This window comes from Sagittula sp. (assembly GCF_052825245.1).
In genome coordinates, this window is sequence record NZ_JBRBWD010000034.1 from 1 (window position 1) to 57,671 (window position 57,671).

47 protein-coding genes (1 of these 47 running past the window's edge) are annotated in these 57,671 nt (G+C 67.6%); 30 read left to right on the forward strand and 17 right to left on the reverse strand.

The window, feature by feature from the left end; translation table 11 throughout:
• Window positions 1–155 precede the first annotated feature (155 nt).
• The 6 genes from ACU0DV_RS14975 (at window position 156) to ACU0DV_RS15000 (ending at window position 7,385) form a co-directional block, all read left to right on the forward strand.
• Entirely contained in the window at window positions 156–842 is a 687-nt protein-coding gene (locus ACU0DV_RS14975; protein ID WP_446242526.1) for an adenylate kinase, read from the forward strand.
• 125 nt (window positions 843–967) lie between these two features.
• Window positions 968–1,252, forward strand: coding sequence for a DUF4212 domain-containing protein (locus ACU0DV_RS14980; protein WP_100930020.1), 285 nt, complete (start codon window positions 968–970; stop codon window positions 1,250–1,252).
• Window positions 1,253–1,257: 5 nt separating this feature from the next.
• Window positions 1,258–3,039, forward strand: a complete 1,782-nt coding sequence (locus ACU0DV_RS14985) for a sodium:solute symporter family protein (protein WP_100930019.1) — start codon at window positions 1,258–1,260, stop codon at window positions 3,037–3,039.
• Between the two features lie 205 nt (window positions 3,040–3,244).
• Complete coding sequence (locus tag ACU0DV_RS14990) at window positions 3,245–5,068, forward strand: DUF294 nucleotidyltransferase-like domain-containing protein (protein WP_446242527.1); 1,824 nt, start codon at window positions 3,245–3,247, stop codon at window positions 5,066–5,068.
• Window positions 5,069–5,482: 414 nt separating this feature from the next.
• Entirely contained in the window at window positions 5,483–5,977 is a 495-nt protein-coding gene (locus tag ACU0DV_RS14995) for a hypothetical protein (protein WP_370311151.1), read from the forward strand.
• A 1-nt stretch (window position 5,978) separates the two neighbouring features.
• Window positions 5,979–7,385: an exonuclease domain-containing protein gene (locus ACU0DV_RS15000; protein WP_446242528.1), complete on the forward strand. Its 1,407-nt coding sequence runs from the start codon at window positions 5,979–5,981 to the stop codon at window positions 7,383–7,385.
• Window positions 7,386–7,624: 239 nt separating this feature from the next.
• Here the strand turns inward: ACU0DV_RS15000 and ACU0DV_RS15005 are convergent, their stop codons facing one another.
• The 17 genes from ACU0DV_RS15005 to iolG form a co-directional block, all read right to left on the reverse strand.
• On the reverse strand, window positions 7,625–9,691 hold the full coding sequence (locus ACU0DV_RS15005; RefSeq protein ID WP_446242529.1) for a 3-hydroxyacyl-CoA dehydrogenase NAD-binding domain-containing protein: 2,067 nt from the start codon (window positions 9,689–9,691) through the stop codon (window positions 7,625–7,627).
• A gap of 34 nt (window positions 9,692–9,725) precedes the next feature.
• A complete protein-coding gene (locus tag ACU0DV_RS15010) occupies window positions 9,726–10,637 on the reverse strand; it encodes a helix-turn-helix transcriptional regulator (RefSeq protein ID WP_446242530.1) in 912 nt (303 codons plus the stop codon).
• A 90-nt stretch (window positions 10,638–10,727) separates the two neighbouring features.
• Window positions 10,728–11,141: an acyl-CoA thioesterase gene (locus ACU0DV_RS15015; protein WP_446242531.1), complete on the reverse strand. Its 414-nt coding sequence runs from the start codon at window positions 11,139–11,141 to the stop codon at window positions 10,728–10,730.
• A 118-nt stretch (window positions 11,142–11,259) separates the two neighbouring features.
• A complete protein-coding gene (gene boxA / locus ACU0DV_RS15020; RefSeq protein ID WP_446242532.1) occupies window positions 11,260–12,444 on the reverse strand; it encodes a benzoyl-CoA 2,3-epoxidase subunit BoxA in 1,185 nt (394 codons plus the stop codon).
• A 73-nt stretch (window positions 12,445–12,517) separates the two neighbouring features.
• The gene (locus tag ACU0DV_RS15025; protein ID WP_157815031.1) at window positions 12,518–12,691 is read right to left on the reverse strand and encodes a hypothetical protein; all 174 of its coding nucleotides are present in this window, start codon (window positions 12,689–12,691) and stop codon (window positions 12,518–12,520) included.
• Between the two features lie 32 nt (window positions 12,692–12,723).
• Complete coding sequence (locus ACU0DV_RS15030) at window positions 12,724–13,104, reverse strand: nuclear transport factor 2 family protein (protein WP_100930011.1); 381 nt, start codon at window positions 13,102–13,104, stop codon at window positions 12,724–12,726.
• Between the two features lie 70 nt (window positions 13,105–13,174).
• Window positions 13,175–14,626: a benzoyl-CoA 2,3-epoxidase subunit BoxB gene (gene boxB, locus ACU0DV_RS15035; protein WP_283980576.1), complete on the reverse strand. Its 1,452-nt coding sequence runs from the start codon at window positions 14,624–14,626 to the stop codon at window positions 13,175–13,177.
• Window positions 14,627–14,714: 88 nt separating this feature from the next.
• Window positions 14,715–16,376, reverse strand: coding sequence for a 2,3-epoxybenzoyl-CoA dihydrolase (boxC, locus tag ACU0DV_RS15040; RefSeq protein ID WP_446242533.1), 1,662 nt, complete (start codon window positions 16,374–16,376; stop codon window positions 14,715–14,717).
• Window positions 16,377–16,488: 112 nt separating this feature from the next.
• The gene (locus ACU0DV_RS15045; protein WP_446242534.1) at window positions 16,489–16,872 is read right to left on the reverse strand and encodes a DUF309 domain-containing protein; all 384 of its coding nucleotides are present in this window, start codon (window positions 16,870–16,872) and stop codon (window positions 16,489–16,491) included.
• Window positions 16,869–17,675, reverse strand: coding sequence for an alpha/beta fold hydrolase (locus tag ACU0DV_RS15050; protein WP_370311142.1), 807 nt, complete (start codon window positions 17,673–17,675; stop codon window positions 16,869–16,871). The genes ACU0DV_RS15045 and ACU0DV_RS15050 overlap by 4 nt, the downstream gene beginning before the upstream one ends.
• Window positions 17,672–19,243, reverse strand: coding sequence for a benzoate-CoA ligase family protein (locus tag ACU0DV_RS15055; protein WP_446242535.1), 1,572 nt, complete (start codon window positions 19,241–19,243; stop codon window positions 17,672–17,674). Before ACU0DV_RS15055 ends, ACU0DV_RS15050 begins: the two co-directional genes overlap by 4 nt.
• 535 nt (window positions 19,244–19,778) lie before the next feature.
• Window positions 19,779–21,566, reverse strand: coding sequence for a feruloyl-CoA synthase (locus ACU0DV_RS15060; RefSeq protein ID WP_446242536.1), 1,788 nt, complete (start codon window positions 21,564–21,566; stop codon window positions 19,779–19,781).
• Window positions 21,567–21,586: 20 nt separating this feature from the next.
• Window positions 21,587–22,348 (reverse strand): SDR family NAD(P)-dependent oxidoreductase, encoded by a 762-nt coding sequence (locus ACU0DV_RS15065; RefSeq protein WP_100930004.1) that lies wholly within the window; start codon window positions 22,346–22,348, stop codon window positions 21,587–21,589.
• A 247-nt stretch (window positions 22,349–22,595) separates the two neighbouring features.
• Window positions 22,596–23,912, reverse strand: a complete 1,317-nt coding sequence (locus ACU0DV_RS15070) for a TRAP transporter large permease (RefSeq protein ID WP_100930003.1) — start codon at window positions 23,910–23,912, stop codon at window positions 22,596–22,598.
• Window positions 23,909–24,502 carry a TRAP transporter small permease gene (locus tag ACU0DV_RS15075; protein ID WP_283980581.1) on the reverse strand — a complete coding sequence of 198 codons (594 nt, stop codon included), beginning with the start codon at window positions 24,500–24,502 and terminating at the stop codon, window positions 23,909–23,911. Before ACU0DV_RS15075 ends, ACU0DV_RS15070 begins: the two co-directional genes overlap by 4 nt.
• Window positions 24,503–24,578: 76 nt before the next feature.
• On the reverse strand, window positions 24,579–25,634 hold the full coding sequence (locus ACU0DV_RS15080; RefSeq protein WP_100931020.1) for a TRAP transporter substrate-binding protein: 1,056 nt from the start codon (window positions 25,632–25,634) through the stop codon (window positions 24,579–24,581).
• A 599-nt stretch (window positions 25,635–26,233) separates the two neighbouring features.
• Entirely contained in the window at window positions 26,234–27,226 is a 993-nt protein-coding gene (iolG, locus tag ACU0DV_RS15085) for an inositol 2-dehydrogenase (RefSeq protein ID WP_446242537.1), read from the reverse strand.
• A 527-nt stretch (window positions 27,227–27,753) separates the two neighbouring features.
• Between iolG and ACU0DV_RS15090 the strand changes: the two genes are divergently transcribed.
• The 24 genes from ACU0DV_RS15090 to ACU0DV_RS15205 all read left to right on the forward strand — a co-directional run.
• Window positions 27,754–28,314: a DUF4178 domain-containing protein gene (locus ACU0DV_RS15090; protein WP_446242538.1), complete on the forward strand. Its 561-nt coding sequence runs from the start codon at window positions 27,754–27,756 to the stop codon at window positions 28,312–28,314.
• The gene (locus ACU0DV_RS15095) at window positions 28,311–29,591 is read left to right on the forward strand and encodes a DUF4178 domain-containing protein (RefSeq protein ID WP_446242539.1); all 1,281 of its coding nucleotides are present in this window, start codon (window positions 28,311–28,313) and stop codon (window positions 29,589–29,591) included. Before ACU0DV_RS15090 ends, ACU0DV_RS15095 begins: the two co-directional genes overlap by 4 nt.
• A gap of 1 nt (window position 29,592) precedes the next feature.
• Entirely contained in the window at window positions 29,593–29,754 is a 162-nt protein-coding gene (locus tag ACU0DV_RS15100) for a hypothetical protein (protein ID WP_198521744.1), read from the forward strand.
• Between the two features lie 30 nt (window positions 29,755–29,784).
• Complete coding sequence (locus tag ACU0DV_RS15105) at window positions 29,785–30,009, forward strand: DUF350 domain-containing protein (protein ID WP_100929999.1); 225 nt, start codon at window positions 29,785–29,787, stop codon at window positions 30,007–30,009.
• Window positions 30,006–31,559 carry a polyamine aminopropyltransferase gene (locus tag ACU0DV_RS15110; RefSeq protein ID WP_446242540.1) on the forward strand — a complete coding sequence of 518 codons (1,554 nt, stop codon included), beginning with the start codon at window positions 30,006–30,008 and terminating at the stop codon, window positions 31,557–31,559. The genes ACU0DV_RS15105 and ACU0DV_RS15110 overlap by 4 nt, the downstream gene beginning before the upstream one ends.
• Before the next feature lie 91 nt (window positions 31,560–31,650).
• Entirely contained in the window at window positions 31,651–33,141 is a 1,491-nt protein-coding gene (locus ACU0DV_RS15115) for a DUF4153 domain-containing protein (RefSeq protein WP_446242541.1), read from the forward strand.
• A complete protein-coding gene (locus ACU0DV_RS15120; RefSeq protein ID WP_446242542.1) occupies window positions 33,138–33,824 on the forward strand; it encodes a response regulator transcription factor in 687 nt (228 codons plus the stop codon). Before ACU0DV_RS15115 ends, ACU0DV_RS15120 begins: the two co-directional genes overlap by 4 nt.
• Window positions 33,821–34,780 (forward strand): sensor histidine kinase, encoded by a 960-nt coding sequence (locus ACU0DV_RS15125; protein WP_446242543.1) that lies wholly within the window; start codon window positions 33,821–33,823, stop codon window positions 34,778–34,780. The genes ACU0DV_RS15120 and ACU0DV_RS15125 overlap by 4 nt, the downstream gene beginning before the upstream one ends.
• 198 nt (window positions 34,781–34,978) lie before the next feature.
• Complete coding sequence (locus ACU0DV_RS15130) at window positions 34,979–36,238, forward strand: imelysin family protein (protein ID WP_446242544.1); 1,260 nt, start codon at window positions 34,979–34,981, stop codon at window positions 36,236–36,238.
• Window positions 36,239–36,398: 160 nt separating this feature from the next.
• The gene (locus tag ACU0DV_RS15135; RefSeq protein ID WP_446242558.1) at window positions 36,399–37,901 is read left to right on the forward strand and encodes a di-heme oxidoreductase family protein; all 1,503 of its coding nucleotides are present in this window, start codon (window positions 36,399–36,401) and stop codon (window positions 37,899–37,901) included.
• Window positions 37,901–38,914 carry an imelysin family protein gene (locus ACU0DV_RS15140; protein WP_446242545.1) on the forward strand — a complete coding sequence of 338 codons (1,014 nt, stop codon included), beginning with the start codon at window positions 37,901–37,903 and terminating at the stop codon, window positions 38,912–38,914. Before ACU0DV_RS15135 ends, ACU0DV_RS15140 begins: the two co-directional genes overlap by 1 nt.
• A gap of 3 nt (window positions 38,915–38,917) precedes the next feature.
• Window positions 38,918–40,009, forward strand: coding sequence for a DUF1513 domain-containing protein (locus ACU0DV_RS15145; RefSeq protein ID WP_446242546.1), 1,092 nt, complete (start codon window positions 38,918–38,920; stop codon window positions 40,007–40,009).
• An 89-nt stretch (window positions 40,010–40,098) separates the two neighbouring features.
• Window positions 40,099–40,683: an ANTAR domain-containing response regulator gene (locus ACU0DV_RS15150; RefSeq protein ID WP_100929990.1), complete on the forward strand. Its 585-nt coding sequence runs from the start codon at window positions 40,099–40,101 to the stop codon at window positions 40,681–40,683.
• Window positions 40,680–41,852: an ABC transporter substrate-binding protein gene (locus ACU0DV_RS15155; protein WP_283980592.1), complete on the forward strand. Its 1,173-nt coding sequence runs from the start codon at window positions 40,680–40,682 to the stop codon at window positions 41,850–41,852. Before ACU0DV_RS15150 ends, ACU0DV_RS15155 begins: the two co-directional genes overlap by 4 nt.
• A gap of 288 nt (window positions 41,853–42,140) precedes the next feature.
• Complete coding sequence (locus tag ACU0DV_RS15160) at window positions 42,141–43,505, forward strand: CmpA/NrtA family ABC transporter substrate-binding protein (RefSeq protein ID WP_446242547.1); 1,365 nt, start codon at window positions 42,141–42,143, stop codon at window positions 43,503–43,505.
• A 199-nt stretch (window positions 43,506–43,704) separates the two neighbouring features.
• The gene (locus ACU0DV_RS15165; protein WP_100929987.1) at window positions 43,705–44,787 is read left to right on the forward strand and encodes an ABC transporter permease; all 1,083 of its coding nucleotides are present in this window, start codon (window positions 43,705–43,707) and stop codon (window positions 44,785–44,787) included.
• A gap of 5 nt (window positions 44,788–44,792) precedes the next feature.
• On the forward strand, window positions 44,793–46,490 hold the full coding sequence (locus ACU0DV_RS15170) for an ABC transporter ATP-binding protein (RefSeq protein ID WP_100931019.1): 1,698 nt from the start codon (window positions 44,793–44,795) through the stop codon (window positions 46,488–46,490).
• Between the two features lie 102 nt (window positions 46,491–46,592).
• Window positions 46,593–47,531 (forward strand): GAF domain-containing protein, encoded by a 939-nt coding sequence (locus ACU0DV_RS15175; protein WP_446242548.1) that lies wholly within the window; start codon window positions 46,593–46,595, stop codon window positions 47,529–47,531.
• Between the two features lie 14 nt (window positions 47,532–47,545).
• Window positions 47,546–49,981 carry a nitrite reductase large subunit NirB gene (gene nirB, locus ACU0DV_RS15180; RefSeq protein ID WP_446242549.1) on the forward strand — a complete coding sequence of 812 codons (2,436 nt, stop codon included), beginning with the start codon at window positions 47,546–47,548 and terminating at the stop codon, window positions 49,979–49,981.
• 101 nt (window positions 49,982–50,082) lie between these two features.
• Entirely contained in the window at window positions 50,083–50,415 is a 333-nt protein-coding gene (gene nirD, locus ACU0DV_RS15185; RefSeq protein WP_100931018.1) for a nitrite reductase small subunit NirD, read from the forward strand.
• Window positions 50,412–53,069: a molybdopterin-dependent oxidoreductase gene (locus tag ACU0DV_RS15190; RefSeq protein WP_446242550.1), complete on the forward strand. Its 2,658-nt coding sequence runs from the start codon at window positions 50,412–50,414 to the stop codon at window positions 53,067–53,069. Before nirD ends, ACU0DV_RS15190 begins: the two co-directional genes overlap by 4 nt.
• A complete protein-coding gene (locus ACU0DV_RS15195) occupies window positions 53,066–54,025 on the forward strand; it encodes a glycosyl transferase family protein (RefSeq protein WP_446242551.1) in 960 nt (319 codons plus the stop codon). The genes ACU0DV_RS15190 and ACU0DV_RS15195 overlap by 4 nt, the downstream gene beginning before the upstream one ends.
• A 155-nt stretch (window positions 54,026–54,180) precedes the next feature.
• Window positions 54,181–55,455: a chemotaxis protein CheB gene (locus tag ACU0DV_RS15200; RefSeq protein ID WP_446242552.1), complete on the forward strand. Its 1,275-nt coding sequence runs from the start codon at window positions 54,181–54,183 to the stop codon at window positions 55,453–55,455.
• A 35-nt stretch (window positions 55,456–55,490) separates the two neighbouring features.
• A protein-coding gene (locus ACU0DV_RS15205; RefSeq protein ID WP_446242559.1) for a PAS domain-containing protein crosses the window boundary here: on the forward strand, window positions 55,491–57,671 show its 5' portion. The gene runs 108 nt beyond the window's last position; the window shows 2,181 of its 2,289 coding nt (coding positions 1–2,181); it begins with the start codon at window positions 55,491–55,493; its stop codon lies beyond the right edge, outside the window.

Below are 57,671 nucleotides of genomic sequence, written 5' to 3' on the forward strand. Positions count from 1 at the left end.
GCCTGCCCAAGACCCGCTCCGGCAAGATCATGCGCCGCATCCTGCGCAAGATCGCGGAAAACGACTACGGCGCACTCGGCGACACATCCACACTCGCAGAACCAGCCGTCGTCGACGACCTCATCGAAAACAGAATGAACAGGGGGGCCTGACCGATGGACGGCGCACAGACCCCGAACACCTCCCCCGTTCTGATCCTGCTCGGCCCCCCGGGGGCCGGCAAGGGCACGCAGGCCCGGATGCTCGAAGAGCAGTTCGGCTTCGTCCAGCTCAGCACCGGCGACCTCCTGCGCGCAGCAGTCGCCGCGGGCACCGAGGCCGGCCAGCACGCCAGGTCGGTGATGGAAGCGGGCGAGCTTGTCTCGGACGAGATCGTCATCGCCATCCTGCGCGACCGCATGGCCCAGCCCGACTGCGCGAAGGGCGTCATCCTCGACGGCTTCCCGCGCACCGCCGTGCAGGCGGAGGCGCTCGACCGGCTGCTGGAGGAGACCGGCCAGAAGATCGACGCCGCCGTCAGCCTCGAGGTCGACGACGCCGCGATGGTGACCCGCATCTCCGGCCGCTACACCTGCGGCGGCTGCGGCGAGGGCTACCACGACAGCTTCAAGCAGCCGAAGGCCACAGGCACCTGCGACAAGTGCGGCGGGACGGAGTTCAAACGCCGCGCCGACGACAACGCCGAGACGGTGGCCAGCCGTCTGGACGCCTACCACGCCCAGACCGCGCCGCTCATTGCCTACTACAAGGCCCAGGGTGCGCTGATCGGCATCGATGCCATGGGCGAAATCGACGACATCGCGCGCAAGATGACCGCGATCGTGAAGACGGCCACGGCCTGACAGCCACGGCCAGCCCTGCGGCCCGGGCGGCCGCGGGGACGCGCAGACCCGCGCATAAAGAGAGGAGCGTCCAAGGGGCCGTCAGGCCCCGCGGGCGAGGACAACTGGGAAGGAGGACCCGCAACATGGCGGACCATACCACAAATTCGGCCGCGCAGGCTGAGGCTGGCAAGAGCTACTGGCAAGCCAACCTGCGCCTCATCATCATCTGCCTCGTCATCTGGGCGCTGTGCAGCTTCGGTTTCGGCATCCTGCTGCGCCCGCTGCTGTCCGGCATCGCCGTGGGCGGCACCGACCTGGGCTTCTGGTTTGCCCAGCAGGGGTCGATCCTGGTCTTCCTGGCGCTGATCTTCTTCTACGCCTGGCGGATGAACAAGCTCGATAAAGAATTCGGCGTGGACGAGGAATAAGAGCCATGGATCAGTTTACCATCAACCTGCTGTTCGTGGGCGCGTCCTTCGCGCTCTACATCGGCATCGCGATCTGGGCCCGTGCGGGCTCCACATCGGAATTCTACGCCGCAGGCCGAGGCGTTCACCCGGTCACCAACGGCATGGCCACCGCGGCGGACTGGATGTCCGCGGCGTCGTTCCTGTCGATGGCGGGCCTTATCGCCTTCACCGGCTACGACAACTCCGCCTTCCTGATGGGCTGGACCGGCGGCTACGTGCTGCTTGCCCTGCTGCTCGCGCCCTACCTGCGCAAGTTCGGCAAGTTCACCGTGTCCGAGTTCATCGGCGACCGCTTCTACTCGCCGACCGCGCGCCTTGTCGCGGTGCTCTGCCTGATCATCGCCTCCATCACCTACGTGATCGGCCAGATGACCGGCGTCGGCGTGGCCTTCGGCCGCTTCCTCGAAGTCGACACCACCACCGGCCTCTTGATCGGCGCGGTGATCGTGTTCGCCTACGCGGTGTTCGGCGGCATGAAGGGCGTGACCTACACGCAGGTCGCGCAGTACGTCGTGCTGATCCTCGCCTACACCATCCCGGCGATCTTCATCTCGCTGCAGTTGACCGGCAACCCGATCCCGGCGCTCGGCCTCTTCGGCTCGACCGCGGACGGCACGCCGCTGCTGACGACGCTGGACCAGATCGTCACCGACCTGGGCTTCAACCAGTACACGGCGCACAACGGCGACACGCTCAACATGGTGCTCTTCACCCTGTCGCTGATGATCGGCACCGCCGGTCTGCCGCACGTCATCATGCGGTTCTTCACCGTGCCGAAGGTCTCTGACGCACGCTGGTCGGCGGGCTGGGCCCTGGTCTTCATCGCGCTGCTGTACCTGACGGCCCCGGCCGTGGGCGCAATGGCCCGCCTGAACATCACCCAGCAGTTCTGGCCCGAAGGCACCGCGGCGCAGGCCGTGAGCATCGAGCAGATCGAGAACGACCCCGAGTACGACTGGATGGCCACCTGGCAGCAGACCGGCATGCTCGGCTGGGAAGACAAGAACGGCGACGGCCGCATCCAGTACTACAACGACAAGTCGCCCGACATGCAGGAACGGGCCACCGCAGAAGGCTGGACCGGCAACGAGCTGACCAACTTCAACAACGACATCCTGGTTCTTGCGAACCCGGAAATCGCCAACCTGCCCGGCTGGGTCATCGGCCTCATCGCCGCCGGCGGTCTCGCCGCCGCGCTCTCGACCGCGGCCGGTCTCCTGCTCGCCATCTCCTCGGCCGTCAGCCACGACCTCATGAAGGGCCAGCTGACCCCGAACATCTCGGAGAAGGGCGAACTGATGGCGGCCCGCGTCGCCATGGCCGTGTCCATCGCCGTCGCCACCTGGCTCGGTCTCAACCCCCCGGGCTTCGCGGCACAGACGGTGGCGCTTGCCTTCGGCCTCGCCGCGGCGTCGATCTTCCCGGTCCTGATGATGGGCATCTTCTCGAAGGTGAACAACAAGGGCGCGGTGGCCGGCATGCTGGCGGGCCTGATCGTGACCCTCGTCTACATCTTCCTGCACAAGGGCTGGTTCTTCATCCCCGACACCAACAGCTACACCGACGCGGCGCCGCTGTTCATCGGGATCAAGTCCACCTCCTTCGGTGCGGTGGGTGCGCTCATCAACTTCGCGGTGGCCTTCACCGTGTCGTCGATGACCAAGCCGATCCCGCGCGAGATCGAGGAACTGGTTGAATCGGTCCGCATCCCGCGCGGTGCAGGTACCGCGGTCGACGGCCACTGAGGCCAGCGACCAGACCGACAGGCAACGGCCGGATCCGCCCCCGCGGGTCCGGCCTTTTTCGACCGCCCTGCCCCGCCTTGCTGACCACGCAGCGCGCAGGCCGGGCCGCGGCGGCCCCGAAAAGACCCGACCGGGCGCGACGTCCCTTCCCTTTCCGCAAGGCCCCGCGCTATGCCGGGCACACGTTCTTGGCAAAGGACCCGTGATGCCGATCGACAAAGACGCCCTGCGCAGGTTCCTGACCTCGGTCCACCCCTACGACGCGCTTGCGCCCGAGGTGCTCGAGGAGCTGCTGCCCGCCTTCCGTCCGCAGAGCATCGCCGCGGACCAGCCGGTCTACGAACTCGACGCCCCGCTCGAGGGGCTCTACCTGATCCATTCCGGCGGCGTCGCCGTGCGCGACCGCAACGACGTGCAGATCTCCGCGCTGGGGCCGCGCAACTCCTTCGGCGAACGCGGCCTGACCCGCGACGGCCGCGCCGTGACCTCCGCCCGCACGACCGAGGACTCGCTCCTGCTGGTCCTGCCCCGCCCCGACTTCCTGCGCCTCGTCGAAACCCAGCCCGCCGTGGCAAAGTTCTTCGACCGGGGCCGCGCCGCCAAGCCCCGGCGCGCCGACCTCGCCACCAGCCGGGTCGAGACGCTGATGGCCACCCGCACCCTCACCTGCCCGCCCGAAACGACCGTCCGCGAGGCGGCCCGCATGATGGACGAGCGCCACGTCTCCTCGATCTGCATCACCGAGGACGGCATGCTGCGCGGCATCGCCACCGTCCGCGACCTCTCGGGCAAGGTGGTGGGCGGCGGCCTGCCGCTCGACACGCCCGTGACCCGGGTGATGACCGCAGCACCCGTGACGCTGCCGCCCTCTGCCATCGGCTCCGACGTGCTGCACATGATGATGGAGCGGCGCATCGGCCACGTGCCGATCACCGAGGGGCCGCGCCTCGTCGGCATGGTCACCCAGACCGACCTGACCCGCTTCCAGGCGATGACCTCAGCCGAGCTGGTGTCCGAGATCGCGCAGGCCGGTGACGTGCAGGCCATGGCCCGCGTCACCGCCCGCATCCCGCAACTGCTGGTGCAGCTCGTCGCGGGCGGCAACCGGCACGAGGTCACGACCCGGCTGATCACCGACATCGCCGACACCGCCACCCGGCGGCTCCTGACGCTGGCAGAGGCTAGGCTGGGCCGCCCCCCGGTTCCCTACCTCTGGGCCGCCTGCGGCAGCCAGGGCCGGCAGGAGCAGACCGGCGTCTCGGATCAGGACAACGTGCTGATCCTCTCGGACGACTTCACCGAGGACATGCGCCCCTATTTCACCGCGCTGGCACAGGAGGTCACCACCGGCCTCGACGCCTGCGGCTACGTCTTCTGCCCGGGCGAGATGATGGCCTCCGCCCCGCGCTGGTGCCAGCCGCTCGCCACCTGGCGCGGCTATTTCCGCAACTGGATCAACAGGCCAAACCCCGAGGCGCAGATGCTCGCCTCCGTCATGTTCGACCTGCGCGCCATCGGCGGCGACCCCGCCCTGCTCGACGCGCTGCAGCACGACACCCTGCGCGAAGCCTCGAAGAACTCGATCTTCGTGGCCCACATGGTGTCGAACTCCCTCAAACACACGCCGCCGCTGGGCCTCCTGCGCGGCTTCGCCACGATCCGCTCGGGCGAATACAAGAACCGCATCGACCTGAAGCATTCCGGCGTGGTGCCGGTGGTGGACCTCGGGCGCGTCTACGCCCTTCAGGGACGGCTGGCCATGGCCAACACCCGCGCCCGGCTGGAGGCGGCGGTCGCCGCGGGCGTGCTCAGCCAGAGCGGCGGGCAGGACCTGATCGACGCCTACGACCTGATCGCCGAGACGCGGCTGGAACATCAGGCCCGGCAGGCCAAGGCCGGCGAAGCCCCGGACAACTACCTCGCGCCCTCCAGCCTCTCCGACTTTGAGCGAAGTCATTTGCGCAACGCCTTCGTCGTGGTGAAGTCGCTGCAATCGGCCCTGGGACACGGTAAGGGTATGCTGGGGTGAGCGGCGGTGCGGCGCAGCCGATGAAAGGTCCTGTGGACCTTTCAAGCCGCGAACGGGCGAAGCCCCGGGCAGGCGGCGGTGCGGCGCAGCCGATGAAAGGCCCCGTGGACCTTTCAAGCCGCGAACGGGCGAAGCCCCGGGCAGGCGGCGGTGCGGCGCAGCCGATGAAAGGTTCTGTGGACCTTTCAAGCCGCGAACGGGCGGAGCCCCGGGCGGAGCCCCGGGCGGACGGCGGTGCGGCGCAGAAGGTGAAGGTTCCGGTGGCCGCGCAGGCCGCGGACAGGCAGGGACACGCGACGGCATGGGCGCGTCGGTCGCCCCCCGCGCGGCGCCCCAAGGCGGCCCCGCGGGGTTGAAGGACAAGGGGCAAGGCCCGGACCCGTCCGGCGCACACCCCGTGAAGGAGGAGAGACGATGTTCCTGGAATTACTGGCCGTGATCTTCGCGGGTTTCGCCGGGGCCGGTGCCATGCTGCTGCTGACGCGGGTCACGCGGCTGCCGAAATGGCTGATACCCGTTGGCGCGGGCGCGGCGATGCTGGCGGCGACGATCTCCTCCGAATACAGCTGGTACGGGCGTATGGCAGGCAACCTCCCCGAGGGACTGACCGTGGCGCAATCCGTCACCTCCAGCGCGCCGTGGCGGCCATGGACCTACGTGGTGCCGATGACCGACCGCTTCGTCGCGGTCGAGACCGGGCGCCTGAGGCCCAACATGGAAACCCCGCAGACCTTCCTGACAAAGCTCTACTTCTTCGGCCGCTGGAAACCCGTCACCATCGTCGACATCATGATCGACTGCGACGCCGGACGCCGCGCCGACCCGGCCCTCGGCGACGACTCGCCCCCGGTCTGGCGCGACGTCGGCGCCGACGACCCGATCGTGAAGACCGTCTGCGAGGCGGCGTGACATGTTCTCCGGCCTCAGCCTCCGACTGCGGATCTTCCTGTTCTTCTGCCTGATCGCGCTCGGCGGCACGGCGCTGGCGGGCGCGGCGCTGTGGTTCGGCTACACACGGGCGCAGAGCACGGATGACGCCAACGGCTTCACCCTCGCCGCGATCCTCATCGCCTTCGGGTTCACCGCGCTCTGCGCCGGGATCTGGCTGCTGTTCGACGAGAACGTGGCAAAGCCCATCGAACGCCTCTCCGCCGAACTCCGCGCCCGGGCGCATGCCGGGATCGCCACCCGCGTCGATGCCGACGCCGCGCGCTATCTGGGCGACCTCGGCCCCGCCGCCTCGGCGCTCAGCTCCCAGCTCTCCGCCAGCACGCTGGCCAGCGCCGACCGCATCGCAGCCGAAACCGCGCGGCTCGAATCCGAGAAGGCCCGCCTGACCGCGCTGCTGACCGAGATCCCCGTCGCCACGATCCTCGTCGGCAGCGCCGACCAGATCGTGCTCTACGACGGGCAGGCCGCCGAGGTGCTGGCCTCGCAGGGCATCCCCCGGCTGAACGCGCCCGTCACCGACTACTTCGACGGCGGGGCGCTCAAGGGACTGCGCAGGCAGATGAACAAGACCGGGCGCGAGGTCACGGCCACCCTGCCCGGCCACGACGGCGCGCAAAGCTACGACGCCAGGCTGCGCCCGATGGACGGCGGCGGCTACATCATCCTCGTGGATGCCTCGCACCTCGACCTCCCGCCCGAGGCCGCCCGCCCCCTGACCTACGACTTCGCCCTGCTCGACCAGGCGTCCGGCGCGCTCGACGCCATGCCGCTCGGACGGCTGACCTACACGGTGTTCGACACCGAAACGACGGGCCTCCTGCCCCACAAGGACGAGATCGTGCAGATCGGCGCGGTGCGCATGGTCAACGGACGCATCGTGCCGGGCGAGCGCATGGACCAGCTCGTCAACCCGGGCCGCCCGATCCCGCCCGCCTCCTCGAAGGTGCACGGCGTGACCGATGCAATGGTCGCCACGGCCCCGGGCATCGCCGAGGCCGGGCGCCGCTTCCACACCTTCGCCCGGGACAGCGTGATCGTGGCACACAACGCGCCGTTCGACATGGCCTTCCTGCACCGCCACAAGGCACGCATGGGCGTGGAATGGACCCACCCGATCCTCGACACGGTGCTGCTGTCGGCGATCCTCTTCGGCGCGTCGCAGACCCACACCCTCGACGCGCTCTGCGACCGCCTGGCCGTGACCATCCCGCCGGACCTGCGCCACACCGCACTGGGCGACGCCCACGCCACGGCAGAGGTCTTCAGCCGCATGCTCCCCATGCTGGAGGCGCGCGGCATGGCAACGCTCTCGGACGTCCTCGCGGAAACGAAACGCCACGGCCGCCTGCTCGAAGACATGAACTGAGTGACCACTGCCGCCCCCTTGCCCGAACGGCACGCGGCCTGACAATCTCGGCGAAGTCAGGTATTTTTGCCAAGATGAAGGACAAGGCACGCGCTCCCCTTCATCTTGGTCATAAATACCTGAAAAGGCAGGGCCTCCACGCCCTCGCGCCCTCTCTGTCCGGCGAACGCTTCACGGCCAAAGCCCCCATCGCGCCCGAAGGGCGCGCCGGTCGCCTCGCGCCAGCGAGGCGAAACCCCTCAGGCGCGCCGCCACTCCGCCAGCGGCGTTCCGGTGGCCGCGCAGTCCTGCAGCACCGGCGACATCTTCCAAGCGACCGGGTCTTCCTCCGCCAGCGCTTTCAGCTTCGCCACGATCTCCGGCACGCCCCATTCGTCCGCATACCACATCAGCCCGCCGCGCCAGCGCGGGAAGCCGTAACCGAAGACCGTCACCAGGTCGATGTCGCGCGCCGAGGCCGCGATCCCCTCGCCCAGGATGTCCGCAGCCTCGTTGATCATCGCCAGCAGCAGCCGCTCGCGGATCTCGTCCGGTGCGTAGTCGACGCGCGCGATCCCGGCGAAATGCGCCTCTTCCAGCGCGAGGTCCGCCACGATCGGGTCCTCCACCTTGCCGCCGCCGCCCGGGTAGCGATACCAGCCCGCCCCGGTCTTGCGCCCCAGCTTGCCCAGTTCCACCATCCGGTCGGCGATGGGAATGTAGCGCCGCGCCGGGTCGCGCGTTGCGTCCTGCCGTCGCCGGTTGGCGTGGGCGATGTCCAGCCCCGACAGGTCCTGCGCCTCGTAAGGGCCCATGGCGTAACCGAAATCCACCATCGCCTCGTCGATCTCCCAGGGCGTGGAGCCGTCCATCAGCACCGTGTCCGCCGCCTCGCGGTAGCGTGCAAGGATGCGATTGCCGATGAAGCCGTCGCAGACCCCGGCCAGCACCGGCACCTTCCTCAGCGTCTTCGCCAGCTCAAAGCCCGTGGCCAGCGCCCTGTCCGAGGTCGCCTCCCCCTTCACGATCTCCAGCAGCTTCATGATGTGCGCGGGCGCGAAGAAGTGCAGCCCCACCACCCGCGACGGATCGTCCACCGACCGCGCGATCTCGTTGAGGTCGAGGTAGGAGGTGTTGCTCGCCAGCACCGCGTCAGGCGCCAGCGCCGCCTGCAACCGGCCGAAGACCTCGCGCTTGACCTCCATCGACTCGAAGGCCGCCTCGATCGCCAGCCCCGCGCCCGCCGCCGCCGCGTAATCCGATGTCACCGCCAGCCCCGCGCGGCGCTCCTCCGCGCCCGCCGCCGAGATCAGGCCGCGCTTCAGCGAGGCCTCGACGATTTTCCCGACGTTGGCCTCCGCCCGCGCCACCCCGTCGGCGTCGGTCTCCAGCAGGGTGACCCGCAGCCCGGCGTTCAGGCAGGCATAGGCGATCCCCGCGCCCATCGTGCCGCCGCCGACAACCGCCACGTGGCCGGTGTCGCCCGGCGCGGCGTCCAGCCCTTCCGGCGCCTTGGCCCCCCGTTCGGCAAAGAAGACATGCCGCAGCGCCCGCGCCTGGCTGTCGGCGCGCAGCGTCAGGAAGGCGGTGCGCTCCTCCGCCAGCCCCTCCGCCAGCGTCACCGCCGGGGTCGAGGCGATCAGCGCGATGGCCGTCAGCGGCGCCACCTGCTGCGGCATCTTCCGCGCCGCCTGCGCCTGCGCCGCCTCCACCGCCTCTGCGTCCATCTCCGGCGCGGGCAGGTCGCAGACCGGCGTGGCCAGCGCCAGCGTCCCCACGTCCAGCCCCAGGGCCACCGCCAGCGGGTCCTCCGCCAGCCCGTCGACCAGCCCAAGCGCCTCCGCCTTCTCCGCGCTGACCGGCTTGCCCGTGGGGATCATGTCCAGCGCCGCCGCCATGCCGATCAGCCGAGGCAGCCGCTGCGTCCCGCCCGACCCCGGCACCACGCCGAGCGTGACCTCCGGCAGACCGATCTGCACCCCCGGCGCCGCGATCCGGTAACGGCAGGCCAGCGCAAGCTCGCAGCCGCCCCCCAGCGCCACGCCGTTGATCGCCGCCACCCAGGGCACCTCGCAGGCCTCGATGCCCGCCACGATGTCGTTGAGGTGCGGCGCCACGGCGGGCGCGTCGAACTCCCGCGCGTCGCCGCCCGCGGCAAAGGCCCGGCCCGCGCCGGTCAGCACCACGCGGCTCAGCGCCTCTTCCGTCCCGGCCCGCTCCAGCGCCGCGGCCAGCCCCTCGCGCACCGCGAGGCCGATGGCGTTCACCGGCGGGTTGTCCAATGTCACGATCAGGGCCGTGCCCTCTCTGCGGCAGCTCACAGCCATCCGTCACTCCTTCCGCGGCAGCCCGTGCCACCTGTCAGTCCAGAAATCCCTCGTCCGCCAGCAGCGCCTTCATCGCCTCCAGGCTCTCGCCCAGGCCGGCGCCGCTGGTGTCGAGCTGCGCATGCGCCCGCTCGTACAGCACCTCGCGCGCCCGCAGGATGGTGCGCAGCTGCTGCATGGCCTCGGGCTGACCGGCCATCGGCCGCAGGTCGCCCTGCGCGCGCACCCGCGCCATGTGCTCCTCCGGCGAGGCCTTGACCCAGACCGTGTGGAACCGCTCCAGCACCCGCTCGTAGGTGGCGCTTTCCGCCACCAGCCCGCCCCCGACCGCCAGGATGATCCGCTCGTGGGCCGAGATCACGCCTTCCAGCGCCTCCGCCTCCAGCTCCCGGTAGCCTTCGGCCCCATAAAGCGCCATGATCTCCGCCACCGGCATCCCGCCGATCCGCGCGATCTCCGCGTTCAGCTCAAGGAACGGCACGCCCAGCGCCTCGCCTGCCAGCCGACCCAGCGTCGACTTGCCCGCGCCGCGCAGGCCCACAAGGCACACCCGTTGCGCCCGCGCGCCCTCCGGCGCCTGCGCCTCCAGCATGGCCAGCACGCGGGCCTGCATCCCCCGGTCGGCGCGGCGGAACAGCTCGGACATGCGCAGCACCTCGGACGACCACGGATCGTCCTCGCCCACCAGCCGCTCCACCGACAGGTCGAGCGCGCAGGCCACCTTGGTCAGAAGCCCGATGGAGATGTTGCCCTCGCCGGTCTCCAGCTGCGCGAGGTAGCGCGGCGAGACGCCCGACATCTCCGACAGCACGCGGCGCGGGATGTGACGTGCCTCGCGGGCGCGGCGGACGCGCTCGCCCACGCGCGCCAGCAGGGCCTCCACGGCCCGGTCCGCCTCCGCCCCGCGCGTCGCCATGTCCTGTGTCAGAGGCCCAGCCTTGCTCATCCCGTTCGCACCGTTATGAATTATAGTGCACACACTAGCCGCTTCGCCCGCGGTGGCAACGCCAAACCGGCCCCGCCGCACAGACGCGCCTCAGTCCAGATGCGCCTCCACAACCGCCCGGATATCCTCCGGCGGCGGCGCCTTGCGGAAGGTGGGCGCATCGATGAACACGCAGGTAAAGCGCCCCTCGAAACACAGGACATCGTCCTGCCGCCCCAGCACCTCGAAACTGACCGAGGTCTCGCCCAGCCGCACCGGGCGCACGGCACAGATCAGCCGGTGGCGCGGCGTGACCGGGCTGCGGAAATCGATGGTCATGTTGACGAACGGCGTGCCGACGCCGCGGTCCAGTTCCATCTGGAACCAGCCGTCCCCCAGCTTCTCCTCCCACCAGGCGTTGATCGCATCCAGCGCGAACCAGGGGATGCGCGCCGTGTAGGCGATGCGCGCCGGATCGCAGTCCCCCCATGTCACCCGGATCTCATGCTCGAACGGCTGACCCATACCCCACTCCTGCGATCATCGGCCAAAGGCCGGAAAAACCGCGACCCCGCCCCTGCTTCTTTGCTTCCGAAATACTCCGGGGGTGTGGGGGCTGGCCCCCACGCACGGCCCCGCCCGCTCAGTACGTCTCCACGTGATAGCGCCCCTCGTCGCGCATCGCGTCGCGCAGCGCCGTCCATTGCTGGCCGATGCTTTCGGCGATGTTGGTCAGCGCCTTCTCGACCCCATCCTCCATGCCGCGCAGACCGCAGATGTAGACATGGGTCTTCGGATCACCCAGCAGCTCCGCCACCCGGTCCTCCTCGGCGCGCATCCGGTCCTGCACGTATTCCTTCGCCTCCCCCTGGCGCGAATAGACAAGGTGCTGCTCCAGCAGCGCCTCCGGCACCTTCTTCAGCGGGCCGAAATAGGGCAGCGCGTCGGGCGTGCGCGCGCCGAAGAACATCACCATGCCCCCCGACCTGCCGCCCACCGTGCGCTGGCGCCGCATGGTGAAGGCGCGCATCGGCGCCGAGCCGGTGCCGGTGCAGATCATCAGAAGCCGCGCCTCCGGGTCGTCGGGCATCAGGAAGGTCGCGCCGAAGGGCCCCGTCACCCGCACCTCGTCGCCGACCTTCAGGTCGCACAGGTAGTTCGAGCAGAGCCCGCCCTTCTCCCGCTTCACCGTCAGCGAGACGTTGTTGTAGTTCGGCCGCTCGCCGTCGCGCGGGCTCGACACCGAGTAAAGCCGCGGCAGGAAGGGCTTGCCCTCCGCATCCGCGCCCGGCGGGACGATCCCGATGGACTGGCCCTCCAGCACCGGCATGGGCTGGCCGCCGAAGTCGAGGATGATGTGGCGCACGTCGTGCTCCGGGTCCTTGGTCAGCGGCACGATGCCCGTCACCTTCGCGGTCGCGGGCTTGCCCAGCGTATAGAGGTTCACCGTCGCCTTCGCCGCCGAGGCCGGCGCCTTCGCCTTGCCGCCCGCCCCCGAATGCGCCTCCGCCAGAAGCGCCGCCATCGCCTCGTCCAGCGCCTCGAGGCCGGTTTCCGCCTCGTCGGCGCCCAGGTCCTCCTGCTCCGGCAGTTCCATCCAGCCGAACTGCGCGTCCAGCGAATAGGGCTCGCGCACCACGCGCCACTCGTCGATGGACCCCGTGGGGCAGACCGGGATGCAGTCCATGCAGAAGTTGCACTTGTCCGGGTCCACCACGACGTTCTCGTCGTTGTGGGTGATCGCCTCGACCGGACAGGTCATCTCGCAGGTGTAGCAGCGGATGCAGATCTCCGGGTCGATCAGGTGCTGTTTCAGCGGCTTGTTCATCAATCCTCCCACGGGGTCCCGCGCCGGGGACACCTCTGTGACTCTCTGGGTGGGCAAGGGGCCAGGGCCGCGCTCAGTCGCGGCGCAGCACCGCCTCGGGGACCGAGAGCATCTCGATCAGCTGCGCACAAAGCCCGCGGCAGCCCGTGCAGCCGATGCACCCCGGGCATCCCCCCTGTCCGGCAAGGAACTCCTCGCCCAGTGCCGCCACGCGCGGTGCGTGGCCGATCTTGCGTTCCATCTGCATCCCAAGGCCCTCCCGACCCGTTTCAATGTCTCTCAGAACATCCCGTTGCCGTGCGCGGATGTCTCGGGCAGCACCTGCAGCACATCCCAGTGCTCCACGATCCGGCCCGCCGCGTCGAAACGGAAGATGTCGATGCCCGCGTATTCTTCGTCGGGCCAGACCTGGTGACAGTGCAGGACCACCAGGTCCCCCTCCGCCACCGTGCGCACGAATTCCACCCGCTTGCCGGGATACTCCCGGGCCATCCGCTCGAAGTAGGCGATGAACCCCTCCTTGCCGGAGGCGACATGCGGGTTGTGCTGGATGTACTCGGCACCCACGTAGGCCGCGACGGCCTCCCTCGGACGACACTGGTTGAACATCATGTCGTAGAAGGCCTTGGCACTGGCCGTGTTGGTCGCCGGGTCGCTCATCGCAGCCCTCTCCTGTCCTTCCGAAGGTCCGGGGCCACGCCGCGCGCGCCCCCGGACCCGGCCCGCGGCCTCAGGCCATGTGCAGCTTGACGTACTCGAAGTCGCCCGGCTTGTTGTCGATCCCGACCTTCGGCGGCGCGATCCACGAGGCGAACTGCCCCGGCTCGTAACACGGCTTCATCAGCGACTGGATGAAATCGCCGTCGGCCTTCGACGGCAGCCATTCGTCGCGGCGCTTCGCCCAGTCGTCCTCGGACAGGATGTTGCCCTCCGGATCGGCCTTGATCGCCGAGAAGATGCCGATCTGGCGGTGAAACGCCTCGTGCGGCAGGGTCAACTGGAAATCGATCCCGGCCTTCTCGATCGCCTTGTTCCAGCGGCCCACGCCGCCCGCCGCATCGCGCACGTAATCGTCGCGCAGACGCATGTTGATCGCGGTCAGCGCCGGCACCTCCTCGGCGACGATCAGACCGTCCTTGACGGTGCGCACCACGTAGGTGTCGCCCTTCAGCTGGTGGTCGTCGTCGATCCGGGTCTCCATGTAGCGGCCCTTGATCCCCGCGTTGAAGGCATTGGCGGCGTTGGTCGACACCTCCTGCCCGAAGAGGTCCAGCGACAGCGTGTAATGCAGGTTCAGCTTCTTCTGGATCGTCGGCAGGTCGATCACGCCCATCTCGCGGATCTTGTGGATGTCGTAGGGATCGGTGATCCCCGCCTTGTTCATCGCCTCGCAGGTCGCCTGGATCGTGCGGCCCACGCCGGTCTCGCCCACGAACATGTGGTGCGCTTCCTCGGTCAGCATGAAGCGGCAGGTGCGCGACAGCGGGTCGAAGCCCGACTGCGCCAAGCTCTCAAGCTGCATCTTGCCGTCACGGTCGGTGAAATAGGTGAACATGAAGAACGACAGCCAGTCCGGCGTCTCCTCGTTGAAGGCGCCCAGCATCCGCGGCGCCTCGTCCGACCCCGAAGAGCGGCGCAGCAGGTCGTCCGCCTCCTCGCGCCCGTCCTTGCCGAAATACTTGAACAGCAGGTAGACCATCGCCCAGAGGTGACGGCCCTCCTCCACGTTCACCTGGAAGAGGTTGCGCATGTCGTAAAGCGACGGCGCGGTAAGCCCCAGGAACCGCTGCTGTTCGACCGAGCCCGGCTCCGTGTCGCCCTGGATCACGATCAGGCGCTTGAGCATGTTGCGGTACTCGCCCGGCACCTCCTGCCACGCGGGCTGGCCCGCATGCTCGCCACAGGGAATGCGCCGGTCCTCGACCTGCGGCGCCAGAAGGACGCCCCAGCGGTACTCCGGCATCTTCACGTAATCGAACTTCGCCCAGCCCTTGGGATCGACCGACACGGCGGTCCGCAGGTAGACCATCGATTCCTGGAAGTTCTGCGGGATCAGGTCGTTCCACCAGTTGATGTAGCCCGGGTGCCAGCGCTCCAGCGCCTTCAGCACCTTCTTGTCACCGGAGAGCCCGACGTTGTTCGGAATCTGGGTGTCGTAGCTCACGTTGATCAGGTCAAGCATTCCAAGTCCTCCTCGGTGATGCAGAGTTTTCGTCGAAAACTCTGCCCCTCAAAGACTTTTCGTCCGAAAAGTCTTCTGCCTCGCGCCGTTACACGCGCTCCATGTTGTATTCGCCCCGCACGCCGGTGCCGTAGCGCTGCAGCGCCCCGTTCTCGCCCACGGCGTTCGGGCGGATGAAGATCCAGTTCTGCCAGGCGGTCAGGCGGCCGAAGATCCGGGTCTCCATGGTCTCCGGTCCTGCGAAGCGCAGGTTCGCCTCCATCCCCGTCATCGCGTCGGGGCTGAAGGACGCCCGCTCCTCGAGGAAGATGCGGATCTCGTCCTCCCAGTCGATGTCGTCGAGGATCATGGTGACAAGGCCGGCTTCCTCCGCCGCCTCGGCCTCCAGCGCCTCGCCCTTCGCTTCCGCGCAGACGCCCAGCGCATCATCGTCGTCGAGGAACCGGGTCTGCAGCCGCGTCAGCCCGTTCGCCATCGGCATCGGGCCGAAGTTGGCGTCCGACAGCGTGACGGTGGCGATGGGCCGGTTGTCGCCCTCGAACTCGTCTTCCATCATGTAGCTGCGGTCCACGGCCCAGAGCAGTTCGGCCAGCACACCCGCAAAGCACGACCCGTGCTCCACCAGCGCCACCATCGAGCGCGAGGTCACGTCGACCCGCTTCAGCACCCGTTTCCAGTACTGCAGCACCTCGTTGGCCAGCCAGTGCGCCTTGTCGGACATCAGCAGCGCCTCATGCGCCAGGAGCTTCTCCGGATCGCCCTGCGTCTTGAAGACCATCAGGCCCAGCTCCGGCTCGTTCAGCCGCAGGTGCAGGATCGCGTCGTCGAGTTCGCGCGCCGCCCGCAGCATCCAGGACTGGTCGCCCTCGGCCTCGAACGCCGCCATGTCGGCGGGCGCCTCGCCCTCCGGGCCCTTCACGGTGATCGTCACCGTGCGGCCCGCGCGGTTGGCCTGAACCTCCACGGTCGAATAGGTGACGGAACCGTCCTCGTGGAACGTCCGGTCCAGCGGCGTCAGCACGATGCCCTTGCCGACATCCTTCTTCTTCGAGGCCGCCGCGAATTCCTTCGCCCGCTCCTCCACCGTCGCGTCGAATTTCGAGTTGGGGATCACCTCGTCGACCAGCTTCCATTCCTGCGCCCGCTTGCCGCGCACCCCCTCCTCGGTCGAGCAGAACACATCCGCCCGGTCGCGGCGCACCTTGCGCTTGTCGGTCACCCGGGTCAGCCCGCCCGTCCCCGGCAGCACCGCCAGCAGCGGCACCTCCGGCAGCGACACGGAAGACGAGGAATCGTCGGTCAGCATGATGTGGTTGCAGGCCAGCGCCAGCTCGTAGCCGCCGCCCGCGCAGGCGCCCTTGACCGCCGCGATGTACTTCTGGCCGCTGTCCTCTTCCGCCGCCTCGAAGGTGTTGCGCGTCTCGTTGGTGAACTTGCAGAAGTTCACCTTGTGCGAATGCTTGGCCCCGCCCAGCATGCGGATGTTGGCGCCCGCGCAGAAGATCCGGTCCTTGTCGGACTTCATCACCACGACCTTGACCTCCGGGTGCTCGAACCGCATCCGCTGCACGATGTCCGCGAGCTCGATGTCGACGCCCAGGTCGTAGGAGTTCATCTTCAGCTGGTAGCCGTCGAACAGCCCGCCGTTCTCGTCGACATCCATGTGCAGGTGCGCCACCGGACCGTCGTAATGCACCTTCCAGTGCTTGTAGGCCGTGGGATCGACCTGGAAATCGATTCGCTTCGTCATCGCCGTATTCTCCTCCCGCGCTTGCTGGCACTATACCGCAAAAACCTGTGCCCTCAATGCTGTTTTCGCACTATAGTACCAAAATTATGACCATCCTCACGCGATTAATGCATTATAATTCACAAATCCCGCCATCACCCGGTGCCACGCCCATCACCGCCCCGCCGGCCCGCGCCCAGGCTTCGCGCATCAGGTCCCGCGCCATGCCCTCCAGCCGCTCTGCCGCCGCGTCGCGCCCCATCCGGCGCTTCAGCCGCGCGTTGGCCAGCTGGATGACACCCTGCACCATCAGCTTCTCCGCCGACTTCTCGGGCGCGGCCATCCAGACCGCCTCCCAGACCTCATGCGCCTCCCAGAAGGCCCCCTCCCGGTAGAACCGCAGCCCCTCACGCCAGGCGCGGCAGTCCGACAAGGGGACCGAGACCTCCTTCAAGGCGTCATAGGCACCGTCCGGCGGCCGCGGAGTCCGGCCCGGCACATAGGGCGTGAAGCTCACGCCAGCTCCGGCTCCGCCGCCTCGATCCGCGCAAGCCGCGCGCAGAACTCGGCCACCGCCTCCAGCACCGCCTCCGGCGCCTCCGCCTGCGGGGCGTGTTTCACCCCCGGCAGGATCACCGTGTCCACCGGCGCATAGGACCGGCTCTCGATCTCGCGGATCTGCGCCAGCGTGCCGTACTGGTCATCTGCCCCCTGTATCGCCAGGCAGGGCACCCGCCAGTAGTCGATCACCTCGCCCACGTGCCAGTCGCGGAACCCCGGCGCCAGCCAGGCGTCGTTCCAGCCGCGGAAGGTGGCCTCCGGGTCGTCGTGGTACTTCGCCATCTTCTCGCGCAGACCGCCCGAGGCAAAGGCCTCCTTCGCCTCCGCGATTGACGCCAGCCCCCCGGGTTCGGTGAAGAAATGCGGCGCCATCAGCACCAGCCCGCGCACCCGGAAATCCTCGACCGAGCCCGCGTATTCCGCGGCGATCGTCGCGCCATCGGAATGGCCCATCAGCACGCCGCGCCGGAAACCGATGGCATCCAGCACCTCCGGCAGCACATCGACCGCCTCCCGCGTCATGTAGTCGAGCGGGCGCGGCAGCTCCGCCGCCTCGGACCGGCCATAGCCCGCGCGCGACCAGACGAAGACACCCCAGCCGGTGGCCTTGGCCAGCCGTTCCGGGAAATCCCGCCACAACGCCAGCGACCCCAGCCCCTCGTGCAGCAGCACCAGCGTCGGCGCCTCATCCGGCCCCGGCCCGAAGCCTGCACATTCCAGCCGCTTGCCGCCTGCCCTGATCTCAACCGGCCAAGTCATGCCACGCCCTCCATGTCCTTCTTTGGCGCCGCCTGCGCCCTGAGTTTGAAGCGCTGGATCTTGCCGGTGGCGGTCTTCGGCAGGTCCTCCACCACCTCCACCCAGCGCGGATACTTCCACGCGCCGACCCGCGCCTTGACGAACTCCTTCAGCGCGCCGGTGACCGCGGCCGCATCCGCGCCCTCCTTCAGCACGACGAAGGCCTTGGGCTTTTCCAGATCGTCCTCGTCGCGCCACGGCACGACCGCCGCCTCCAGCACGCCGGGATGTGCCACCAGCGCCTGCTCCACCTCGAAGGGCGACACCCATATGCCCGACACCTTGAACATGTCGTCGGTGCGCCCGCAGTAGACAAAGCGCCCCTCCTCGGTGATCTCGTACTTGTCGCCGGTGCGCGTCCACTCGCCCTCGAAGGTCGCGCGGCTTTTCGACCGCTTGTTCCAGTATCCCTCCGCCGCAGAGGCCCCGCGCACCAGCAGCTCGCCCACGCCGCCGGGCAGGATCTGGTTGCCGTCCTCGTCGACGCAGCGCAATTCGTATCCCGGAACCGCCATGCCGGAGGTGCCGTAGACCACGTCGCCGGGCCGGTTCGACAGGAAGATGTGCAGCATCTCGGTCGACCCCACGCCGTCGAGGATATCCACCCCCCACAGCCGCAGCCAGGCGTTGCCCACTTCCGTCGGCAGCGCCTCGCCCGCCGAGATGCAGGCGCGCAGCCGGTGCTCCGGCACGCCGTGCTTTTCCAGCCAGTGCACCGTCGCGGCATAAAGCGTCGGCACCCCGCAGAAGATCGTGGGCTTCTCGTCGCGGATGATCTGCGCCGCCACGTCCGGCACCGGCCGCCCGTTGAACAGGATCGTCGTCGCGCCCACCGACATCGGAAAGGTCATGGCGTTGCCCAGCCCGTAGGCGAAGAAGATCTTGGCAACGGAAAACACCACGTCGTCCTCGCGGATGCCCAGCACCTGCGCGCCGTAGGTGTCCGCCGTGGCCTTCAGCGCGCCATGCACGTGGCGCACCCCCTTCGGCTGCCCGGTGGAGCCCGAGGAATAGAGCCAAAAGGCACATTCGTCCTCGCTCACCTGCGCCACCGGCGCGGCCTCCGCGCCCTCAAGGCAGCGTTCGTAGTTCAGGCACCCCTCGGGCGTGTCGTCACCGATCACCACCACGTGCCGCAGGTAGGGGTTCTCCGCCAGCACCGGCTTCACCGCGTCGTAAAGCTCACGCGAGACGAACAGGCAGACCGCGCGGCTGTCGCGCAGGATGAAGTCATAGGTCTCCGGCGTCAGCAGCGTGTTCAGCGCGATGGGGATCACATGGGCCTTGAGCGCGCCCCAGAAGATTTCCGGGTACTCGATCTGGTCCAGCACGAGGCAGGCCACCCGCTGCTCCGGCTGGATACCCGCCGCGCCCAGCGCCCCGGCCACGAGGTCCGAGCGTTCCGCCAGTTTTCCGTAGGTCAGGCTGCGTGTCTTCCCGGCTGCCTCGCGAAAGGCGACCTTGTCGGCACGGCCTTCGCTCAGGTGGCGGTCCACGAAATGCAGCGCCGCATTCTGATTTTCTGTCATGTTGTCCTCCCAGCGCCCGGGGATGCCCCCGGGTTCTCCCCTCAGATGGCCTCCGGGGTCCTCCTCCCAGAGTCGCTTGTGCGCTATATTGCCAAGATATTATCCGTGGGCAAACAAATATGGGTCGCGCAGATACGTTTTAGCAATATAATGCCAATAAGGGTCATGATTTCGGGATTTGTCGTCGCGGTCCGGCCGGGGCATATGCGCCGCCGCGCAGGGCGGGGTTTCACGACGCCCGCCCCCCGCCACCTGCCCGGCGCCAGCGGTTCGGCACAGAAGTTAAAACGGGCCCGTCCCGCGCAACACCGGCAACGGCCCGCCGGGCGCCAAAGGTTACCAACCGGCCGTTTCGGGGGGTCGAAACGGCCGGTTCGTCCCATAACGCGCCGGGGCCAATGGTTAAGATCCGTTCATCCGGTGTGGACGCGGCGCCGAGGCCCCACAACATGCGGTGGTCCTCCGGGCGCACGGCGGATTAACCCCTCCGCGCGGTCCCGGAACCCCGCAGGTTTCGTCAACGCAGGTTAACGCTTCAGATTCGCACCACGTGCCGGTCGGCATTGTCGTAAAGCCTTGAAACCAAAGCCTCTCTCCGTTTCTGCACCTTGCGGAAGTTGAGATTCCCCTTGGCCGTGACCTCGCCGTCGCCCATCGACGGAGGTTCGCTCATCACCAGCGCCCGCGTCACCCGCGTCGCCGACCCGTGCTCCCCCCGCGCCCGCAGCTTTTCCGCCACCGCCCCCGCCAGCCGCTCCGACCAGACCAGCGGCCCTTCGGGCACGCCCATGTCGAGCGCCGCGCGCGACGGGAAGATCAGCACGCCGATCTCGTTGCGGTCCGCACCGCACACCACAAGATCCTGCACCAGTGGACTGAGATCCTTCAACAATTCCAGCCGCAGGTTCGCGGCGCGCACCCATGTCCCGGTCAGCAGCTTGAAGTCCTCCGATATCCGCCCGTCGAACTTCATGCCCTTGTCCAGGTCGTCCGGATCGACGAACTTCATCGCGTCGCCCGTCAGGAAAAACCCTTCCTCGTCAAAGGCCTCCGCGGTCTTCTGCGGATCGTTCAGGTAGCCCGGCATGATGTTCGGCCCGCGCACCCGGATCTCGCAGCGCAGCTCGGCGTCCGGCAAGAGCTTCACCTCGACCCCGGTCATCGGCACGCCGACGATCCCGGAGCGTTCGGTCGGTTCATGCTGGATCAGGCAGGCCGGTCCGGTCTCCGTCAGCCCCCAGGAGGAGATCATCAGCGGCACTTCCCCCCGCACCTCGCGCGCCATGGTCTCGAGGTCGTCCCAGACGTCCTGCGGCAGCGACGCCCCCGCATAGAACACCATGTCCAGTTCCTCGAAATACCTCTGCCGCAGCTCCGCGTCCGCCTTCATCGCCCCGCACATCTGCGCAAAGCCCACCGGCACGTTGAAGGCCAGCGTTCCGCCGATCAAGCGGTTGTTTTCGATGCTCTTTCCGATCAGCGCAGGCGTCGGCTTGCCACCATCGACGTAAAGCGCGCCACCATTCGCCAGCATCATGTTGAAGTTGTGCGACCCGCCGAAGACATGGTTCCACGGCAGCCAGTCGACGATCCGCGGCGGCTTCTCTCCAAGGAACGGCAGGGCGTCGAGCAACTGCGCCTGGTTGGCACACATCATCCGCTGCGTCGTCACCACCGCCTTGGGATGCGAGGTCGAACCGGAGGTCATCAGGAACTTGGCCACGGTATCCGGGCCCACCTCCTGAGCCGCCGCGTCCACACCCACGTCCGAACCGCCCGTCATCGTCTCCAGCGCGGTCATGCCGGCACGTGCATTGCGCGACACAACCTTCTCGAGTCCCTCGAAAATCTCCAGCGCCAGCGCATCGCCGTAGCGTTCCCCGTCGTCGGCAAAGACCATCGCGGGCCGGACCACCTCGACGCAGTGCCGCAACTGGCCCCGCGCCTCCGGGATCAGCGCGTATTGCTCGGCCAGCGGCACCGTCGGAACCCCCACGTATTGCGCCGCAAGTGTCAGCAACCCGTGGTCCACGCCGTTGCCCGAAATCACCACGATCGGCGTCTCAGGCCCCATGCCGCGCGCCAGAAGCGCCGCCGCCAGCGCGCGCACCCGCTCCCGCGTCTCGGCATAACTCACCTCGCGCCAGCCCGCGCCGGACCGCTCCGCGATGAACACCCGCTCGGGGGCCTCGCGGGCCCAGCGGTCCACCCAGTCGCCGGTCCTTGCGGCAACCGGGCTCATCTCGTAGCCCGAGGTCAGCAGGATCGACCCGTCGGCCCGGTCCTCCCGCACGACCTTGTGCGCGCGATACGTCAAGTCCATGGCCTATCCCCTTGGAAAGATCAGCGCTGCGGCAACCGCACAGCGCCATCCAGACGGATGACGGAGCCGTTCAGGTAGGGGCTTTCGAGGATCTGACAGACAAGCTGCGCATATTCCGCCGGATCGCCCAGACGGTGCGGGAAGGGCACGTTCGCCACGATCCCGTCCACCGTCTCCTGCGGCAGCCCCTCCATCATCGGCGTGTTGAACAGGCCCGGCGCGATGGCCATGACGCGCACGCCCTGCTTCGCCATCTCGCGCGCCGCCGGCAGGCACATCGACGCGATGGCCCCCTTCGATGCCGAATAGGCCACCTGCCCGATCTGCCCGTCCTCGTAGGCGACGGACGCGGTGTTGACCACAACCCCGCGCTCGCCGCTCTCCAGCGGCTCCAGCGCCATCATCTCGCGCGCCGCATGGCTCATCACGTAGTAGGTGCCCATCAGGTTCACCCGGATCGTCTTCTCGAACAGGTCCGTCGACAGCGCGCCGTCACGCCCCACGACCCGGCCCGCCAGCCCGATCCCGGCGCAGGACACGGCGATCCGCGGCGCGCCCAGCCGCTGCTTGACCTCCGCCACCGCATCGGCAACCGACGCCTCGAGCCCCACATCCGTCTTGACCGCCATGCCGCCGATCTCGCGCGCCATGGCCGCGGCGCCGTCGCCGTCGAAATCGAGGATCCCGACCTTTGCGCCTTCTGCCGCCAGCCGCCGCGCCGTGGCGGCGCCCAGCCCGCTTGCTCCGCCGGTCACGATCGCAACCTGTCCCGAAATCTTCATAGGATGATCCTCCTTCGCAGCCCCGCTGCTTCACCTTGTCCAAATACCTCGGGGGGCGAGGACCTCCCGCGCAGCGGTGAAGCGCCGCATAGGCGCTTCAAGGGCCGAGCGGGGCAGAGCCCCTTCCCCGATGGCCATCCGCGTGCCCGGCCTGCCGGACGCGCGCGAAACCGTTTTGTCGTATCGCCCCGCCAGCCGCACGGGCCGACAGGACGTAGGGCGGAGTTTCACTCCGCCTGTCCTTTCCTCAGCCCGGCAGCAGGAACAGCGTGATCGCCGGGAAGGCCACCAGCAGCACCACCCGCACCAGGTCGGAGACCACGTAGTAAAGCACCGCCGAATAGGTCTTCACCATGGGGGTTTCCGGGCTCATCGCGTTGATGACGAAGAGGTTCATCCCCACCGGTGGCGTGATCAGACCGACCTCCACCACGATCAGCACGAGGATGCCGAACCAGATCGCCGTGTTCTCCGGCGACAGGCCGAAGTCCAGCGCCGAGATCACCGGGAAGAAGATCGGGATGGTCAGCAGGATCATCGACAGGCTGTCCATGAAGCAGCCGAGGATCAGGTAGACGATCAGGATCACCGCCAGCACCGCGATGGGCGAAAGGCCCAGCTCCACCACCCAGGACGACAGCTCCTGCGGCAGGCGCGTCCGGGCGAGGAAGGCATTGTAGAAGGCCGCCCCCAGCACGATGAAGAAGATCATCGCCGAAGACCGCGCCGTGTCGGTGAAACTCTCCAGCAGCGTGCGCCACGTCAGGCCCCTGTTAACCAGCGCAATGATACCCGTTCCAAGTGCACCGACGGCCGCGCCTTCGGTCGGGGTGAAGATGCCGCCGTAGATGCCGCCGACCACCGCGACGAAGACCAGCAGCACCGGCCAGACGTCGATCATCGCGCGGATGCGGTCGGACATGGGCTGCGGCTCGCGGACACCGGCGCTCTTGGGGTTCACGCGCACGTAGACGGAGACGGCGATCATGTAGCCGATGGCGGCCAGCACGCCCGGCACGAAGGCCGCGAGGAACAGCTTGGCGATGTTCTGCTCGGTCAGGATCGCGTAGATCACCAGCACGACCGAGGGCGGGATCAGGATGCCCAGCGTGCCGCCCGCGGCCAGCGTCGCGGTCGAAAAGCCGCCGTCGTAGCCGTAACGCTTCAGCTCCGGCAGGGCGACGCGGCTCATGGTGGCGGCGGTGGCCAGCGACGATCCGCAGATCGCGCCGAACCCAGCGCAGGCGCCGATGGCCGCCATGGCCACCCCGCCGCGCCGGTGCCCCAGCCAGGATTCCGCCGCCTTGAACAGCGCCTGGCTCATGCCGCCGAGGGTCGCGAAGTACCCCATCAGCAGGAACATCGGCACGATGGACAGCGAGTAGTTGGAGAAGGTCGAATAGGCCAGGTCCTTCAGCTGCGCCATCGGCAGCCGGGTGTTGCCCATCACCAGCCACATGCCCGCGAAGCCCGCCGAGAACATGGCCAGCCCGATCGGCACGCGCAGGAAGATCAGAAGCAGCAGCGCCGGGAAGGACCAGATGCCGATCTCGAGATTGCTCAATGGTCCGCTCCCACAGCGTTCGGGGCGATCACGCGCCCGGTCATAAGTTCGTAGATGCGCACAAACGCCATGTAGACGCCGATCACGGCTGTCACGACGGCCCCGGCAAGGCTGATGGCATAGGCCCACCAGACCGGGAACTGCAGCAGCAGCGTGGTCTGCCCGGAGGAGATCTTGCGCGCCATGCCCTGTTCGAGCTGCACGGCGATCACCACCAGCACCACGGCGAAGAGGATGGAGATCAGGACCTCAAGCACCCGGTTGGCGGTGCGCGGCAGGAAGTTGGTGAACACGTCGACGGAGGCATGCCCGCCCGTCACCGTGCAGAACGGCAGGAAGGCAAAGATGCAGAACGCCATGCCCGCCTCGACCAGTTCGAAGTCGCCGGGGATCGCGCCGATGCCCCAGTCGATCAGCCCCTGCGCCAGTCCCGGCAGGACCCCCGCGCTCGCCATCGCATGCAGCAGGGAGTTCCCCGCCCGGCCGATGATCGACAGGCAGGTGATCAGGATCAGTAGCGTCAGCAGCGCCCCGCCAAGAAGCGCCATCAGGCGTGCAAGGCCCAGGACGATGCGGTGCAGACCGGCCATCGCAGCTTTCCCCCAACTCTCGGATTACAAAGGGTGAATCCGGGGCCGCGCGGGTCTGCGCGGCCCCGGGCACGGCTCACTTGCCGTAGGTGTCCATGGAGGGATCGTATTCCTCCATCAGGGCTTTGGCCTCGTCGATCAGGGCTTGGCCGTCGATGCCCTTGTCCTTCATCTCCGCCACCCAGCTCTCGTAGATCGGGTTGACCAGCTCATCCCACTTCGCCGCGTCTTCTTCGGACACGGTGATGATGTTGTTGCCGAGGTCCACGGCGATCTGGCGGGCCGGGCCGTCCGCGTCGGCCTGCGTGCCGCCCGCGTAGATCGAGAAGGCGAGGCCGGAGTTGTCGTCGATCACCTGCTGCAGGTCTTCCGGCAGGCCCTCGTAGGCGTCCTTGTTCATCGCCAGGACGAACGTCAGGTTATAGAGCGCGGGGCCGTCGAACTCGGTGTGGTTCTTCACCAGTTCCGGGACCTTCAGGGCCGAGGTCACTTCCCACGGGATGGTGGTGCCGTCGATCACACCCTTGGACAGCGCCTCGGACACGGCCGGGACCGGCATGCCGATGGGCTCCGCGCCGACGCGGGTCAGCAGGTCGTTCACGAGGCGCGACCCGCCGCGGATCTTCATGCCCTCGAGGTCGGAGGGTACGGTGACCGGCTTGTTGGTGTGGAACATGCCCGGGCCGTGCACCCAGGTGCCGAGGATCTTGAGGTCGGCGAACTCACCGTCCTGCATGTGCTCCTCGAACATCTTCCAGTAGGCGTAGGACGCCGCGCGGGCGTCGGACACCATGAACGGCAGCTCGAACACCTCGGTCGAGGGGTAGCGGCCCGGCGTGTAGCCCACCACGGTCCAGACGATGTCGGCGATGCCGTCGATGGCCTGGTCCATGAGCTCCGGCGGGGTGCCGCCCAGCTGCATGGAGGGGTAGCGCTCGATCTCGATGCGGCCGTCGGACGCCTCCTCGACGTTGTCGGCCCAGACGTCCAGAACGTCCTTCGGCACGTTCGCCTGTGCGGGCAGGAATTGGTGCAGGGTCAGCGTGACCTCCTGCGCCATGGCCGAGGTCGTGGTCAGCAGTGCCGTGGTCAAGGCCGCGGCAGCACCAATGAAAGTTCTGCGAGTGGTCATCATGTTCCTCCCTGAATGACCGGAAGCCCTTTTGCGGGCTGCGTTCTAGTTCCTGGCGCCCGGCCGCGCGACAATGGCGGTGCCTGTCTGCCGCGGCAAGGCCTTGGTCGGTCTGTGCATGTGGTTTCGGGTCTGTGCTCCGGCGGCGATACGCATTGCATGATCCGCATCGCAGCCCATCCGCGCAGGCTCCTGCACCCCGGACAGGTGCCGCACACCGCCATGCACGGCGATCAGACGGCACGTCACGCGACGCGCCGCTCTTCCCCGCAAAAGCGATGAACGTGAGACTGCCATGATGTCCTCCCCTACATCCCGACCAGTGTGCAAAATCTTGCAGACATCGCACTATAATGCAACACCGAAGCATCTTACCGGCATGGGACCAGAGTCGGTCTCGTTTGTCCAGTATCTTCCACTAGGAAACAAAATTTTGATCCGTCGCTCTGACAGTGTGCCGACGAGACACCAGTGTAGCATGGGGCGTCAAGCGGGTTGATCCGTCAAACAAAAAACCGCCGCGCGACCAAGCACGCGGCGGTTCGGCCTTGCATTCGATACGCGCCAGGGCAGCGTCCGCCCTGCTGCGCCAAGGCGGTTCAGGTCAGCGAAACGGCCTTGCCGGTCTTCGCGGATTCGAAGGCCGCATCGGCCAGTTCCAGCGCTTTGAGACCATCCTCGCCGGTCGTCGGCGTCGGTGCGCCCTCGACCACGGCCTTCACGAATGCGGCGATCTCGTTGGCGTAGGCCACGGCGTACCGGTCCATGAAGAAGTTCAGGAGCGGCGGCCGGGCATAGCCGCCCTCGCCCGCGACCTCCACGGTGGATTCGTGGCGATTGGCGGCCGAGGCCATGCCTTTCGATCCGTGCACCTCGATCCGCTGGTCGTAGCCATAGGTGGCGCGGCGCGAATTGCTGATGACAGCCTGCCGGCCGCTCGCGGTCTTGAGGATGACGTTGACGCTGTCCCAGTCGCCCGCAGCACCGATCTCCGGATCGACGAGGTTCGAGCCCTGCGCCATCACGGTCACCGGCTCTTCACCCAGGAGCCAGCGCGCCATGTCGAAGTCGTGGATGGTCATGTCGCGGAAGATGCCGCCAGAGACCTTGATGTAGGAGACCGGCGGCGCGCCCGGATCGCGGGAGATGATGTTCACCATCTCCACGTCGCCAATGGTGCCCGCGTCGATTGCCCGTTTCACCGCCATGAAGTCGGGGTCGAAGCGGCGGTTGAAGCCGACCATCAGGGTCGCGCCGGTTTCTTCCACGGTCTTCAACGCTTCGCGGACACGGGTGGCCGACAGGTCGACGGGCTTTTCGCAGAAGATCGCCTTGCCCGCCCTGGCGAACTTTTCGATCAGGTCGGCGTGTGTGTCCGTGGGGGTGCAGATCGCCACGGCGTCGATGTCGTCGGAGGCCGCGATGTCGTCGGTGCTGCGCAGGTCGCAACCGTACCGCTGCGCCATGGAGGACGCCGCTTCTTCCAGCGGTTCGTAAAGCGCGACGAAAGAGGCGCCGGGCGTGGCGGAAATCGCGCGGGCATGGGCCTGCCCGATGCGGCCGGCGCCGAGGATGGCAAAGCGTAGGGTCATTCGAGAGGCTCCTTGCAAGGAACGGTATCAGGGGTGGCCGAGGCGGGCACGGCCATGCGATCAGGATCGGCGGCCGGTGACGGCACGGGCAAGGCCGCGCTTCGGTGCTGCGGCCTCTTGCGACCGGCGCGCGGATCGGCGGCCCCTGTCACGCAAGGCGTCGACGCATCGGCGGTCCTGTCCGGATATCGCTCCTCCTGCTGCAAAGCTCTCTCCCGAGATGAGGGTCGATGCAAGGCCACCCATCCGCCTTCGCCTCATATCGCATCATACGGGAGGGCGGCGGATGACGATATTCCCTCACAGCGCGGGGACCATGCTGCCGGGCCGGACACGTGGCTTGCGGCGCCCCGCAGAACTCCGCGGCCTGCGTTCCGACCAAGCCGCAAGTCGGGGTACGGAATGCCTCCGTCCGCGGCGGCGTCTTCGGCGTTGATCTGAAACCCCGGGTCCGGTTAGACAATCGCATGGATTTCAACTGCCCGAATTGTGGACATCCGATTCCGGACAAGGTGAAGACGGCGGTCATGCTGACCTGCCCGTCCTGCGACACCACGCTTTATGTCCAGTCCGACAAGCTGCTGAACGCTGGAACCTCCGGCGAGATGCACGACGGGCCGCAACTCTTCTCCATCGGCGACATCGTGAAGCTGGGCCGCAAGGCGTGGGAAGTGCTGGGCCACGCACGCTTTTCCTACGGTCGCGGCTGGTGGGACGAATACTGGTGCGAGGACCCGAAGGGCGCAGGCGCCTGGATCTCCGTCGACGAGGGCGACATCGTCATACAGGTGCCGGTGGACGAGAGCGCCGAACAACCGGCACTGCGCACAAACAGCCGCATCGGCATGCCGTTCGAATGGCACAGGGAGCATTTCCGCGTCGTGGAAACCGGGAACGGCGAATGCGTGGCGGTCCGCGGCGTGTTCGGCGAACGGATCGTGGTGGGCGACACCTTCAGCTACGCGAACGCGCAGGGCGATGAGGGCACGCTGCTCTCTGCCGAGACCGACGGCACCGGCACCGCGTGGTTCACCGGCGAGTGGCACGATCCCTTCGAGGTCTCCGGCACGCTGAAGGTGGTGTCGTGACGCGCGCGGGGCTTGCTTCCATCAACTGCACGTCCTGCGGCGCGGGACTGAACGTGCTGGGTGGCGGGCGCGTGGTGGTGCACGTCTGCTCCTACTGCGGGGCAGAGCTCGACGCGCAGGAAAACTACAAGGTCCTGCGCAAGTTCGACGACCTGCAGCGCCCCGACACGCCCTTCCGGCTGGGCATGGAAGGCACCCTGTTCGGGGTCGACTGGATCATCGTTGGCACCATCGGCATGAAGGACGGCCCGTGGAGATGGGTGGAGCACCAGCTTTATTCGCCTACCCACGGCTACGCCTGGCTGAACGTCGAAGAGGGCAACTACACCTTCTCGCGCCGCGTGCGGAAGGTCAGCCACCCCTCGTGGATGGACAGTCGCTGGGTCGAATCCGCAGAAAGCCGCCCGCAGGTCCTGCTGAACGGCGAACGCTTCCGCTACTATGAGACGTCCGACGCGCGCATCACCTTCCTCGAAGGCGAATTCACCTGGGCGCCGCAGATCGGCGACACCACGCAGACGATCTCTGCGCTCTCCGACGAGGCGATGCTCGACTTCTCCCAAAGCGGGGTGGAGCGGGAAATGTACCGCACGATCTGGCTGGACCCGGCAGAGCTGGCAGCCGCTTTCAAGCTGACCGACCCGCTGGACGCACCGCTGTCCCGCCACCCGCTGATGCCGTTCAAGGGCGGCACCAACGACCGCTTCATGACGCGCGCCGCCGCCATCTTCGCGGTGGCCTGCATCGTGCTGTCGCTCTTTGTCGCGGCGACCGCCAACAAGCGCGACGTGCTGGGCGAGACGGCGATCTCTCTTGCCGCCCTGCCCCAGACCGTCGAGTTCCCGGTCACGCAGACCGACCGGCTGGTGCAGATCGACCTCGGGGCGCACCCGTCGAACGCCTGGCTCTGGGTCGGGATGGAGGTCCTGGACCCGGAGGGCGAGACGCTCTTCGAATCCGGCCGCGCGATGGAGTTCTATTCCGGCCGCGACTCCGACGGCACGTGGACGGAGGGCAACCGCACCGCCAACCTGCGCTTCCGCCCGCCCGCCGCCGGCACCTACCAGATCATCTTCAACGAGAAGGAAACGGAGCTCTGGATCTCCGGGTCGGAACCCACGAGCTTCACCGTCTCCGCCCGCGAAGGCGTGCGGTCGGCGGGCTGGCTGGGGGGGCTGGGCATCCTCTTCGGCATCGTCGCCGTGATCCCGCTGGGCCGCCGGCTCTGGCACCGCACCGTCCGCTTCTCGGGCTCCGACTGGACGGACGAGGACTGACATGAACCTTTTTCGCATCGTCTTCGTCATGGTCTCGCTCGCGGCGGTTGCGGGCACGACCTACGTGTCGTGGTACGGATACGGCGGGGCCAGCTCGGATGTCTCGAAATCGATCCGGCAGGGCTCTGCCGGACCCGGCGGCCTTGCGGGCCGGGTGAAATAGCGCGCAGAACAGGATTTGAGGGAGTCTCACATGGAACCGGTCATCACCATTCAGCTGTCGGAAGTCATCAGCACCATCTTCTACACCTTTCTCGGGGTGGCGCTGATGGGGGCCTGCTGGTGGGCGATCAACCGCTTCACCCATTTCTCCGTCATCAAGGAGATCGAGGAAGACCAGAACACCGCGCTGGCGGTGCTGATCGGGTCGGTCTTCCTTGCGCTGGCAATCATCATCTCGGCAGTCATCCTGTCTTGAACACGCCCGCCGCCGCCCCGGACGACCGGCGGCTGAAGGAGGTCTGGCTGCTTCTGGCCACCTTCCTCGTCGCGGTCGCGGGCCTGATCTACGAGCTGATCGCTGGCACGGTGTCGAGTTACCTGCTGGGCGACTCGATCCGGCAGTTCAGCTTTGTCATCGGCGTCTTCCTCAGTGCCATGGGTCTGGGCGCCTGGGCCTCCCGCTTTGTCGGAGAAGCGGTGCGCGGGTTCATCTGGGCGCAGATCGCGCTGGGGATCATCGGCGGCTTCCTCGCGCCGCTCCTGTTCTTCACCTACGCCGCCACCGGCGAGGTGGGGCTGGCGCTCTACGGTGCACTGATCGCCATCGGCGTGCTCTCCGGCATGGAAATCCCGTTGATCGCCCGCGTTCTGGAATCGATCGGCGCGACCTCCTTCCGGTTCGAGAACGTGCTCTCCGCCGATTACGTCGGCGCGCTGGCGGCCTCCCTCGCCTTCCCGCTGCTGGTCATCCCGAACCTCGGGCTGATGTCCGCCTCACTCGCCTTCGGCACGCTGAACCTCGCCGTGGCGGCGCTGTCGCTGGTGATCTTCCGGGATCTCGCCAGCCGCGCGCAATGGATCGGCTGCGGCGTGGCGCTGCTGGCCTCGGTTGCGGCCCTTGTCTATTCGGAGCGGCTGGTCTCCGTCGCTGATGCGGCGCTGTTCGAGGACGACGTCATCATATCGGAGACGACGCCCTACCAGCAGATCTCCGTCACGCGGTTCCGCGACCGGGTGCGGCTCTACCTCGACCATTCCATCCAGTTCGACAGCCTCGACGAGTACCGCTACCACGAAAGCTTGATCCATCCGGCCATGGCCCGGGCCGAACGGGTGAAGGACGTGCTGATCCTCGGCGGCGGCGACGGCATGGCGGCGCGCGAGGTGCTGCGCCACGAGGGCGTCGAGAGCGTCACGCTGGTCGACCTTGACCCGCGCATGACGGAGCTTTTCCGCGACACCGACGAACTGGCCGCCCTGAACGGCGGTGCCCTGCGCGACCCGCGCGTGCATGTGGTCAACGCCGACGCCTGGCGCTTTGCCGAGGACACCGATGCGGTCTTCGACGTGATCGTGCTGGACCTGCCCGACCCGAAGAACATCGCCCTCTCCAAGCTCTACAGCCGGGAGTTCTACAGCCTGCTGATGGAGCGCGTCTCGACCACCGGCGTGCTGGTCACGCAGGCCGGATCGCCCGTCTACGCACGAGAGGCCTTCTGGTCCGTCGTCCGGACGTGGGAGGATGTGCGCAACCCGGCCGCCCCGGACACCGGGCTGACCATCCTGCCCTACCACGCCTATGTCCCCAGCTTCGGCGAATGGGGTTTCGTCATCGTGGAACCGCTCGCACGGCGCGCCCGCCCGCTCGACCTGCCCGAGGGGCTGGGGTTCCTCACGCCCGAGGTCTGGCAGGGCGCACAGGTCTTCGCCGCCGACACCGGCCGGGTTGAGGTGGAGCCCAACACCCTGCAAACCCACCGGCTGGTCGATTATTACCTGAGCGGCTGGGACCACTGGTTCCGCTAGGCCCTCCTGCACGACCCCTGCACATCTCCTGACGCGCCCTTGCACGCGCGGCACGCCAGTCTGCGCCAAAGGCTCAACGAAGGAGACAGACATGGGACAGGAGTTCGCGCGCGGCGTGCCGCAGGTACTGGCGATGGACGGATGGTGGCTGGATGGCGACGGCCGTGAAGGCGAGGCAACTCCCTCGGACACGCGCCGGGGCGCGATACGCTTCGGAGGTCTGGCGTTCCTCGTGCTGCTCGCGGACCTCTTGTTCTGGCACCGCACCCCGGGCATATCTCTGGCGCTTTTCGCCCTAGCGATCTTCGCCGTCGCCACATGGGACGGGAGGCCGACGGCGCGGCTGGTGCACCCGGCCCTGCTGCTGGTCTTGGGCGCACTGCCTGTGGTCGAATACGTGCAGGTCCTGTCGGTGGGCTTCCTCTTTGCCGGCCTCGCCGCAAGTCTCGTCTGGGCGCGCGTCCGGCCAGAGGACTCATGGCTGGCCACCGGCCTCGCCTGGCTGGCACGCCTGCCCGGCGCATGGGCGGCCCCCCTCAACCCGGACCGCTGGGGCCACGCCTTCCGTGCGCTTCACCGCGCACCCGAGACCGGTGCATTGAGGCGCCTGGCCGCCGGTTGGGCCTTTCCGGTCGGCGGGGCGCTGGTCTTCGCCGGGCTGCTCGTCGGGGCGAACCCCGTGCTCGGCCAGGCCTTCGACCTGCGCCCCGACGTATTCACACTATTGCAACGCGGGCTGTTCTGGGCCGGCATTGCACTGCTGGTCTGGCCCCTGCTCGACCGGAGCCTGCCGCGCCCGGTCGCCCTTCCGCAAGCACTGCCCATGGCCGGCCCGCGCTTCGGCCTGACCCGCACATCTGTGCTGCGGGCACTGGTCATGTTCAACGCTCTGATCGCGGTTCAGACCGTGATGGACGCGGCGATCCTGCTGGGCGGCGCGGCCTTGCCCGAAGGCATGACCTACGCCGAATACGCCCATCGCGGCGCCTACCCGCTCTTGGCCACCGCCCTGCTTGCCGGGGCCTTCGCGCTGGCCGCGCGTCCTTTCCTCGGCGAACACCGGGCAATCCGGCCGCTCCTCCTCTTGTGGCTGGTGCAGAACGTGGTGCTCTGCGGCGCCGCCATGCTGCGGCTGGAGCTTTACATCGCGGCCTACGGGCTGACCTACCTGCGCGTGCACGCGATGATCTGGATGGGACTCGTCGCGCTGATGCTGGCCCTGGCCGTCTGGCAGGTCCTGCGGGGTCACGTCAATCGCTGGCTCCTGGTGCGCGGCGCGCTGCTGGGTCTCGCCACGCTTTACGCCACCGCCTTCGTGAACGTCGCCGAGAAGATCGCCGACGGCAACCTGTCGGCCCCGGTCACCCGTCAGGCCGATTTCTCCTACGTCTGCAGCCTCGGCCCGATGGCGCAAGACGCCTATGCCCGGGCCATCGCCCAAAGGCCCCATCTCGAAGGCGTTCTCGTCCGACACGGCTGCACCCTGGCCGAGCCACGGATCGCACACTGGCAGGAATGGGGGTTCCGCAAGGCGCGCATCGGCGGATATGGTCGCGTCGAAGCGGAGCCCACGACCCGATGAAGATCCTGATTGTCGACGACGACCCCAGCCTGCGCGACCTCCTGCGCCTTGCACTCGAACGCGCCGGGCACACGGTGATCTGCGCCGCCGACGGCGCGCTCGCCCTGACCCATGCCGCGCGAGAGACACCCGACCTGATCGTGCTGGACATCGGCCTGCCGGAAATGGACGGCTTCGAGGTCTGCCGCCGCCTGCGCGCCCGTTCCGACGTGCCGGTGCTGTTCCTCACCGCGCGCGACGACGAGGTGGACCGCATCGTCGGACTGGAGATGGGCGCCGACGACTACGTCACGAAGCCCTTCAGCCCGCGCGAGGTCGTGGCCCGCGTCGCCGCGATCCTCAGGCGCTACGGCGCGCCCGCCCGGGACGACATCCGCAGCCACGGCGCCATCACCCTCGACCGGGAGGCCCGCCTCTGCCGCGCCGCCGGGCAGCCGGTGGCGCTTACGGGGACGGAGTTCCAGATGCTCGACACGCTGATCGCCGCGCCCGGGCGGCTCTTCACCCGCGCCGAGCTGGCCGCCGCCGTCTGGGGCGCGGGCGCGCAGCAATCGGACCGCACGATGGACAGCCACCTGCGCAACCTGCGCCGCAAGCTGGCCGACGCCGGCGTCCCAGACGCCATCGAGACGGTGCACGCCCAGGGCATGCGCCTCGGCCCCTGCACGGCAGACGCCGCGTGACCCGCCGCTGGCGCCCCTCGCTGGGGCTGGTGCTGGGCGGCGCGCTGGCGGGGACCCTCGCGCTCTCGCTGGGCGGTTTGGTAGTCTTCCGCTACCTCGGCCCGGCGATCGGCTACCGCGGGGCAGCCGTGCTGCTCGGGTCGCTGATTGCGGCGGTGACGGCGGTCGTGGGCTGGCTGCTCGTCCGCCTGCTGCTGCGCCCGATCCACGCACTCGAAGCCTACGCCATGGCCGAAGGCACGGCAGAGGCCCCGCGCCACTACGGCACCCGCGAACTCCACGCCACCGCCCAGCGGGTCATCGCCATGACAGAGGCGCTGCGCGACCGCGAAGCCACCGTCCGCGCCTACACCGACCACGTCACGCACGAGATGAAGACACCGGTCTCCGCGATCCGCGCGGCAGTGGAACTGATGCAGGACACCGCGGCCCTCTCCGACGAGGAACAGCAACTTCTGGCCCGGATCGATACTGCCCGCCAGCAGATCGAGACCCGGCTGTCGGCCCTGCGCCGCGCAGCGCGGGCGCGCGAGGTCCGCTATCTCGGCAGCACCACGCTGGAACGGCTGGCGCCCGACCTGACCGCCGCACACCCCGGCCTGCAGATCGACCTCGACGGGCAGCGCGTTGCCCTGCCGATGGGCCGCGAAGGTGTGTTGGTGGTCCTCGCACAGATGCTGAACAACGCCGCGGAACACGGCGCCACGAGGGTCGCCATCGCCGCCGGGCAGTCCGACGACCAGACAACGCTCGAGGTGCACGACGACGGCACCGGCATCTCCGGCGGCAACGCCGCGCGCATCTTCGACCCCTTCTTCACGACTCGCCGCGATTCCGGCGGAACGGGCATGGGCCTCGCCGTCGCAGCCAACATCCTCGCCGCGCACCGCGGCGACATCGCCCTCGTGCCATCCGCCACCGGCGCCAGTTTCCTCATCACCTGGACCACCCACTGATCCGCGAAGGGCCTCCCCTTCACCTTGGTGCAAATACCTCCTTGGGTGCGGGTTAGAACCCCCATGGACCGGCGGGCAGGCACCCCTCCCAGCAAACACGCCACCAGCAACCCATATGCCGAGTCATTTCGTCAGGATTGACATTTCCGACTCAAACGCTCAGGAAGAGTCCAAGACACGACAGATGGAGGGACACCCATGAAGACCTTGATGACCACCGCCGCCGCGATGTCGCTTTGCGCTGCACCGCTCTTTGCCGCCGATAGCGCCGAGGTGCTGGACACCTATGCCGACATCGCGCAGGCGGGATACGAGGACAGCCTGACCACCGCGAAGGCCCTGCAGGAGGCCGTCGATGCGCTGATCGCCGATCCCTCGCAGGAAACGCTCGACGCCGCCCGCGAGGCATGGCTTGCCGCGCGTGTTCCCTACCAGCAGACCGAGGTCTTCCGCTTCGGCAACGCCATCGTGGACGACTGGGAAGGCAAGGTAAATGCCTGGCCGCTGGACGAAGGGCTGATCGATTACGTCGACGGCACCTACGGCGGGCCGTCCGACGAGAACCAGTTCGCCGGCCTGAACGTCATCGCGACCCCGACCTTCACGCTCTCCGGCGAAGGGGTCGACGCTTCCGAGATCACGCCCGACCTGATCTCCGGCACTCTGCACGAGGCCGACGGAGTGGAGGCGAACGTGGCCTCCGGCTATCACGCCATCGAGTTCCTGCTCTGGGGTCAGGACCTCAACGGGACCGAGGCGGGTGCCGGTGACCGGCCCTATACCGACTACGCCTCGGGCGACGAGTGCACCAACGGCAACTGCGACCGCCGCGCCGAGTACCTTCAGGCCGCGACCGAGCTTCTGGTCAGCGACCTCGAATGGATGGCCGCACAATGGCAGGACGGCGGCGCCGCCCGCGATGCGCTGATGGAAGACGAGGACGCCGGGATCGTGGCGATGCTGACCGGCATGGGGTCGCTGTCCTACGGCGAGCAGGCGGGCGAACGGATGCGCCTCGGCCTGATGCTCAACGACCCGGAGGAAGAGCACGACTGCTTCTCCGACAACACGCACAACTCGCACTTCTACGACGGCAAGGGCGTGCAGAACGTCTATCTCGGCAGCTACACGCGGGTCGACGGCACCGAGGTGACCGGCCCTTCGCTGAGCGACATGGTGGCTGAGGCTGATCCCGCCCTCGACGAGGAAATGAAGGCCAAGCTGGACACAACCATGGACAAGCTGGGCGCCATCGTCGCGGCGGCCGAGGACGGCTTCTCCTACGACATGATGCTGGAACGCGGCAACGCCGAGGGCGAGGCGCTGATCATGGGCGGCGTCGAGGCGCTGGTCGACCAGACCCGCAGCATCGAGCGCGTCGTCTCTGCTTTGTCGGTTGACGGCATCGAGTTCGAAGGCTCCGACAGCCTCGACAATCCTTCGGCCGTCTTCCAGTAAGACGCCGAAGCTTGTGCCGGTCCGGAATGGGTGCCGGATCGGTACGGGATACCCCCGGCCCGCCCTTGCTGCGGGCCGGGGACCAGAGCCAGGGCCCGACTGCGCGGCCCAGCCAGCGGAGAAGACGGGCATGAAAAGAAGCGGGTCGATGTCAGGGTGGATGGCCACGGTCGCGTTGGTCGGACTGACAAGCGCAGCAGCGGCACAGGACCTTTCGGACGTTCACCTTCATGTGGTGCCGCGCACCGAAGCCGAGCGTGACCGCATTGCAGGCGCCACGGCCGCACCCCAGCAGTTCCAGACTCCGCAGACCTTCGAAGCCAACCCCGGCGGCGCGGCGACGGTCCGCGCCATGACCACGGCGGACGCCTTCTCGCAGCCATCCGGCAACATCTCCTTCGAGCGCGAACTGGATTTCAAGGTCGGCAACGGGTTGTTCAAGAAGGTCTGGGTATCCGCCCCTTCCTCCACCCTCGCCTCCGACGGGCTTGGCCCGCTTTACAACGCCCGGTCCTGCCAGCGCTGTCACCTGAAAGACGGCCGAGGGCATCCGCCCGAAGGACCCGAGGACACAGCCGTGTCGATGTTCCTGCGCGTCTCGGTGCCGGGCACTGACGAAGACGTCTTTGAAGAGATTGCCGAATACCTGCCGACGAAAGCCGATCCAGTCTACGGCCTGCAACTTCAGGACTTCGCGCTGCCCGGCCACGCCGCGGAATACCGGCTCGACATCACCTACGAAGAGGAAGAGGTCCAGCTCTCCGGGGGCGAAGTCGCGTCGCTGCGGGTACCGACCTACCGCGCCGCCGATCTCGGCTACGGCCCACTGGCAGAGGGCGCGATGCTCTCGCCGCGCGTGGCACCGCAGATGATCGGCCTTGGCCTGCTGGAAGCGATCCCGGCGGAGGACATCCTTGCCAACGCCGATCCCGATGACAGCGACGGCGACGGCATTTCCGGCCGGGCGCAGATCGTCTGGTCGGCAGAATACAACCAGCCCATGCTTGGCCGTTTCGGGCTGAAGGCGGGCGCGCCCACGATCCGGGAACAGTCGGCGGCCGCCTTCGCGGGGGACATCGGCATCTCCAACCCGTTGTTCGATGCGGGCGCCGGCGAATGCACCGAAGCGCAGGTCGATTGCCTGGCCGCCGCCCACGGCGACACGGACGAACGCGGGTTCGAAATCGACGCCGAAGGCCTGGACCTCGTGGCCTTCTACAGCCGCAATCTCGGCGTGCCCGCCCGCCGTGGCGAAGGCGACCCGGAGGTGCTGCGCGGCAAGCAGGTGTTCTTCGAAACCGGCTGCAACAAGTGCCACACGCCCACGTTCGTGACGCACCGTCTGCAGGATCGGCCCGAACAGTCGTTTCAGCTCATCTGGCCGTTCACCGACATGCTGCTGCACGACATGGGGCCGGGGCTGGCCGACAACCGGCCAGAGGCACGCGCCAGCGGACAGGAATGGCGCACCGCGCCGCTCTGGGGGATCGGTTTGACCGAACAGGTGTCCGGGCATACCTACTTCCTGCATGACGGGCGGGCGCGCTCCCTTCTCGAAGCGGTGCTGTGGCATGGCGGAGAGGCGCAGGCGCAGCGCGACTCGGTCGCAAACATGCCGCCGCCGGACCGCGCCGCCCTGCTGACATACCTGGAGAGCCTGTGATGCCCCTTCGTCCCGCCCTGTCTGCCCTGTTCTGCCTCTGCGCGGGTGCGGCGCTGGCCAACCCCGCCCCGTCAGAGATCGTCGCGACCGAGGTCATTCCCGGCTTCGAACGACTGGCAGAGAAGGCCGACGCGCTCGAAACCGTTGCCCGGACGGACTGCGCCCCGGACAGCCCCGCGCTGCGCGATGCCTGGTCCGACACCTTCGACGCATGGGTCCGGGTCAGCCACCTGCGCCTCGGCCCTACCGAAACCGGCGACCGGGCCTTCGCGCTGGCGTTCTGGCCCGACACTCGCGGCTTCACCCCGAAAACGCTCGCCACGCTCATCGCGGATGAGGACCCTGCCGTGGAGACGGCGGAGACCTTCACCCATGTGTCGATCGCGGCGCGGGGCTTCTACGCGATGGAATTCCTGCTGTTCGATCCGCAGTTCACCGACGCGGGCGGCTACGGCTGCGCCCTGATACAGGCGGTGACGCGCGACATCTCCGACATCTCCGACGCCATCCTCGAGGATTGGCGAACCGATTTCTCCGACGCCTTCACGGAGGCAGAGATCGGTCCGGACGGGCGGTACCGCACGAACGACGAGGCCTTGCAGGCGCTTTACACCACGCTGACCAGCGGGCTGCAGTTCACCTCCGACACGCGTCTGGGCCGCCCGCTCGGCACCTTCGAGCGACCGCGCCCCACGCGGGCAGAGGCCTACCGCTCCGAACGCTCGCTGCGCCATGTCCGCCTGTCGCTAGAGGCGACAGAGGATCTGGCGCTGGCACTGGCGCAGGACGCGCCCGAAAAAGTCCGCACCGAGATCGCTGACGCCTATGACGCGGCCTTTGCCGAGGTCGAGGCACAGGAAAGCCCGGTTTTCGCAGGCGTCGACACGCCCATGGGCCGGTTCAAGGTGGAAGTCCTTCAGCAGAAGATCGACACGATCCGCTTTGTCATCTCGTCGGAGCTGGGCCCTGAACTGGGCCTTGCCGCCGGCTTCAATTCCCAGGACGGAGACTGATCCATGCTGTCACGCCGGGGCATGTTGGGAGGTCTGGCCGCCGCGGGCCTCTGGCCCATGCGCAGCTGGGCCGATGTGGGCGGTCCCGCCTATTTGGCCGCCGCCCAGACGCCCGGCGGGTCCTACGCGCTGCACGGGGTCTCGGCCGGCGGTGACAGCCTGTTCGACGTGCCCCTTCCCGCGCGGGGCCATGCCGCCGCCGCCCACCCCGAACGCGCAGAGGCCGTGGCCTTCGCCCGCCGCCCCGGCACTTACGCCGTGGTTCTGGACTGCCTCACCGGCGAGGTGAAGGCCGAGCTGACGGCCCCTGCAGGGCGGCACTTCTACGGCCACGGCGCGTTTTCGGCGGACGGCGGGCTGCTGTTCACCACCGAGAACGATTTCGAGCACGCGGAAGGCATCATCGGCATCTGGGACGTCGCGGGCGGTTACCGCCGCCTCGGAGAGTTCCCGTCCGGCGGCACCGGGCCGCATGAGCTTCGCCTGATGCCCGATGGCAAGTCGCTGGTCATCGCCAATGGCGGGATCGAGACCCACCCGGACGCCGGGCGCGCCAAGCTGAATATCCCCTTCATGGCGCCGAACCTGACCTACACGACGCTCGACGGCACGGTGCAGGACGTGGTCGAGCCGCCCGCGACCGAGAACAAGAACTCCATGCGTCACCTCGCCGTCCATGCCAGCGGACAGGTCGCGCTGGCCCTGCAATGGCAGGGCGAACTGTCTGACGCCCCGGCCCTGCTGATGCTCCACCGGCGCGGAGAGGCACCGGTCTGGGCGCAGGCCCCCGAGCCGTCGCATGGCGCGATGCAGGGCTACGCGGGCAGCGTGTCGTTCAGCGGGGACGGCTCCTCCGTTGCGATCACCTCGCCCCGGGGCGGTCTTGTGCAGGTCTTCGACGCGGACAGCGGCGCCTTCCGGACGGAGGTCGCCCTGACGGATGTCTGCGGTCTGGCGCCGCTGGGCGACGGCTTTGTTGCATCGACCGGCACCGGCGGATTCCACGCGGTCGGAACCGACGCGACGGTTTTGCGCATGCACAAGGTCGCCTGGGACAACCACATCGTTCCCGTCGGACCCTCCCGCGCCGCCTGACGCCCATTTTGCAGGCATCTGCCGCGCGACGCGGCAGATAGCCGTGGCATGTACCTTGTGCAGCGCCGTGCGTTGGGCACAAAGGACGCATGAGTGATCGTCTGACCATCGTCGTCGTCGAGGCCGACCGGGACCGCGCAATCGCCATCGTCGATGCGCTGCAGGGCTCCGGCGACTTCGACGTGCATGTGATCGGCAACCCGTCGTCGCTGGCCCGCCGCATCGCGGCACTGGCACCGGACGTGGTGCTGATCGACGTCGACAATCCAACGCGCGACATGCTCGAGGAACTGACGCTGGCCTCCGGCCCGCTGGAGCGCCCCGTGGCGATGTTCGTGTCGGGGGCTGCGGGCGGTCTGGCCCGCACCGCCATCGAGGCGGGCCTTTCGGCCTACGTGGTGGACGGATTGCAGCCCGAACGGCTGAAGCCGGTGCTCGACGCCGCCATCGCCCGCTTCCAGATGATGCACCGGATGCGCCGTGAACTGGTCGAGACGCGCCGCGCACTGGAGGAACGCAAGGTCATCGACCGCGCCAAGGGCCTGCTGATGAAGGCGCGCGGCCTGGGTGAGGAAGAGGCCTACGCCCTTCTGCGCAAGGCGGCGATGGACCAGGGGCGCCGGGTGGCGGAGGTGGCAGAGGCCATCGTGACAACGGCGGGGCTTCTGGGATGAAGATCGTGAACGTGCCGGTCGCCTACGTGCCGCTCGTGGATGCGGCGCCGCTGATCCTCGCCAACGAAATGGGCTTTGCCGATGCGGAGGGCATCGCGCTCGACCTCGTGCGCGCGCCATCGTGGTCGTCGGTCAGGGACATGCTGGCCTTTGGCCGGGTGGACGCGGCGCAGCTATTGTCGCCGGTACCGGTCGCCATGGCGCTGGGGCTGGGCGGGGTCCGTCAGGATATCTCGGCGGTCTCGGTCCTGTCGGTCAACGGCAACGTGATCGGCGTCAGCCGTGCGCTCGAAGACCGGATGCGGGCGCAGGGCTACGTCTTCGACTTCCGCGATCCCTCCGCCGCGGCGGAGGCTTTGGCCGGCGCCGTCGATGGCAAGCTGGTCTTCGGCGTGCCCTTCCCCTTCTCCATGCACCGCTCTCTGCTGGACTACTGGATCGAGGCGACCGCGCTAGCCCCCATCGACTACGAAGTGCGCACGGTCCCGCCACCCCTTATGGCCCAGGCCCTTGCCGACGGCGACGTGGATGCCTTCTGCGTGGGCGAACCCTGGGGGTCGCTCGCGGTCGAGGAAGGCACAGGCGCGCTCCTGCTGCCGGGCAGTGCCATCTGGGCCTTCGCGCCGGAGAAGGTGCTGGCAGTCCGGACCGACTGGGCAGAGACAGAGCCGCACCTGCTGGGCCGGCTCATGCGGGCCGTGTGGCAGGCGGGCCGCTGGCTGAAGGACCCGGAACACCGCATGTCCGCGTCCGAGATCCTGTCGCGCCCGGCTTACCTCGACCTGCCGTCCGAACTGATCGACCGCGCGCTGTCCGGTCGGCTGACGATCTCCGGCCACGGCGAACAGCGCGAAGTGCCCCATTTCATCGAGTTCCACGAAGGCGCCGCCACCTTCCCGTGGCGCAGCCAGGCGAAGTGGATCGGTCGCGGCCTCGCCCTGCGCAGCGGCCTCGACCTGGCGACGGCGGCGGCGGCTTCTGCCCGTGTGTTCCGCAGCGACATCTACCGCGCGCAGCTCAAGGACAGCGGCGCGGACCTGCCGGGAGCGTCCGAGAAGCTGGAGGGATCGATTCGCCACGAAACCGCCGTCGCGGCGCAGTCGGGACGCCTGACCCTGCTGCCGGACGCGTTCTTCGACGGACGCATTTTTGATCCTCTGGCCGAGTAGTGCCGCGAAAATCGGCACAAACATGCGCCGGAAGTGAATAATAAAAGCGTGGGCGCCGCGTCGCAGCAAAATCTCTTGATCGCAGCACGGCAGATCTGACAACTGAAAGGGCAAGGCCGCAATGGCGCGGGCTTGCACGAAATTCTCTCCCGATGATCGGGAAACCACCGAGCACCGCAGCTCACCTTCGGCCTCTCCTCCTCCCGAGGCCGGATGTGTCTGCGGTGTTTTTTTGTTTCTGCCCCGTGCCCTGGCGCGGATGACCCAACACAAAAGGGACGAAGCACAATGAAGACATTCCTCACAGCTCTCGCCGCCTCGACCGCGCTGGTCAGCCCGGCCTTCGCCGAACTGGACCTCGAAAAGGACGAACTGACCTTTGGCTTCATCAAGCTGACCGACATGGCGCCGCTCGCCGTCGCCTATGAACAGGGGTACTTCCTCGACGAGGGCCTGTTCGTGACGCTCGAAGCGCAGGCCAACTGGAAGGTCCTTCTGGACGGCGTCATCGGCGGGCAACTGGACGGCGCGCACATGCTGGCCGGTCAGCCGCTGGCGGCAACCATCGGCTACGGCACCGAGGCGCACATCATCACCCCCTTCTCGATGGACCTGAACGGCAACGGCATCACCGTGTCGAACGCCGTCTGGGACGAGATGAAGCCCAACATCCCGACCAACGCCGACGGCCTGCCGCAGCACCCGATCTCGGCAGAGGCGCTGGCCCCGGTGGTCGAGAAGTACAAGTCCGAGGGCAAGCCCTTCAACATGGGCATGGTGTTCCCGGTCTCCACCCACAACTACGAACTGCGCTACTGGCTGGCTGCCGGCGGCCTGCACCCGGGTTTCTACTCGCCCGAGAACATCACCGGCCAGATCGGCGCCGACGTGCTGCTGTCCGTGACGCCTCCGCCACAGATGCCCGCGACGCTCGAGGCCGGCACCATCTACGGCTACAGCGTGGGTGAGCCGTGGAACCAGGCTGCCGTCTTCAAGGGCATCGGCGTGCCGGTCATCACCGACTACGAACTGTGGAAGAACAACCCCGAGAAGGTCTTCGGCATCACCGCAGAATTCGCCGAGGAAAACCCGAACACCACGCTTGCGGTGGTCAAGGCGCTGATCCGCGCGGCCATCTGGCTGGACGAGAACGACAACGCCAACCGCATGGAAGCGGTCGAGATGCTGTCCAAGCCGGAATACGTCGGTGCCGACGCCAAGGTGATCGCGAACTCCATGACCGGCACCTTCGAGTACGAGAAGGGCGACAAGCGCGAGGTCCCCGACTTCAACGTGTTCTTCCGCTACAACGCCACCTACCCCTTCTACTCGGACGCGGTCTGGTACCTGACCCAGATGCGCCGCTGGGGCCAGATTGCCGAGGCGAAGCCCGACAGCTGGTACGACGAGGTGGCGAAGTCGGTCTACAAGCCGGAGATCTACCTCGAAGCGGCGCGCCTGCTGGTCGACGAAGGTCTCGCCAACGAGGAAGACTTCCCCTGGGACACCGACGGCTACAAGGCGCCGACCCCGGCCGAGGATATCATCGACGGTATCACCTATGACGGCAAAGCGCCCAACGCCTACCTCGAAAGCCTGCCGATTGGGCTGAAGGGCGAGCAGACCGTCGTCGGGACCGAGGTCAAGGGTTGATCTGACGCCCCTGCGCCCGTGCGATGTACGGGCGCAGAACACCTCCCGCATTGGATGAGCCAAACCATGGCCTCCCCGGTGCGCCCTCCCTGAATGCCGACTTTCTCCGGATACGCGGAAACGACCTTCCCGCCCTCTTCCGCAGCCAACCAAAGCACCGCGCGGCCGATTTGCCTGCGCGCAACGAGGACCCGAAAACATGACGACCGTCGATCCGAATTTCACCGATGACGCCGCCCGGGAAGCCCGGCGCGCCCGTCTGTTCACCCGCATCAACAAGGCCGACAAGTGGTTCCAGGTGCTTGGCCTGTCGTGGGTCACACCCGTCCTGAAGGCCGCAGCCGGCGACAACCCGCAGGCGCAGATGAAAGAGATCTGGCGGCTGCTGATCGTGCCGATCCTCGCCATCGTCGCCTTCCTCGCGCTGTGGGCAATGCTGGCGCCGCAGGTGCAGACCTCGCTGGGTGCCGTGCCGGGCCCCGGCCAGGTCTGGGAAGAGGCCGTGAACCTGCACGAGGACGCCATCGCCAAGGCCGAGAAGCAGGCGAAGTTCGAGACGATGGTGGAGAAGCGCAACCAGAAGTTCATCGAGGCGGGCGAGCCCGAGAAGGTCAAGGACGTGGCCTACACCGGCGCGCCGTCCTATTACCAGCAGATCTGGACCTCCATCCAGACGGTGTTCTTCGGCTTCGTGCTGGCGACGCTGGTCGCCGTGCCGCTGGGCATCCTCGCCGGTCTGTCGCCCACGGCCAATGCCGCGATCAATCCGCTGGTGCAGATCTTCAAGCCGGTCTCGCCGCTGGCCTGGCTGCCCATCGTGACGATGATCGTCTCCGCCGCCGCCGCGACCGATGGCGGGTTGTTCGCCAAGTCCTTCATCATCTCCGCCGTAACCGTGACCCTCTGTTCGCTCTGGCCGACGCTGATCAACACGAGCCTCGGCGTGGCGTCGATCGACAAGGACCTGGTGAACGTCTCCAAGGTCCTGAAGATGAACACCTGGACCAAGATCACCAAGCTGGTCCTGCCCTCTGCCCTGCCGCTGATCTTCACCGGTCTGCGCCTGTCGCTCGGTGTGGGCTGGATGGTTCTGATCGCCGCCGAAATGCTGGCCCAGAACCCCGGCCTTGGAAAGTTCGTTTGGGATGAGTTCCAGAACGGGTCTTCGTCCTCGCTCGCCAAGATCATGGTCGCGGTCTTCACGATCGGCATCATCGGCTTCCTGCTGGATCGCGTGATGTACGCCCTGCAGTCCCTCTTCACCTTCACGAACCAGCGGTGATCGACATGGGTATCCTAGAGTTCAAGAACGTCTCCAAGAGCTACGGCCAGGGCACCGCCGCAACGCATGTCCTGAACGGCATCGACCTGAAGGTGGAAGAAGGCGAATTCCTGGTGCTGCTGGGCTTCTCCGGCTCCGGCAAGACCACGCTGATCAACCTGATGGCCGGCCTGCAAAAGCCCACGAAGGGCGAGGTCACCTTCAAGGGCAAGCCGGTCGATGGCCCCGGCCCCGAGCGCGGCGTAATCTTCCAGAGCTATTCGCTGATGCCGTGGCTCACGGTGGAGGGCAACGTGCGGCTGGCGCTCGACAGCGTGTTCCCTTCGATGCCCAAGGCCGAGAAGGCGCAGAAGGCCGCGCATTACATCAAGATGGTGGGCCTGTCGCACGCCGTCAGCCGCCGCCCTGCGGAACTGTCGGGCGGGATGCGGCAGCGGGTGAACGTGGCGCGTGCGCTGGCGATGAACCCCGAAGTGCTGCTGCTGGACGAACCGCTCTCGGCTTTGGACGCCCTGACCCGCGCCAACCTCGCCGACGAGATCGAGGCGATCTGGCAGCAGGAAAAGCAGACCTGCGTCCTTATCACAAACGATGTGGACGAGGCGATCCTGCTGGCCGACCGGATCATCGCGCTGAACCCCGACGGCACCTTGGGCGAGGAGTTCAAGGTCGATATCCCGCGTCCGCGCGACCGGGGGGAGATGAACCACCACGACGGCTTCAAGGCGCTGCGCCTTGCCGTCACCAACTACCTGATGGACGTGGGCATCGAGGCGAAGACCGAAGGTACCCGCATCCTGCCGAACGTCACGCCGATCCACTCGGTCCCGGCGGCGGTCAAGGAAGCGGCGGCTTCGGGCATCGAGGAGCGTTACCTGGACTTCTCGCAGCTTCACAAGATCTACCCCACGCCCAAGGGCCCGCTGACCGTGGTCGAGGACTTCAACCTTAAGCTCAACAAGGGTGAGTTCGTCTCGCTCATCGGGCACTCGGGCTGCGGCAAGTCGACGGTGCTGACCATGGCGGCCGGTCTCAACTCCATCTCGAAGGGGGTCATCAAGCTGGACGGCTACGAGGTGCGCGGCGCCGATCCGGAACGCGCCGTGGTCTTCCAGTCGCCCAACCTCTTCCCCTGGCTGACCGCGCGCGAAAACTGCGCCATCGGCGTCGACAAGGTCTATCCCAAGGCGTCGCAGGCCGAACGGCAGGACGTGGTGGAATACTACCTCGAACGCGTGGGGCTGGGCGACGCCATGGACCGCTCCACCGCCGACATGTCGAACGGCATGAAGCAGCGGGTCGGCATCGCGCGGGCCTTTGCCCTCTCGCCCAAGCTGCTGCTGCTGGATGAGCCCTTCGGGATGCTCGACAGTCTCACCCGCTGGGAACTGCAGGAAGTGCTGATGGAGGTCTGGGACCGCACGAAGGTCACCGCCGTCTGCGTGACGCACGACGTCGACGAGGCGATCCTGCTGGCCGACCGCGTGGTCATGATGACCAACGGGCCGCAGGCGACCATCGGCAAGATCGTCGACGTGGACCTGCCCCGGCCGCGCACCCGCAAGGCGCTGCTGGAGCACCCGGACTACTACCTCTACCGCGAGCAGGTGCTGAATTTCCTCGAGGAATACGAGCACGGCAAGCAGGGCAAGTCCGAAGCAAAATCCGAGGAAAAGCCGGAAAAGAACCGGGAGGCCGCCTGAAAGGGCCGCCCGCCCCGGGCCGGACGTGACGGCCCGGGGAGATCCTGAACCGACAGAACAGCACGGCCCCGAGCGGGCCGGAACCGGAAAGGAGCCGGTCACATGGACACCATCGTGGAAGCAGACGTCAAACCGTTCATACAGGTCACCGAGGTCTGGGTGCCGAAGGACGGCACCCTCGAACTGGCGGCGGGCAGCTACGGCGACCTCTCGGCCTTCGAGGAGGCCTCCCGCCGGACCAGCTTTGCCGAGGGCGAAGGCCTGCCCGGCAAGGCATGGGCCGAGAAACGCCCGGTCGTGCTGAAAGGCTTTGACGGGTCGTATTTCAAGCGCATCGAACCCGCGACCGAGGCAGGCCTGACCACCGCCGTGGCGATCCCGGTGTTCGCCGGGACAGAGCTGAAGGCCGTTCTGGTCGTGCTGTGCGGGGACGACGAGAACCGGACCGGCGCCATCGAGATCTGGGCAGAGCAGGACGGCCTGCTGATGCTCGACGACGGCTACTACGGCGCCGCCAAGCACTTCGAGTGGGTGTCGCAGCACACGCATTTCCCCAAGGGCCAGGGCCTGCCGGGCGGGGTGTGGTCGGCACAGGCGCCGATGCTGTTGCGCGACCTGGGGTCGGGCTACCGCTTCATCCGTGCAGACAGCGCCGGCAAGGCGGGCCTGACCACGGGCCTCGGACTGCCGATCTCGGTTCCCGGCGGTGTGACCTACGTGCTGACCCTGCTGTCCGCCCGCGGCACGCCCATCGCCCACCGGTTCGAGATGTGGGACGCCCGCGCCGAACGGGTGGGGGCCGAACCCTCCGCGGTTCTGGCGGACGGCATCTGCGCCCGGGAAGGCGCGCTCTGGACCGGTGAGGCCGAGCCCGAGAAGCGGGTCAAGGCGTGGCACGGGCTGATCGGGCGTGCACTGGGGACCGGCGTGCCGGTCGTCGAAAGCGGCACCCCCGCCCTGACTGCGGGCTACGACACCATGGTTGCCCTGCCGATCCACAAGGACGGCAAGGTCAGCCACGTCGTCGCCTGGTACGTGTAAGAGAGGTAAGCGAGATGACACGGAAACTGGTCGTCATCGGGGCCGGCATGGCCTCGGGCCGGGCGCTGGAGCACCTGCTGGACGCAGCCCCCGGCGCATTCGAGATCACGCTGTTCAACGCCGAACCGCGTGGCAACTACAACCGCATCATGCTGTCGCCCGTGCTGTCGGGCGAGAAGAGCTTCGAGGAAATCGTCACCCATGACGACGACTGGTACGCCACCAACAAGGTGCGCTGCCGGTTCGGCGAGAAGGTCCTGAAGGTGGATCGCGACCGCAAGGTCGTCGTCGGTGAGAAGGGCGAAGTGCCCTATGACACGCTGATCTTCGGCACCGGGTCCTCGCCGTTCATCATCCCCTTGCCCGGGCACGACCTGCCCGGCGTGGTCGCCTATCGCGATCTCGAAGACACCAACGCAATGATCGAGGCTTCCGCCAGACCCGGCGCAAAGGCCGTGGTCATCGGTGGCGGTCTGCTGGGGCTTGAAGCGGCGGCGGGCCTGCGCCTGCGCGGGATGGAGGTGACAGTCCTGCACATCGCCTCCCACCTGATGGAACGTCAGCTCGACGCCTCTGCCGGCTACCTGCTGAAAAAGGACCTGGAAAAGCGTGGCATCAACGTGATCCTCGAAGCCTCCACGCAGGAGATCGAGGGCGACGGCAAGGTGGAACGGGTGAACCTCGCCGATGGCACCGTGCTGGAGGCCGATATCGTCGTCATGGCGGTGGGCATCCGCCCGGCGGTGACGCTGGCCAAGGACTCCGGCCTCGACTGCGGAAGGGCGATCAAGGTCGACGCGCAGATGCGCACCTCCGACCCGGACGTCTATGCCGTGGGCGAATGCGTGGAGTTCGAAGGCAACCTCTTCGGCCTCGTCGCACCGCTTTACGACCAGGCGAAGGTGCTGGCCGCAACGCTGACCGGCAACGACGCCACCTTCGCCATGAAGGAGCTGTCCACCAAGCTTAAGGTGACCGGCTGCGACCTCTTCAGCGCGGGCGATTTCGCCGAGGGCGAGGGCCGCGAAGACATCGTATACCGCGACCCGGCCCGGGGCATCTACAAGCGTCTGGTGATCGAGGGCGACCGTCTGATCGGCGCGGTGATGTACGGCGACACAGGCGACGCAAACTGGTTCTTCGGCTTGATCAAGGACGGCACCGACGTGTCGGACATGCGCGACTCGCTGATCTTCGGTCCGGCCTACCAGGGAGGCGGCTCCTCGGACCCTCTCTCAGCCGTTGCAGCCTTGCCGCTTGATGCGGAAATCTGTGGCTGCAACGGCGTTTGCAAGGGCACCATCGTCGACGCCATCGAAGGCGGCGCAACCGATGTGGGCGCCCTGCGCGCGGTGACGAAGGCATCGGCCTCCTGCGGGACATGCACCGGACTGGTGGAACAACTGCTTGAGGTCTCGCTGGGCGACGCCTTCGAGAAGCCCGCCGCGCAGCCGATCTGCACCTGCTGCGACCTCAGCCACGAGGACGTGCGGCGGCTGATCAAGAGCCAGGAACTGAAATCGCAGGAAGCGGTCTGGCAGGAACTGGGCTGGAAGACGGTCAACGGCTGCCACGTGTGCCGTCCGGCGGTGAACTTCTACCTGCTGGCGGACTGGCCGCTGGACTATCGCGACGATCCGCAGTCGCGCTTCGTCAACGAGCGTAACCACGCCAACATCCAGAAGGACGGCACCTATTCCGTCATGCCGCGGATGTGGGGCGGGATGACCACGCCGGAAGAACTGATCGCCATCGCCGAGGCTGCCAAGAAATACGACGCGGTGGTCAAGGTCACGGGCGGCCAGCGGATCGACCTGCTGGGCGTCAAGAAGGAGGACCTGCCCGCGATCTGGGCCGATCTGAACGACGCCGGCATGGTCTCGGGTCACGCCTACACGAAGGGCCTCAGGACGGTGAAGACCTGTGTCGGCTCGGACTGGTGCCGGTTCGGCACGCAGGATTCCACCGGGCTGGGCATCAAGCTGGAAAAGCGGCTCTGGGGGTCGTGGACACCGCACAAGGTCAAGCTGGGTGTCTCCGGCTGCCCGCGCAACTGCGCGGAGGCGACCTGCAAGGACGTGGGCATCATCTGCGTGGACAGCGGCTACCAGGTCGGCGTCGCGGGCGCGGCTGGCATGGACGTGAAAGAGACCGAACGGCTGGTCGACGTGACCTCCGAAGAGGCGGCGATCGAGTGGACCGTGGCCTTCGTCCAGCTCTACCGGGAGAACGCCAAGTACCTCGACCGGCCATACAAATGGGTCGCGAAGGTCGGGCTGGACTGGGTCAAGGAAGTCCTCTCCGACGCGGCGGAGCGCAAGGCGCTGGTCGAGCGCTTCGATCTATCCCAGTCGGTCTACCAGACCGATCCCTGGGCGGAACGCGCGGACCCGGAGGCGGCCCGGACCTTCCAGCCGCTGGCAGACCTGTCGCTGAAGGCGGCCGAATGAGGTGTGCGCTCCGGCCGTCGAGCCGGGGCGCCGGACTGGGATGACCCGGCTTGGCCGGGCGTGATGTGCCCGAGGGCACGCTGATCGAAAGGGGTCTGAACATGAGCTGGATCGATATCGGAGCGCTCGCGGACGTGCCGGTGCGCGGCGCGCGGCTGGTCAGGACGGCGGAAGGCTGCATCGCGGTCTTCCGCACCGACGAAACGACCGTCTTCGCGACGGCGGACGCCTGCCCGCACAAGGGCGGCCCGCTGTCGGAGGGCATCGTGCACGGCCAGAAGGTGACCTGCCCGCTGCACAACAGGGTCTTCGACCTGAACACAGGTGCGGCACAGGGGGCCGACAGCGAGCAGGTGGCAACCTACCCGCTGCGCGTCGAGGACGGCCGCATCCTGATGGACACCACCGCCCTCGCCCGGAGGACTGCCGCATGACGGCTGCCGCGCCTTTCCCGGAGGCCGAAGGCGTTGCCGCGGGTCAGGTGCGGTCCACCTGTCCCTATTGCGGTGTGGGCTGCGGCGTCCTGCTGTCGCCGGACGGCGCGGGCGGCGTCACGGTCAAGGGCGACCCGGACCACCCGGCCAACCTGGGGCGCTTGTGCTCAAAGGGATCGGCACTGGGCGAGACCGTGGGCCTCGGCCACCGGCTGATGAGGCCCCGGGTGAACGGTGCCGATGCCGGATGGGACGAGGCGCTCCAACTCGTCGCCGACAGGTTCCGCGAGACGGTTGAGGCGCACGGCCCAGACAGCGTGGCCTTCTATGTCTCCGGCCAGTTGCTGTCCGAGGACTATTACGTTGCCAACAAGCTGATGAAAGGCTTCATCGGCTCGGCGAATATCGACACGAATTCAAGGCTCTGCATGGCGTCGACCGTGGCCGGGCACAAGCGCGCCTTCGGCACCGACACGGTCCCTCAGACCTACGAAGATATCGAGGAGGCCGACCTCGTCGTGCTGGTCGGCTCCAACCTCGCGTGGTGTCACCCGGTGCTTTACCAGCGCCTGATCGCGGCGCGGAAGGCCAAGGGCACCCGGCTGATCGTCATCGACCCACGCCGCACGGCAAGCTGCGACGGCGCCGACCTGCACCTCAAGCTGGCGCCGGGCAGCGACGTGGCGCTGTTCAACCACCTCTTCGCCGCGCTCTACGAAAACGGCATGCTGGACGCGGCCTACCTGCCGAACACCACGGGCTTCAACGCCACCCTCGCCTCTGCCGCGTCGGACGATGTGTCGGTGACCGGGCTGGATCCGCGCGACATCGACCGCTTCTGCCGCATGTGGATGGGGACCGAGAAGGTCGTCACCATCTTCAGCCAGGGCGTGAACCAGTCGTCTTCGGGCACCGACAAGGTCAACGCCATCCTGAACTGCCACCTGGCCACCGGGCGGATCGGCAAGCCGGGCTGCGGTCCCCTGTCCGTGACGGGCCAGCCCAACGCCATGGGCGGCCGCGAGGTCGGCGGGCTTGCAAACATGCTGGCCTGCCATCTCGACCTGGAAAACTGCGACCACCGCGCCGCCGTCCGCGATTTCTGGGAGGCCCCGCAAGCGCCCGACACGCCCGGCCTGAAGGCCGTCGACATGTTCCGCGCCGTGGGCGACGGACGGATCAAGGCACTGTGGATCATCCATACCAACCCCGCCGTCTCCATGCCGGACGCCGACCGGGTCCGCGACGCCATCCGCGATTGCCCCTTCACCGTGGTCAGCGACATCACCGCCGAGACGGATACCGCGCGGCTCGCCGACGTGATCCTGCCCGCCACCGGCTGGGCAGAGAAGGACGGCACCGTCACCAATTCCGATCGCACGATCTCTCGTCAGCGCGCGGTTCTGCCTGCCCCGGGCGAGGCGCGCCCGGACTGGGCCATCCTTGCGGAGGTCGGGCAGCGTATGGGCTGGCATGCGGCGTTCGACTACGACAGCCCGCTCGAGATATTCCGTGAATACGCCACGCTCTCCGGGATCGCGGGCAGGTTCGGCAAGGACTTCGACATCTCCGGCCTGTCCGAGATGGACGCAGAGGGCTATGACCAGATGACCCCGGTGCGCTGGCCGGTCACCGCAAGCCGCGAGGGCGGACGCTTTTTTGCGGATGGCCGGTTCTTCCACGCCGATGGCCGCGCGCGGCTGGTGCCCGTCACATGGCGCGCGCCCGCCGCACGCACCGAACCGCGCTATCCCTTCCGGCTGAACACCGGGCGCGCGCGCGACCAGTGGCACACCATGACGCGCACGGCGCTCTCGCCCCGCCTCGCCGCCCACCTTGCGGAGCCGTTCCTTGAAATCCATCCCGACGATGCGGGAGACCTTGGTCTCGGCGCCGCCGATCTGGTGGAGGTCCAGAGCCCGCACGGCCGGGCCATTCTGCGCGCCCGGATCACCGACGCGGTCCTTCCCGGCCAGGTCTTCGCCCCGATGCACTGGACCGGTGAAACGGCGCCCGCCGCGCGCATCGACGCGGTGGTCGCCCCGGTCGTGGACCCGGTCTCCGGCCAGCCGGAAAGCAAGGCATCGGTGGTGAAGGTCACGCGGATGAAGGCCGCCTGGTACGCTTTCGCCGTCTCCACCCGGCCCTTCAACCCCGCATCGGCCTACTGGGCGCGGTCCGTCACGCGGGCCGGGCACCGGGCGGAGCTGGCTGGCCACACCGCGCCCGACGACTGGGAGGCCGAGGCGCGCCGCCTCTTCGGTCTGCCCGATGCCGAGGTCGCCGTCATGGCAGACCCGGGCCGCGGCACCGCGCGGCTGGCCTTCCGCGAAGGCGGCCGGCTGGTGGCGGCGATCTTCGTCTCGCCGGAGCCGGTCGCCGTGATGCGCGACTACGTGGCCACCCTCCCCGAGGTGCCCGACCTGAGCCTGCTCAGCGGGCGCGCCCCGGCGGACCGGCCCGACCCCGGGCCGATCCTCTGTTCGTGTTTCGACGTGGGCGTGAACACGATCCTGCGCGGGATCGAGGACCAGGGCCTGATGAGCGTCGATGCCATCGGCGCGGCCTTGCAGGCGGGCACGAACTGTGGCTCCTGTCGTCCGGAACTGGCCGCCCTCCTGGCGGCCGCAAGGTCGAAGGAAGCCGCCGAGTGAGCTTGTCCGAACACGTCAGGACATTGGGGCGCGGCCCCGGACGGTCCCGGTCCCTGACCGAGGGCGAGGCGTTCGATGCGATGTCCCTGATGCTGCAGGGCGCGGAACCGCAGGCCGTGGGTGCCTGCCTGATGCTGATGCGGATGAAGGGCGAGACGGCGGAGGAGATCGCAGGCTTTGCCCGTGCCGCGCAAGAGGCGCTGCCGCCCCTGCCCCACACCGATCTCGACTGGCCATCCTACGCCGCGGGCCGGACGCGCGGGCTGCCGTGGTTCCTGCTGTCGGCGAAACTTCTGGCCGCCTCGGGCCGCCGGGTGATGCTGCATGGCTGGAACGGCGCCGACGGCGCGGTGCGCGACGGGCTGGGGACGCTCGGGATCGCCGTGGCCCGCACACCGCAGGAGGCCGCCGCTGCACTGGATGCCGACGGCATCGTCTATCTGCCGCTCGAGGACCTGCACCCTGCCCTTCTCGCGCTTCTCGACCTGCGCCGCGTGTTCGGGTTGCGGTCCTGCGTGAACACGGTCTGCCGGATGCTCAACCCGGGCCGGGCCGGTGCCAGCGTTCAGGGTGTCTTCCATCCGCCCTACCGCCTGCTCCAGCAGGACGCGGCGGCCCTCATGGGTTGGCGGCAGATGACTGTCATCAAGGGCGGTGGCGGAGAGTTCGAACGCCACCCCGGCAAGGTCATCGAAGGCTTTGGCCTGCGCGACGGCCACCGCTGGGAGGAAGACCTGCCCGCGCTGGTCGACGACAGCCGCCGCCTCGCGGATCTGGACCTTCCGGCAAGCGCACTTCTGGATCTTTGGGACAACGACGAGGGGCCGGATTTTGCGCGGCAGATGGTGCTGGGCACCGCCGCGCTGGCACTCCGGACGCTGGGTGTCGATGACGCGGTCGATGCGCTCTGGTCCGACCGCCACACCCGCCCCGCCACGCCCCGCGGGACGGCTTAAGCCACACGCAATTAAGTCAAGGCCGACCTTACCTTAGGCGGTAAGCAAAGCGTTCTGGCGTGGATATGCCACTCGGGCTTGCCGTGGCACCGTGGAGCATAGATGAACGACACAAAGACTGACGATGGCCAGAACCGGCGCGCAATCTCGGCCAGGTGGACGACTCATTCTACCTGATCGGCGTGGGCGCGTCCGCCGGTGGCCTCGACGCCATCAAGCAGGTGATTTCGCAGGTCCCGGAAAACTTTCCGCACAGCTTCGTCATCGTCCAGCACATATCGCCGGACTACAAGTCGCTCATGACCGAGATACTCGGACGCACAACGGTGCTGCCCGTGCGCGAAGTCACCGACAACATGCCCGTCGAACGCGGCTGCATCTATCTGATCCCGCCACGGTCCAACATCGTCATCCAGGGCACTCGGGGTGACAGTAGCCCCCGGCTCGACGACGCGATCGAGGAATCGCAGGGCAACAAGGGCCTGCGATTCTCGCTCGTCGAACCCTCGCCGCGCCCGGCGCTGAACCTGCCCATCGACATCTTCTTTACCTCGCTGGCAGAGGCGGTGCGCGGGCGCGGCATCGCCATCGTGCTGTCGGGCACGGGGTTCGATGGCAGCCGGGGGATCCGCGCGGTCAAGGACAACGACGGCTTCGTCCTCGTGCAGGAACCGAAGACCGCCGGGTTCGACGGCATGCCCCGCACCGCCATCGCCACCGGGCTGGTCGACATGGTGCTGTCGCCCGACGACATGATCGAGGAGATGTCGCGCAACATCGAGATGCGCGACAAGGGGATCATCAGCGTCGGAGAAATGTTCTCGAAGGACACGGCGACCTACCACAAGATCGTCAAGCTGGTCAGCGACCAGGCCGAGATCGACTTCTCCCGCTACAAGGAGCCGACCCTGAAACGCCGCATTGCCCGGCGGTTGGCGCTGAAGGGACACGAAAGCCCGGAGGCCTACCTGGCAGAACTCAGGGACGACACCGCCGAGGTGAATGTCCTGTCTCGGGAATTCTTTGTCGGGGTCACGAACTTCTTCCGCGACCTGCCGGTCTGGCATGCCTTCCAAGAGAAGATCCTCGAAGACCTGTTCGCCAGCGGCAACACCGAGCAGCCGCTTCGGATCTGGTCCGTCGGGTGTTCGACCGGCGAAGAGGCCTATTCCGCCGCGATGATGCTGGAAGACTACCGGACGACCAACGGCATCGCGCGCGATTTCCGGGTCTACGCCACGGACGTGAACGAAGCGGCCATCGCCGCGGCGAAACGGGGCGTCTACTCCGAACAGATCCGCGAGGATATACCCGACGACCTCGTGCAGAAAGGCTACGTCGAATTCCAGTCCGGCGTGTTCCGCATCGTGCCCTCCATCCGCAACCGCGTCGTCTTTGCGGTGCACAACGTGGTCGAGGACCCGCCCTAACGCAGACCGACCTCATCATCTGCCGCAACCTGCTGATCTACCTCAGCCCGGACGTGCAGGCGAAGGTCATCACGCATTTTTCCTTCTCGCTCCGCAAGGAGGGCGTGCTGATGCTGGGCGCGGCAGAGTCGCCGGGGCAGCACGGGTCGATGTTCCAGCCGCTGATCGGCAAGATGCGCATCTTCCGCAACCGCCGCGTGGCAGAGAACCGGCGCGGCAAGGAACCGGCGGATTACGCGCTGACGACCTCCGTGCCGATGCCGCGCGTCCGCAGGCTCAGCTACTGCGACCAGACACCGGAGGAAGACCTGCAACGGCTTCTGACGGGGATGCTGGAAAGCAACGGCACAATGATCTGCGTCGTCGACGAGAACGCCCGGATGATCAAGACTTTCGGCGATGTCTCTCCGCTGCTGCATTTCCCGACCGGCGGATTCTCTGCCCACCTGCTCGACCTGATCGACGATCGGTTGCGCAGCGCGGTCATGCTGGCCATCCGCCGTGCGGAGGCAGAGGGCGTGTCCGAACGTCGGGACCTGCGGATGACCTCCTCCGACGAGACGCGTATCGTGGACCTCGTGGCGCGCAAGATCTCGTGGCAGGCACACACGGTCGCCTATGCCGTGCAGTTCAACCTGCGGACCGAAGAGCTGCCCAAGCACCCGCTGGCCGGTGTCGACAGCAGCGGGATGCCGCGCGATGCCTACGTCGCCCACCTCGAAAGCGAGGTGCGCTCGCTTCAGGATATGCTGAGCGCGACGGCGGAGGATCTTGGCGCCTCCAACGAGGCGCTTCAGACCACCAACGAGGAGCTGACCGACGCCAACGAAGAGCTGCAGGCCAACAACGAGGAAACGCAGTCGATCAACGAGGAGCTGCATACGGTCAACGCCGAACATGCAGAGCGGATTGCCGACCTCGAAGCCGCGAGTTCCGACATCGAGAACCTGCTGGCGACGGCGGACGTGGGGATCGTGGTGCTGTCGCACACCCTGCGCGTACGTCGCTACAGTGCGGGCCTCGCGCCCTTCATGGACCTCGGACCGCGCGATGTGGACCGGTCGCTCGACAAAGTCACCACGACGTTGACGCCGGACTCCATGACCCTGCTCGCCGACGATGCGCGCATCGCGCTTGAGACCAACGAGGAAAGCGGCCGCGAACTGCGCCGCAAGGACGGTGGCTGGGTGCGCGTGCGGACACGGCCGTTCTACGGACCGGAGGACACGCCGCGGGGCGTCGTCTGCTCGATGCAGGACGTCACCAGCCTGAAGCTCCTCGAACTCGAAGTGGCCGACCAGCGCGAGCGCATCGAGACCATGCTTGAAAGCGAGGTCGAAGGCGTCTTCGACTGGCAGACTGCACCCGGCCCCTGCTACCTGAGCCCGCGGTTCCGCGCGATGCTGGGCTACGGTGAGACCGAGGTGCCTGACCGGCTGGATGCCTGGCTCGACCTCGTGCACCGGGATGATCTGGCCGCTGCCCGCGCAACGATTGAAACCCACCTCATGTCCCGCACCCGCGAAGCGCCGCTGAGCATCGACATGCGCTGCCGCCGCAAGGACGGGTCCTACGCGTTTGTCCAGGTCAGGGGCCGGGTGATGGACTGGTCGGACCGCGCCCGTCCCGCGCGTGTCATGGGGGTGATTGCCGACATTTCCGAACTGCGCGCCCGCGAGGACAGTGTCAAACGTCAGGACGAGGGCATCCGCCGGTTCGTCCGCGTGGCGACGCTGGAATGGAACGCCCTGCTCGATGCGCTGCGGCAGGTCATCGGCACACTGGACGAGACGAAGGACAGCGCCGCGCTCGAGCGCCTGAAACGCCTGTCCGGTCTCATGGAACGCCGCACGCAGGCGACGCTCGAGTTCTGGAACGTCGAGCCGGGCGACCTGACCATCGAAAGGCAGGACCTCACCACCCTCGCCCATACGGCAGCAGCCGCGTTGGAAACGGAAATCGAGGGCACGGAACTGACACTCGACATCGGCACCCTGCCCGCCGCGGAAGACAGCCGCGCGCTGCTGACGGAGATGTTCGAAACCCTGCCGCGCATTGCCCTGGACGCAGGCGCGACGTCCAAGCCGGCGAAGATCCGGCTGTCCGAGGCGAAGGCCCCCGATGGCGGCGGGGCCGTTGCGATCCAGATGCGCTGCCCCGCCCACGATGTCATGCCCGAAAGCGTCGGAGCTTCAGGACGGGCCAGCGGCGCCTCT

Bases quoted from the DNA above. Each gene is read 5' to 3' on its own strand.
- ACU0DV_RS15000 (WP_446242528.1), top strand. From the start codon at position 5,979: ATGTTCTCCGGCCTCAGCCTCCGACTGCGGATCTTCCTGTTCTTCTGC.
- ACU0DV_RS15140 (WP_446242545.1), top strand. From the start codon at position 37,901: ATGCCCCTTCGTCCCGCCCTGTCTGCCCTGTTCTGCCTCTGCGCGGGT.
- ACU0DV_RS14985 (WP_100930019.1), top strand. From the start codon at position 1,258: ATGGATCAGTTTACCATCAACCTGCTGTTCGTGGGCGCGTCCTTCGCG.
- ACU0DV_RS15165 (WP_100929987.1), top strand. From the start codon at position 43,705: ATGACGACCGTCGATCCGAATTTCACCGATGACGCCGCCCGGGAAGCC.
- ACU0DV_RS15075 (WP_283980581.1), bottom strand. From the start codon at position 24,502: ATGGCCGGTCTGCACCGCATCGTCCTGGGCCTTGCACGCCTGATGGCG.
- ACU0DV_RS15120 (WP_446242542.1), top strand. From the start codon at position 33,138: ATGAAGATCCTGATTGTCGACGACGACCCCAGCCTGCGCGACCTCCTG.
- ACU0DV_RS15030 (WP_100930011.1), bottom strand. From the start codon at position 13,104: ATGAGCGACCCGGCGACCAACACGGCCAGTGCCAAGGCCTTCTACGAC.
- ACU0DV_RS14980 (WP_100930020.1), top strand. From the start codon at position 968: ATGGCGGACCATACCACAAATTCGGCCGCGCAGGCTGAGGCTGGCAAG.
- boxC (WP_446242533.1), bottom strand. From the start codon at position 16,376: ATGACGAAGCGAATCGATTTCCAGGTCGATCCCACGGCCTACAAGCAC.
- ACU0DV_RS15170 (WP_100931019.1), top strand. From the start codon at position 44,793: ATGGGTATCCTAGAGTTCAAGAACGTCTCCAAGAGCTACGGCCAGGGC.
- ACU0DV_RS15145 (WP_446242546.1), top strand. From the start codon at position 38,918: ATGCTGTCACGCCGGGGCATGTTGGGAGGTCTGGCCGCCGCGGGCCTC.
- ACU0DV_RS15060 (WP_446242536.1), bottom strand. From the start codon at position 21,566: ATGGACTTGACGTATCGCGCGCACAAGGTCGTGCGGGAGGACCGGGCC.
- ACU0DV_RS15105 (WP_100929999.1), top strand. From the start codon at position 29,785: ATGGAACCGGTCATCACCATTCAGCTGTCGGAAGTCATCAGCACCATC.
- ACU0DV_RS15005 (WP_446242529.1), bottom strand. From the start codon at position 9,691: ATGGCTGTGAGCTGCCGCAGAGAGGGCACGGCCCTGATCGTGACATTG.
- ACU0DV_RS15150 (WP_100929990.1), top strand. From the start codon at position 40,099: ATGAGTGATCGTCTGACCATCGTCGTCGTCGAGGCCGACCGGGACCGC.
- boxA (WP_446242532.1), bottom strand. From the start codon at position 12,444: ATGAACAAGCCGCTGAAACAGCACCTGATCGACCCGGAGATCTGCATC.
- ACU0DV_RS15100 (WP_198521744.1), top strand. From the start codon at position 29,593: ATGAACCTTTTTCGCATCGTCTTCGTCATGGTCTCGCTCGCGGCGGTT.
- ACU0DV_RS15080 (WP_100931020.1), bottom strand. From the start codon at position 25,634: ATGACCACTCGCAGAACTTTCATTGGTGCTGCCGCGGCCTTGACCACG.
- ACU0DV_RS15090 (WP_446242538.1), top strand. From the start codon at position 27,754: ATGCTGACCTGCCCGTCCTGCGACACCACGCTTTATGTCCAGTCCGAC.
- ACU0DV_RS15010 (WP_446242530.1), bottom strand. From the start codon at position 10,637: ATGAGCAAGGCTGGGCCTCTGACACAGGACATGGCGACGCGCGGGGCG.
- ACU0DV_RS15015 (WP_446242531.1), bottom strand. From the start codon at position 11,141: ATGGGTCAGCCGTTCGAGCATGAGATCCGGGTGACATGGGGGGACTGC.
- ACU0DV_RS14975 (WP_446242526.1), top strand. From the start codon at position 156: ATGGACGGCGCACAGACCCCGAACACCTCCCCCGTTCTGATCCTGCTC.
- ACU0DV_RS15065 (WP_100930004.1), bottom strand. From the start codon at position 22,348: ATGAAGATTTCGGGACAGGTTGCGATCGTGACCGGCGGAGCAAGCGGG.
- ACU0DV_RS15025 (WP_157815031.1), bottom strand. From the start codon at position 12,691: ATGCAGATGGAACGCAAGATCGGCCACGCACCGCGCGTGGCGGCACTG.
- nirD (WP_100931018.1), top strand. From the start codon at position 50,083: ATGAGCTGGATCGATATCGGAGCGCTCGCGGACGTGCCGGTGCGCGGC.
- ACU0DV_RS15055 (WP_446242535.1), bottom strand. From the start codon at position 19,243: ATGACAGAAAATCAGAATGCGGCGCTGCATTTCGTGGACCGCCACCTG.
- ACU0DV_RS15190 (WP_446242550.1), top strand. From the start codon at position 50,412: ATGACGGCTGCCGCGCCTTTCCCGGAGGCCGAAGGCGTTGCCGCGGGT.
- ACU0DV_RS15050 (WP_370311142.1), bottom strand. From the start codon at position 17,675: ATGACTTGGCCGGTTGAGATCAGGGCAGGCGGCAAGCGGCTGGAATGT.
- ACU0DV_RS15160 (WP_446242547.1), top strand. From the start codon at position 42,141: ATGAAGACATTCCTCACAGCTCTCGCCGCCTCGACCGCGCTGGTCAGC.
- ACU0DV_RS15135 (WP_446242558.1), top strand. From the start codon at position 36,399: ATGGCCACGGTCGCGTTGGTCGGACTGACAAGCGCAGCAGCGGCACAG.
- ACU0DV_RS15130 (WP_446242544.1), top strand. From the start codon at position 34,979: ATGAAGACCTTGATGACCACCGCCGCCGCGATGTCGCTTTGCGCTGCA.
- ACU0DV_RS15115 (WP_446242541.1), top strand. From the start codon at position 31,651: ATGGGACAGGAGTTCGCGCGCGGCGTGCCGCAGGTACTGGCGATGGAC.
- iolG (WP_446242537.1), bottom strand. From the start codon at position 27,226: ATGACCCTACGCTTTGCCATCCTCGGCGCCGGCCGCATCGGGCAGGCC.
- ACU0DV_RS15155 (WP_283980592.1), top strand. From the start codon at position 40,680: ATGAAGATCGTGAACGTGCCGGTCGCCTACGTGCCGCTCGTGGATGCG.
- boxB (WP_283980576.1), bottom strand. From the start codon at position 14,626: ATGCTTGACCTGATCAACGTGAGCTACGACACCCAGATTCCGAACAAC.
- ACU0DV_RS14990 (WP_446242527.1), top strand. From the start codon at position 3,245: ATGCCGATCGACAAAGACGCCCTGCGCAGGTTCCTGACCTCGGTCCAC.
- ACU0DV_RS15175 (WP_446242548.1), top strand. From the start codon at position 46,593: ATGGACACCATCGTGGAAGCAGACGTCAAACCGTTCATACAGGTCACC.
- nirB (WP_446242549.1), top strand. From the start codon at position 47,546: ATGACACGGAAACTGGTCGTCATCGGGGCCGGCATGGCCTCGGGCCGG.
- ACU0DV_RS14995 (WP_370311151.1), top strand. From the start codon at position 5,483: ATGTTCCTGGAATTACTGGCCGTGATCTTCGCGGGTTTCGCCGGGGCC.